Genomic DNA, 57,671 nt, shown 5'->3' with positions numbered 1-57,671 from the left:
GCCTCTGCACCGCAGATGCCCGAAGACTCCCTGGCCATGAAGGCCAACACCCACCGCATGCCCGGCATCGCCGCCTTCTCCGACGAGATGCGCGACGCCCTGCGCGGCCCCTTCAACGACAATGCTCAGGGCGCCTTCCTGGCCGGCATTCCCGGCGGGGAAGAAAGCATCAAGTTCGGCATTGCCGGTGCCGTGAAGCATCCGCAGGTGGACAACGACTCCGTGAACTACAGCAAACAGGCCTGGGCCGGACAGCCTACGCAGATGATAAGCTACGTGTCCTGCCACGACGACATGTGCCTCGTAGACCGCCTGAAAGCCAGCATACCGGGCATCAAGCCCGACGAACTGGCCCGGCTGGACAAGCTGGCGCAGACGGCCGTCTTCACCTCGCAGGGCGTGCCCTTCATCTATGCCGGCGAGGAGGTGATGCGCGACAAGAAGGGAGTTCACAACAGCTACCAGAGCCCGGACTCCGTCAACGCCATCGACTGGAAACGCAAGGCGGAGCACGCCGACGTGTTCGCCTACTATAAAGGACTGATTCAGTTGCGCAAGAACCATCCCGCCTTCCGCCTGGGCGACGCCGACCTGGTGCGCAAACATCTGGAGTTCCTGCCGGTGACGGGCAGCAACGTGGTGGCCTACCGCCTGAAGGACAATGCCGGCGGCGACGTATGGCGGGACATCATCGTGGTGCTGAACGCACGCAAGGAAGCGGCCCGGGTGAGCGTGCCCGAAGGCAAATATACGGTGGTGTGCAAGGACGGAACCATCAACGAGAAGGGGCTGGGGAATATATACGGCACGGAAATCAGCGTACCGGCACAGTCGGCCCTGATTTGTTACAATGTGGCAAGGTGACAATGTGGCAATGGGGACCCTGCGGCGGGGTACGACGGACCACAGATGACACGGATTGAGACGGATGCAAGGTGTGTCAAATAGGCACGGATTACACGGAAATTCGCGGATTGTCCTTCTTCTTTCTCCGTGTTATCCGCGTAATCCGTGCCTAAAAAGCCACAAGATGTCAGCCACTTTTGGTTTTGACACACCTTCCATCTTTGTATAGGGACACACCACGCACGCGATAAGGTGCGCACCACGCACGCGGTAAGGTGCGCACCACGCACGTGGTAAGGTGCGCACCACGCACGTGGTAAGGTGCGCGGCACGCACGCGGCAATGCGCACACCACGCGCACGGCAATGCGCACGACACGCGCACATCTATAAACCAATGGATAGCCCTCCGATGAAGGCCTGTGAGCAGAGCCGGCGTCCCCTACCGTCCTTCCTTCTTCTCTCCCAACTGCCAGATGCGGATGGAGGCGTCTCCGTCTTTCTTCAGCTGGCCGGAGGTGACGGTCACCTTCCTGGTCTCGCCGGGCAGCAGGTCGAAGAAGTTGTCGGTGTAGGCGACTCCCTGCACGGGGATTTCGATGAAGACATCGCGTGCCAGCTGCCCGGAGGAGAGGGTCAGCTCGTACTTGCCATCCATTTTCTTCACCTTGCAGCGGATGTCCGCCTCGGGCAAGTCCTGGTCCTTGGCGTGATTGAAGTAGTAGACCTCCTCGGAGAGCGGGCGGCCGGACTTGTCCTTCAGGGTCATCAGCAGGAACGTGTTCCTCGGGCTCACGGCCCAGTCGGCATAGGCCTTCCTGACGTAGAGGGCGGAGGCGTTGGCGGGGACATCGCCCTTCACGTCCTCTTTGCGCAATACCTTTCCGCCGAAGTCCATCAGGCGCAGCTGCAGGGTGGCATCCTTGTACGCCTCCAGGCAGTCGGACATGACGTACATGCAGAGGTCGTCCCCCTCACGCACCGCGTCCACCAGCACCGGGGCGAAGGCCCGCCGCGCCTGGTAGTGCAGCGCCTTCCAGTTGCCGTAGTAGTCGATGCCCGACCAGGAGACCACGGGCCAGCTGTCGTTCAGCTGCCAGTAGAGCGTGCCCATGCAGTAGGGACGGTGACGGCGATGGGCCTCGATGCCGCGACGCACGCCCATGCCCTGCAACACCAGTCCCATGTAGACCAGGCGGCCGAAGTCCTCGGGCACGTTGTAGTAGAGCGCCATGGTTTTCTTTATCAGCGCGTTGCCGATGGATGCCTTCTGGTGGGCATTCATCACGTCGGACTCCAGCGCGTAGTCCTCGGGGGCGGCAAAGGTGGCGATGGTCTTCATCTCGGGGAAGGCCTGGAAGCCGAACTCGCTCATGAAGCGGGGTATCTCCTCGTCCAGGCTCTCAAAGGGCTTCTGCCCGTACCAGATGCCCCAGTTGTGGCTGTCGGCAATCTTCCAGCTCTCGGGCCGTCCCCAGTTGGCCTCGTAGGGCGAGCCGTGCATGTAGAAGCGGCCGGCGTCCCACCGCTCCACACAGGCGGGCAGCAGCTCGCGGAACAGTTTGTCGTAGCCCCGCTTCATGGCGTCGATGACACCGTTGGCGGCATATTTCTTGCGCCAACCCCAGTAGCGGATGCCTTCGTATATCTCGTTGTTGCCGCACCACATGGCCAGGCTGGCGTGGTTGCGCAGGCGCTTGATGTTGTAGGCGGCCTCCGCCTCGACGCGCTTCAGGAACGTGGGGTCCGAAGGATAGGTGGTGCAGGCAAAGATGAAGTCCTGCCAGATGAGGATGCCGTTCTCGTCGGCCTCGCGGTAGAAGGCATCGTCCTCGTAGATGCCCCCACCCCACACGCGCAGCATGTTCATGTTGGCCCGCTTCACGTCGGCAAAGAGCCGGCGGTAGCGCTCGGGGGTGACCCTCGGGAGCAGGGCGTCGTGGGGAATGAAGTTGGCACCCTTGGCAAACAGGGGCTTGCCGTTCACCACGAAATAGAACGACTCGCCCGCCTCGTCCTTCTCCTTCACCACCTCGACGGTGCGGAAGCCGATGCGCTCCTGCCGTCCGGCCACCACCCGGCCGCCGACCTTCACCCGCACCTCGAAGTCGTAGAGGGCGGGGATGCCCCAGCCGTTGGGCATCCAGAGGTGGGGAGCCTGTACCTCCAGCGGAAGGACAACCTCATGGCTTCCGGCCGCCAGCGTTATTTCCTTATTGACCACGGCCTTCTCCTCGCCCTTGTAGCTGCACACGACCGTCACCTCGGCCTGCCGGGGAGTGCCGGCAGGGACGCCTTCCAGCTCCAGGCGGTTCTCCACCCTTGCCACCTGGGGCGACACCGCAAGCTGGCGGACGTGGAAGTCGGCGATGCGGGCGGCGTCGTAGAAGGTGAGCGTCACCGGACGCCAGATGCCGCTGGTGGCCAGACGGATGCCCCAGTCCCAGCCGTAGCTGTAAGGAGCCTTGCGGCTGAACACGCTGACGCGCGTGTCACTGTGGTCGTTGTCGGCGGGATAGACAAAGCCGTTCGTCTCCCACTGGGGCAGCGTCTGCCTGATGGGCGAATGGAACACCACCTGCAAGCGGTTCTCGCCCCGGCGCAGCACGTCCCTTACCGGCAGGGTGTAGCCCACAAACATGTTGTCCGTGCGCTCCAGCAATGCGCCGTTCAGGTAGATGTCGGCATACGTGTCCAGCCCCTCGAACGCCAGCACGGCGGCGTCGCGCGCAAGCTGCTCGTCGGTGACGTTGAAGGTGGTGCGATAGGCCCAATCCTCGTTCTCCACCCACTGCACCTTCTGCTCGTTCATCCCGTAGAACGGGTCGGGCAGTTTGCCGTGGTCCATCAGGTCCTGGTGTACGGTGCCGGGGACGGTGGCCGCCAGCCACTCTCCGCTGCCTGCCTGCGAGAATTCCCATCCCTTGTCCAGCCGCAGCGTCTCGGCATTTCTGTAATCCTTGGCCGCGAGCAGCAGGGGAAGCAGCCCCAGCAGCATCAGCCATCCTTTCCGTGTCTTCATATTTCCATATATGCTATTAAGGTTAAACATCCATACGGGTACAACGGACAAAAGTAACATTATCTGACTACTTTACCCAATTTTAAGCGGATGTTTTTGGGGGAAGGGCGACAATAAATGTCTGCACCTGTCATCCCGACAGGCGCAGACCCACTGATTATGAAATTGGAAATTTATTGTTTTTTTCAGCATAGAGATTCTATGATGAACAAAAGCAAACGTATAACGCAGCCCAGAACCGTTTGTTCACCGCTGAGACCTCCTAACAGGAAGGCTTTAGGATTTTTTCTGTTTTGGAAAAGGGAGACGGACATCCGCACCTCCCCCGTCGGCTTCCGCCGCCCCGCCCAGGAGATGCCCCGCCCGGATTGTGAATAGTCGCGAAAAGCCTTGGCGTTTGCCGGATAATTCCCTATATTTGTCCATCCAAAAAGACTGGTACGAATGAACATCTACAAACCGGAAATTGCAGAATTGCTGTTGCAAGTAGAAAAGGCATACAAGAAGCCGTTGCAGACTTCTACTGACTTTGACGAGTTTTCCTTTTACCTGAAGAGCCGTGTGCACGAGGCTGTCTCCACCTCTACCCTGAAACGCCTGTGGGGGTACGTGAACGACACCCACCAGCCGCGCATGCAGACGTTGGACGTCCTGGCCCGCTACGTGGGGCACAACAGTTTCAAGCAGTTCTGCACCTGGCTGAAGAACAGCACGGCCTACAACTCCTCCTTCTTCTCCGCCCACCAGATTCTGGCCCGCGAATTGCAGCCCGGCTCGGAACTGGAAGTAGGCTGGTCGCCCAACCGCTACCTGCGCCTGCGCTACGAAGGCAGCGGCCTGTTTGAGGTGCAGGAGTCCAAGCAATCCAAACTGCTGGCGGGCGACCGCTTCGAGGCCGTCTCTTTCCTGATGGGGCAACCGCTTTTCCTGCCATACGTCCTGCGCAACGGGGTCAGGCTCTCGCCTTTCATCGCAGGGCGCAACGGCGGATTGACTTTAGTAAACGGACTGGCAGATGGCAGACAATGACGTTTCGTCCGGCTTTATCCATGTAGACACTCAGTCCGGCGAACTGAGCTTCTCCAACCTCAGCGAGATTTATGTCTCCTTTTCCGGTTACGCGCGCCTGTTCCGATGCCAGCGGTACAACAGGCTGCACATACTGAAGGCGCTGAAGCCTTCGTACATAGGCAACCCCTTCTACGAGCAGGCGCTGCGCAAGGAGTTTGACATAGGCTACCAACTGGAACATCCCCACATCTGCCGTGCCTTGGGCTGGGAAACCCTGCCCGAGCTGGGGCATTGCATCGTGCTGGAATACATTGACGGGGCGACGTTGAGAGAACTGATGGCACAGGGGAGGCTGACGGCCGCACTGGCCCGCAAGCTGATTGCGGAACTGTGCGACGCGCTGAACTACCTGCACGGGAAACAGGTCGTGCATCGGGATTTGAAGCCGGAGAACATCCTGGTGACCCACAACGGGAGCAACATCAAGCTGATAGACTTCGGCCTGTCGGACAGCGACGACTACGAGGTGCTGAAGATGCCGGCCGGAACCCGCTATTACCTGGCCCCGGAAGCGCTGAAGCCGGGCCAACTGCCCGACTTGAGGGCCGACATCTATTCGCTGGGAATCCTGACAGGAGAAATGGCCGAGCTGTTAAAGGACAAGAAACTGGCGGCCCTCTCACGCAAGTGTACCCGCCGCAAGCCGGAGGACCGCTACCCTTCGGCCCCGGAGGTGGTGAAGGCCCTGCACCGGATGGATTCGGCCCGCCAACTTTATCAACGGATAGCGGCAGCCTGCGCCGGCCTGTTGCTCCTGACGGGAGGGTATCTTCTCTGGAAAACAGGGACGGGGCCCGATTCCGTTACGTCACTTCCGGTTTACGGCAACTATGCCCTGCCGGAACCGTGCTGGAGATACTGGGAAGAGGACACCGTGTCTGCCGGAAGACAGGAGGTGCTTGACGAAGCGTTTCCCCTCCCCGTCCAGCGGCAGTCGGCCATGTACACCCGATACAAGGACCTGACGCTGCGCCAGTGAGCACGAGCCACCGTGCAAGCTCCGTCCGCCATGCTTGTTCCGTCCGTCCACCATGCAAGCTCCGTCCGTCCACCATGCAAGCTCCGTCCGCGTACCGTGCAAGCTCCGTCCGCGCAGGATGCTTGTACGAAGTAAAGGGGGACAAAACGAAGTGACGGTATCCGGACCCGCCTTCTTCAGGAAGGAGGAGAATCTCAGATGCCTTTGTTTTGACACACCTCCCAAAGCCGAAAGCGGACGGCCTTTTGTTATTGTCTTCATTTGACACTCCTCCCCCCCTTATTCTTCCACCATGTTCTTGAACTGCCCCCAGACCTTGTGGTTGCGGTAGACGGACTTGCTGCCTGCGGGGATGTGGAGCGTACACTGCCCGAACAGGAACTCGGCACCGCCGAACGTTTCTTCCCGGCAGGACGGCGGAAAGTCCGCATTCCGGACGTACAGGTGCCGCAATGCGCCGCAACCCTCGAAGCAATACTCTGACAGATAGCCCGTTCCGGCTCCCAGCGAAATACGGTCCAGCCGGCTGCATCCCTGGAAGCATCCGTAGGGGAGGATTTCCACGTTGTCAGGAATATCCATCGACGTAATCTGTGAGCCAGCAAAAGCCTCCCGGCCGATTGCGGCGAGGGAAGCCGGCAGCACAATCTGCGCAAGGCCGGCATTGCGGAAAGCATAGTCGCCGACGCTCTCTACCGCAGAGGGCACCCGGAACTCCGTGCCATCTTTACTTTCCGGGAACCAGAGCAACGAAGTCCCTTCTTTATCGTATAGCACCCCGGCCGCACAGCTGAGGGTCAGGCTTTCTGCGGGAACGATGATGGCCGACAAGCCGGAGCATCCGGCCGAAGGGGCAAACTGCCGGATGAGCGGTGAAAGGCAGAGCGTGTCCAGTGCAGAGCAGTTCTCGAACGCATTTGCTTCGACAACGGCCGTCGTGGCAGGCAGTGTCAGGTGCCGCAGGCTCAGGCATCCCGAAAACATCCCGCGGCTCAGGATGTCGGCTTCCGTATATCGGCTCCCGTCGTAGCTTTGTCCGCCCGCCACGATGGAGGCGTCGTTCAGGTTCAAGGTGTGCAACTGTCCGGGAGTGGTTGCACCGTCAATGTCCGTTCCCATCATCTCGCGAAGGCAGCGGATGTCCGTACCGTTCAGCGGGCCTGCAATGTTGAGGGTGCTGAACCGGTATTTCTCTTCTTGCCCGATGGCCTCGCCCAGCGTACCGGCTTCGGTCAGGATGACGGCCTCGCCGGTGCGGAAGCGGTAGACTTCGCTCCGGGTCTCGCCGACGGCATTGGCGGCACAGGCCTGTATGCAGTAGTCCGTTTCCATCTCCAGCCCGCCGATACGGGCGCGGAAGCTGCCGTCTTCGCCCTTCTGGACATCTGCCGCAAGCTCTTCGGAGTGGTTCCCCTCCTTCCAATAACAGAATCCGGTGGCGGTAATCTCCTCCCCGCCGTTGTCCAGGATATGATACTCCAGGGTGATGCTGACAGGCCCCTGGTTCAACAGGCTGACCCCGCTGATGACGGGCGGTATATTGGGCCGGGTGACAAAGCTCCTTACTTCGCTGCGGACCATGTCGTATTCGTTTCCCGCCTCCAGGCAATAGTAATGGCGGACACCGGCCCGGAGTCCGGTCAGGCTGGCGGAGACCTGCCGCTCTTCCGGCGCACAGGCAACAAGCCGCTCCATCTCCTCCGTTTCGCCATAACGGAACCGGATGCGGCTGACAAGGCCCTCTCCGTTGGGCGTGACTTCTCCGTGCAGTACGGCACCGGTGCGGGTGACGTCTACGGCCTCATCCAAACGGACGGAGGGAGGCAAATTCAAGGGTTTCTCCCGCTCTTCGCAGGCGGCGGCCAACATTCCTATCAACAGCAGGCCTATCAGGTATTGATGAAAATGTTTCATGGTCAATGTCTATTAGAAATGGATGCCAAAACCGATGGAGGCTTCCCAGTACTTGCCCCGGATGGTCATCACTCCGGCCGAGAGGGCTGTGCGCGAGAAACGGTAGAGGCAGCCGGCTTCGGCGCAGAGGCCCCGTGAAGAGTAGTCCGTGTTGCGGAGCAGAGTACCGTCGTTCTGCTCCCAGGCCACGTCGTGCCTGCCGTAGCCGATGCCTTCGTACAGGCACAGCTCGCCGACCACCCGGTGGATGCCTCCGGCCATGGCCATCCAACGGCCTTCTTCCGTACGGCCCGTATAGTAGGGAGCGCCGGCAGAGCCTGCGGGGACACCGTTGCGGTCGCATTCGCCCCGGGTGTCGGGCATGGAGCGGAAGTCTTTCTGGAACAGAAGGTAAGCGCCGTGCCGCCGCATGACTCCCACACGGAGGCCGGCAGAGGGGCCGTCGGCGCTGAGACCGGCATTGAGCAGGGCCAGGCGGTGCCACCGCTCGAGCGGACGGTAAATGCGCGGCGGACGGGAGGAGGGCAGGCTTTCCGGCCGGTGGCAGGCGGTGTCGGGCAGACAGGGACGGTTCTCAAGCTCCGGCATTTCTACGGAATACTGATAGCCCAGCGGCGGGGTGAGCACCAGCTCGTAGGTCATGCGCGACTCCAGCGCCTGGGGGAAGCGATAGTCGCGCAAGACGCCCCACTGCGGATGCTTGACGGTCAGCAGGATGCTGCCTTTGGGCAGGTAAAGCCAGATTTCGCCCACATCGTTTTTGCGTTTGACGATGCCCAAGGGAGAGGAAAAGGCAAAGTCCTTGTCGCCGACGACCTTCAGCAGGGCACAGACTTCGTCGTTGAGGTCGCGGACGGGGTCTATGTAGGCGGTTATGTCGTAGGGCAGCACGCGGAATGAGCGTACGGTGAATTCCTGGGCCTTTATGTGGCAGGCAGGCCACAGGCACAGGACGACCAGCAGTAGCTTGAATGACAGGAAAGGCGTTGTCGGTTTCATTGCAGGTTGAAATTGCTGATGTTGAATATTTCGTTCTCGGGTATCGGGGTATGGTCGGGCTGCATACGGGGCTGCCAGGTGCGGACATGAATCTCGGGAGCCGTCTCATCCCGGAAGTCCCACAGCAGGAAGAGGTAGCCGTCGTCCGAATAGAGGTCGGACCGGTATTGCTGCCTGAGGCTGACCCCATAGATGCCGGGGAGTGTGGGGTGGCGCATGATGTGGAAGTTGCTGAACTCCAAATCGATGGTCCGGTTGGCTTGGAACACCTGCTTCAGCCGTTCCAGATACTGGCGCTTGCTCTTGATGTTGTAGACCACCTGTGCGGGCGGCAGGTAGCCGCTTTCTTTCTCAGGAGCGGTGTGTACGACCGTGCCTACGACAATCAGCGCGTTCTCACTGAACAGCTGCTCCAGGAAATCGATGTCCTTGGTGGTGTAGGAAGTGCGCAGGTGTTCCACATAGTTCAATATCATCTGCCGGTTGGCCGCATCTTTCTCTTCCAGCCGGCCGGAGACCACCTTGACCGCTTCCTGATAGAAAGGATGCTGTCTGCCTATCTTGCTCCAGTCTTTCCTTTCGATGCTGCGGGAAGACTTTGCCGGCACTGCTGTGGAGGGCTGATTCCTGACCGCAGCTTCTGCGGCGTCTTTGCCGGGTTCGTCTGCCGTCTGGGCTACAGCCGTGCCAACCGCCGGTCCAGCATCCTCATCCGGCCCCATCCAGAAACGCTGCGGACAGAGACGGCTGGCCGTCGGGTCTTCGGCTATGCCGGCACACCGGGAGTTCTCGAGGACATTCCCCCGGCGGTCTATCAACATGGATTCTCCCTTCCGCCGTGCCACTGCAAAGCCTCCCTGGTAGTAATGCCCGATAGAGTCAAACTGGAAACCGCAGAGCAGTGTTCCGGCAGCATCGGCTATCGCCCAAAGATTTCCCTTACTCAGCGCAACCCGTCCGGGGCCTGCCACGGACAGCTTTTCATACACCGGAGGGATTGTCATCGTTCCCTCACGGTCAATGAGTCCGTATCTGCCGGCCGTGCAAACAACGGCCAATCCCCATTGGAACCTTGAAGCCCGCTGTATATCTTCCGCCAGATAGAGGATGGGGATGCCCTGCATGTCGAGAAAACCGATGTGGCAAGAATGCAGTTTCCGGAACAGGAGCCTTTCGTCTGCCGGCCGGGTATCGAGCAAAGCGTCGGACAGCTGTATGCTTGCTCTGACTTTGCCGTCTTTGTCTATGAGCTGATAACCGGTTTCGCCCTGACTGTTGGCATTTCCGACCAGCACCCTTCCATCGTTGAAATCGTAAGCCTGGTCGTAGACGGGAGGAATGATTATTCTTCCCCGGGTATCCATGTATCCATATTTACCGTTGGCTGTTGCAAAGAGAGCCCTTCCCTCGCTGAAGTTGTGCAGCATCACAATGTTGTATTGCGGGTATTGGGCGGTCGAGGCTATTTCGTTGCCCTGTTTGTCAATAAGCTGCAAAGGAGAACCGGCAAACTCCTGAGCAGGTGCGACATCCTCGAAGAAATGTCCGATGCTTGCAAAACCGCGCTGGCAGACAGGACGCGCCGGATTCCCGATGCTGTAAAGGTACAGCCTGCCGTTCTCGTCAGCCATGCTGAACATGCCTCCCACAACGGCCGACGGACGCCGTTCCAGACATCCGGAAGGTATCAGGATGGAACCGTCGGTCGAAATCAGTCCCCATGACTGGTCCAGATTGTTGCAAAAAGGGAGTGCCTCGGTCACATCGTCGTGCGCAGAACGGCAGGCTGACAGACAAACGGCACAGAGCCCTAAAAAGAACAGCAGAATCGGCTTCATATTTCGGTTGTTTACAGTGTTGCAAAGATAACTTAAAATGAGATGCCTTCCCTCCTTTCCCTATAAAAAATAAGGAAAGCAGGAAGGCATCTGTCCCACCAGTTAATATCCCAGTTTTCAGCAATGTCTATTGACGCTCATTTGAATGTAATTGTCTGTTAGAGTACGGGTGGGTAAAGATAGCGGCTATTCATCCCAGTTTTCCAACTCGCCGCCTACCTCAATCTTAATCTGTTCGGGATTCTTGGAAACAACCAATTGGACTGAGTGCTGGATGCCTTGCTTGAATACAAACTTGCTCTCATACAGATAGGACACGCCTTTCATGATGACCTCGACCAAAGGCTGGCGGTTGTCCAGGCGTTGGGGAACAATGATGGCGCTGTAAGTGTGGTTGCCCATGCTCAGGGCGCGTATGCTCTGGCGGGTACCATACGGATTGCGTGTCACGATTCCCACACTCAGGTCTATCGTTGCCTCGGGCACCGTGTTGTGTATGTACACCTCGGCATCGGCGGGCATTTCGCCTTCAAAGTCCTCGCCTTTCACCAGACGGATGAGCATGCGGCTCATGCGGTGGGCGAACTGCAGGCTGACTGGTGCATCGCCGGCGCTTGCCCCCATTTGGCAGGCCCACAGGAAATCGCTGGCCTCGTAGCCGCCTAACCGGTCGGCGGAACCCGGGTCGTTCTGGTCGAGCGAAACGCTGAACGGCAGGTTGTCTACCGAAGATACCGAATTCATCCGGGGATAATATGCGTAGATGTCATAGCTTCCGCCGTCCCAATAGACCGGACGGTCGGGAGTCCATTCAGAGCCGTTGAAGGTCAGCGCCGCATTGTTCACATAGTTGCCGGAGACCTCGAGCGGCGCGTCCTGCCGGCTGATGAAGAGTCCCACACGGTCGCCGTTCTCAAAAGCGGTTGAGGTTACCCGGCTTGTTGCGCCGGCCGCTTCGCGGGGATGCAGTACATTGAACGTCATCAGGCCGTTGCCGCCGGCTTCGTCCAGGGGTGTGCCGTTGTCACCGCATCCGCTTCCCACTGCCAGCAGGATGGCCAGCAGTCCGGAATGTATGATATGTAGTCTTTTGTTCATAACAATTAATTTATTAAGCGTTCGTTATCTGTTGTCCAGCGGGCCGCCTTTGTGAATCTTCGGCGGAAGCTGGAAGTTGTGTACACTGCTTCCGGTGTAGCGCAGGTTGTCGAAACTGCGTGTCAGGACATCGCTGCTCACCACGTCATTGGCCTTGAAATCCTCGTAGGTGAAGGTCTCGCCTGCATATTGCTTGATGCGTTTCACGATGGCCATGCGGCTGACGGTGCTGTAATAGGGAATGTCGTTGTTCATACAGCTGTTCTGTTCCGAACGGAATACGCCGCGGCTGTGCATGTAACCGCCTTCGAAGATGTCGACAAAGTCGCTGTATTTCTCATCGAATATCAGCTGGCTCCAGGGCACTTCGTTCATCTTGCCGGTGAGCGACAGGTTCTCGTACCAGCCCAGCGATTTGGCTATGTTGAACTCATAGACATGTCCGCAGCAAGTACATGTACAGAAGTCGATGAACTCATTGTGGTAGATGTACTCGTCGCCCAGTTTGCCGAAGCCATGTCCGCCTGCCTCGTGCTGGATGACGCCGCGCGTGTCGAGCGGATAGCCATACGTGCTGAGCGGGCAGAAAGCGATGGCCGAACCGTCTTCCCACATCTGGCAGATGCCGCCGTAGTCGGTACTGTTGGGCACCATGATGATGAGCGATTCCTTCAGATTGTCTTTCGTCACAGTAGGCATATTCAGCGCATAGTCAAAGACAGCATCGTAGTCGCACCTCAACCCTACGCCGCCCGTATAGGTTGTCTCAAACTTGGCGTAGCGGATGGTGTTGATGGTGCCGATCCCCGTTTCGGGCGAGACGGCAATGGCCGTGTAGACGTTGAAGTAGTCGCGGTAGCTCTTGTACGGCTCGATGCCGAAGAAGTTCTCCACCTGGTCCTGCATGTCTTTCATGTATTTGCCTTCGGAGATGTCCTTGGCATCGTATCCGTCGCCCAGGAACACCAGGTTAATGCCTCCCCTGCTGCCTCTGCTTGCCGTTTGCAGGGTAATGATTTCGTTTTCGGCATGCGTGTAGTCGTATTGCGACACGGAACACTTGTGCACGGGGCTGCCCGATGCCATCTGATGGATGGTCAGCGTCACTTCGGTTTTCTTGCTGCCCTCGTTCTGCGAAAGCGAGCACCAGTCGGGTTTGCTTTCTACTATCCAGTCCCCTTCCGCATCGACAATCAGCGTGCGGGTACACTCGGTATTGATGGCGTTGGCTATGCTGGGCCGGCATACCAGTTCACGATGGGCGGCAATGCGCTTGAAATCGCACCACCCCGATGCTGCCTGGTATTGCTGAATGGCGCTTTCGGGCACTTCGAGGGTGAAGTTGTCTTTGACTACACCGTCGAAGGCTCCAGACTGGACATAAGGAGGTGTGGAACCTTTGCAGACAATGCTGCCAATTCCGAAACAATCCTGAAATGCACCGCTACCAACACTTTCCAAACCTACAGGGAAGTTTATGCTTTCAATACTGCGGCAACCGTAAAAAGCTTCTTGTCCTATGCTTATGACATCTTGCGGAAAATCCAGTGTACCCATCATGCGCCATGATGATCCATCAATGGCAGAACCAAAAGCGTTGTTGCCAATGGTACGTAGTTTTTCAGGTAATTTAAGTTCGCCAGAAAAATCGCATCCGGCGAAAACGTAGTTACTTAGTACAACTAAATCTTTGGGTAGATGTATCTCACCTTTGAAATGTGCTCCTCGGAAAGCGTATTCTCCTATTGTGATTATACCGTCGTGCAGGGTTAGGGTACCATCCAGACTGCCGCAATATTCAAAAGCATTGTTGGGAATAGAGGTTACACCTTGTGGAATGGTTAGACTGCCGGAAATATTGCGGCATTCTCGGAATACAAAATTTCCCATTTTTGTCAGTTTGTCAGGTAAGCGCAATTCCCCATATAGGTTTTTACATCCTTCAAATGCATTACCCAATATACATTCTACCCCTGACGGAAAGGCCAACTGACAGGTGAAACCGCAATACGCAAACGTACCACCATACCACCAAAGTTCTTCACCTCGGCCGATATATTTTAAAGTGGTTGGCAAGTTAAGGCTGCCTGTCATATTTTTACATTGGTAGAATGCACCCACTTCGATTTCGGTTACTCCTTCGGGTATGTTCAAGGTTCCAGTCAGATTCTGACAGTCGGCAAAAGCTGCAATACCTATTTTGGTCAATTTATCAGGTAATACCAAGTTCAGCAAAGAGGCCTTATACCTCATAGCCTCGTAAGGCATTTCGTAATCGTTGTGGGGATAGTTGCCTGGAATTCCTCCCGTCAAAGTTTGTTCTCCTCCACGAATGATTACTTCCTTTAAATTTAGTGACTGCAGCACATCCATCGAATCGCGCATGAAGTAGAAGTCCTGTGAGTTTATCTCGCCCGTAATCTTCAGGTTCTGCAACTTCCGGTAGTCTTTTCCTGCCGCCGTGATAGAGTCCTTCAGATGTCCGGCTGTGGAGTTGATGACGATGTATTCCTTCATGGTGGCGTCGTGCGACACGTCGTCGTTCTCCCAGGCGGTGATGGATTCGCCTGCCAGCTTGAAGGTGAATTCGCCTGTCGCCTCCTTTTTGTTCACCTGAATGGTGAAGTTGTGCATCTTGCCGCTGACGTAGGTGAAGGCCTCGTCTTTACTGAAGTTGTAGACTGTTCCGTTTACAGTGATGGTGAACAACGTTGTACCGGCCGAAACGGTCTGAGGTACTACGATGGCACGGAACACATCGTCCTTCACGTAGGGGATGATGCCTGTGGGGCTTACCTCGCCTGTGGCGCTGACACTTCCGTCGGCCAGATTGATGACAGCCTTCTGCATGGTATTCTTAACCAGCACCTGCTTTTCGAGCGACGTCCATTCTCCTTGGGCAAATCCTTCCCCCTCGGCCAGTGTCACACGGGGGCTGCTCATACGGTGGCGCATGGGCAGGCGGATGACCTTGTCGGTGGGAGCCACATCGGCCGCCTTGCCCCAGAGGAAGTCGCTGGCTTCGTAGCCGCCCATTTCGTTGACGGTAGTCGTTGTGGACTGGTCTTTCTGTACCTCGAAAGGATAGGCGTTCACGTCTTCGGGCGAACTGAAGGGATAGTAGCCATAAACGTCGATGTGAGTGTGTCCGTCTTTCCAATATACATCGTAGGCCGAGTTCCATTTATAGGCAGCCTCGTCGAAGGTGTGTTTGACATTGTTGCCACGGTTGCCGCTGTTCTGCAGAGTGCCCGGCGTAGAGCCCTGATAGTCTACAATGTAGACACCCATTACGTCGCCGTCGCAGAACCCGTTGTCGTTGACACGGGTCACGGCCACCTGTTCTATCTCGCCCGCCAGAACGATGGGGCGGGCGCTGTTTCCTTGTGCTCCGTTCGGACCGAAAGAGTCGTCGGTGCATGCCGTCACTGATGCGACCAGCATCAGCATGGCCAGACTTCTGAAGATGGGATTTTTCATATCTTGCGCTTGTTATGGATTGGTTTTATTTGACCGTTTCTACGGGTTCACTCTGCAACGCCACCGTTGTCCGTGCCGTCATCTTCCCACTGGCCGATGTCGACGTTGATGCCGCTGCCGGTCTTTCTCACGGTAATCGTGAAGATATGTCTCTTTCCGCTTACAAAAGTGAAGCCTTTCTTCAGGTTGAAATCATTTCCGTCGATGTTGACCGTAATGAAATCGGCCGCTTCGGGAAGGGTCTGCGGAACCACCAGCGCCTTGAACTCATTGTTCGTGCCACGCAGGAACGAGATGCCGCCGGCGTCACTCCCCGCCTTCACGGTTCCGTCGGCCAAGTTGATGCTTGCCTGGCAACTGGCACGGTTCAGCTTTACGCTGATGACCGACTGGGCAAGCCCTTCGTCAGTAAACCCATTGCCTGCCGCCACCTTGACGATGGCGCAGCTGAAGAGGTGGTTCAGCGTGATGCCTACGGCGCTCTCGGTGGGGGCTACGCGGGCAGCCTTTCCCCACAGGAAATCGCTGGCCTTGTAATTGGCTTCGCTGCTCTGGTCGGCCATTGTCTCAAACGGACAGGCGGCGATGTCGGCCGGAGCGTTGAGATAGGGATAGTAGCAATAGAAATCGGCGGGAGTCGTTTCGTCCTTCCAGTAAAGGGGAACGTCGGGTGTCCAGGTGCCGTCGTAGGTGAACGCCGTGTTGTCCGCATGGTTGCCTGTCGGCTGTAGCGTGCCGGCCGTCCCGTTGTCGTAGTTCACCACGTAGAGTCCGATGCGGTCGCCTTTCTCGAAACCGCTGTCAGTGGCACGTACAACGCTGTTGATGCCGCAATTGAGGGTAATAGGGATGCGTACAGGTTCGGGGTCGGGAACGTCTTCATGTCCCGACGAACAACCGAGGGCAAACAGCGCAAGCAGCACCGGGCAGATTTGTTTGTAGCAATAATTCATAGCATTATCTTTTTTTATGAATGTTTCAGACGTTTTGCATGTAAAGCATCACAAATATAGGAAGTCCTGAAATAACAAACAAGTCCATAATGGTTCACAGACCCAAGCGGCAGGCATTCCAAAGACTATCGAATGACTATTCCAAAGATTATCGAATAGGTATTCCAAAGACCATCGAATAGGTATTCCAAAGGCTATCGAATGGATATTCCAAAGGCTATCGAATGGATATTCCAAAGGCATTGGAAGAAAAAACATGACATACCTGCCATCAAAAAGCAGGAATAAAAAAGCTGACGGACAAACAAAGCAGGAAAATGGAACCGCATATCCTGAGAAAATTGTATCTTTGTCGCGTTTTAACACAGAAAATCCAAAAGACAACAACGATATGATAGCTAAAATCGAACAGCTTCTGCACGAAGTGGAAGCCATGACAGCCAGTAACGCCGATGAACTGGAGGCGTTGCGCATCAAATACCTCAGCAAGAAGGGAGCCATCAACGAACTGATGGCCGACTTCCGCAACGTGCCCGCCGAACAGAAAAAGGAAGTGGGCATGAAACTGAACGAGCTGAAGAACAAGGCTCAGGAAAAGATTGCCGCCCTGAAGGAACAGTTTGAAGGACAGGACAGCGGTTGCGACGACCTGGACCTGACACGCTCGGCCTATCCGCTGGAACTGGGCACACGCCACCCGCTCTCCATCGTAAAGAACGAAATCATCGACATCTTTGCCCGCATGGGGTTCAACATTGCCGACGGCCCCGAAGTGGAGGACGACCTGCACGTATATACCAAGCTGAACTTTGCCGCCGACCATCCGGCCCGCGACATGCAGGACACGTTCTTTGTGGACGTGAACAATGACGACGTGACCAAGAACATCATCCTGCGCTCGCACACCAGCTCCGTACAGGTGCGCACCATGGAGCACACACAGCCGCCCATCCGCATCATCTGCCCGGGCCGCGTCTACCGCAACGAAGCCATCAGCTACCGTGCCCACTGCTTCTTCCACCAGGTGGAGGCGCTGTATGTGGACAAAGGCGTATCGTTCACCGACCTGAAGCAGGTGCTGCTGCTCTTCGCCCAGGAAATGTTCGGCAGCGAGACGAAAATCCGCCTGCGCCCGTCGTACTTCCCCTTCACCGAACCCAGCGCCGAAATGGACATCAGCTGCAACATCTGCGGCGGCAAGGGATGCCCCTTCTGCAAAGGCACCGGATGGGTGGAAATCCTGGGTTGCGGCATGGTAGACCCCAACGTGCTGGACGCCTGCGGCATAGACAGCAAGGTGTACAGCGGATATGCGCTGGGCATGGGCATTGAGCGCATCACCAACCTGAAGTATCAGGTGAAGGACCTGCGCATGTTCTCCGAAAACGACACCCGCTTCCTGAAAGAGTTTGAAGCGGCGTATTGATTATTTAGCGGTAAGCGGTCAGTGGTCAGTGGTGAGTATCCGTCCGGATGGATGCTGGCTGCCAACCACTGGCCGCTTACCTTTTGGTACAACCCATCAATCTTCCGTTCAGTGAAAGACAAACTTGTCACTCCCAGCTACTGCTTCATCCTGGCGGCCAACTTCCTGCTCTACTTCGGCTTCTGGCTGATGATGCCAGTACTTCCTTTCTACCTGACCGAAGTATTCGAAGCAGACAAAATCACGATGGGCCTGGTCCTGTCGTGCTACACCATTGCCGCGCTGTGCATACGCCCCTTCTCGGGCTACCTGCTCGACACTTTTGCCCGCAAGCCCCTCTACCTGCTGGCCTACTTCATTTTTACCGCCATCTTTGGCGGCTATCTGCTGGCCGGCACACTGGCCCTGTTCATCGCCTTCCGCATCGTCCACGGCGTATCGTTCGGCATGGTGACGGTGGGCGGCAACACGGTGGTCATCGACATCATGCCTTCGTCGCGCCGTGGCGAGGGACTGGGCTACTACGGGCTGGCCAATAACATAGCCATGTCCATCGGCCCCATGGCCGGATTGTTTCTCCACGATGCAGGCATCGGCTACACGCTGATATTCTGCTGCTCGCTGGGTTCGTGTCTGGCCGGGCTCCTGTGCGCTTCGCTGGTCAAGACGCCCTACAAGCCGCCCGTAAAGCGCGACCCCATCTCGCTGGACCGCTTCATCCTGCTGAAAGGCATCCCCGCCGGAATCAGCCTGCTGCTGCTCTCCATCCCCTACGGCATGACGACCAACTACGTGGCCATGTATGCCCGCCAGATTGACATCGACGCCTCCACGGGTTTCTTCTTCACCTTCATGGCCCTGGGCATGGCGGTGTCGCGCCTGTTCTCGGGCAAGCTGGTAGACCGTGGCAAGATTACACAGGTCATCTCGGCCGGTCTGGTTCTTGTGGTGTTCAGTTTCTTCCTGCTCGCCTCGTGCGTCTACATCATCCAGTGGAACAGCCACGTCTGTACGGTGGTATTCTTCAGCATCGCCCTGCTGCTGGGCATTGGTTTCGGCACCATGTTTCCGGCCTACAACACGGTATTTGTCAATCTGGCTCCCAACAGCCAACGGGGTACCGCCACCTCCACCTACCTGACCTCGTGGGACGTGGGCATCGGCATCGGCATGCTGGCAGGAGGCTACATCGCTGAAATCAGCACCTTCGACAAGGCCTACCTCTTCGGTGCCTGCCTCACGGTAGTCTCCATGCTCTATTTCAACCTGAAAGTGGCTCCCCACTACCACAAAAACAAACTGCGATGAGAAAAAAAGAACGATACGAAAAGATTCTGGCGTGGTTCCGCGCGAACCGCCCCGTGGCCGAGACGGAACTGCACTACGGCAGCCCGTTCGAGTTGCTGATAGCCGTCATCCTCTCGGCCCAGTGCACGGACAAGCGGGTGAACCAGATTACTCCCCCACTCTTCCGAGACTTCCCCACACCCGAGGCGCTGGCTGCTACCACCCCCGAGGTTGTGTTTGAATACATCCGCAGCGTCTCCTACCCCAACAACAAGGCCAAACACCTGGTAGGCATGGCCCAGATGCTGGTCGAAAACTTCAACAGCCAGGTGCCCGATACGCTGGAAGAGCTGGTCAGACTGCCGGGCGTAGGACGCAAGACAGCCAACGTCATCCAATCCGTCGTGTTCAACAAGGCCGCCATGGCAGTCGATACCCACGTATTCCGTGTCAGCCACCGCTTGGGATTGGTTTCCGACCGCTGCACCACCCCGCTGAGTGTGGAAAAGGAACTGATGAAGAACATTCCCGAGGCCGACATACCCATTGCCCACCACTGGCTCATCCTGCACGGACGCTATGTCTGCCAGGCACGTACGCCGCAATGTGACACCTGTGGTTTGCAATTGCTGTGCAAATACTACTGCCAAACCTACAAAGTAAACCAAGAATGCAGCAAGAGCCACGAATAAAACACACTTTTCATTACAGAGAAAGAAAATAAATACTAACTTTGCAGCAAAACAGATGATACTTGTAACACTTTTAAATAATTAGAGTATTATGACAATTGATCAATTCAACTTTGCCGGCAAAAAGGCATTCGTCCGTGTAGACTTCAATGTGCCCCTGGACGAAAATTTCAACATCACAGATGACACCCGTATCCGTGCCGCTCTTCCTACTCTGAAGAAGATTCTGGCCGACGGCGGTAGTTTGATTATCGGTTCTCACCTCGGCCGTCCGAAAGGTCCGACTGACAAGTTCTCCCTGAAGCACATTCTGAAGCACGTATCCGAACTGCTCGGCGTTGAAGTACAGTTTGCCAACGACTGTATGGGTGAAGAAGCTGCCGTAAAGGCTGCTGCCCTGCAACCGGGTGAAGCTCTGTTGCTCGAAAACCTCCGCTTCTATGCAGAAGAAGAAGGAAAACCCCGCGGTCTGGCAGAAGATGCAACCGACGAAGAGAAGGCTGCTGCCAAGAAGGCCGTTAAGGAAAGCCAGAAGGAATTCACCAAGAAGCTGGCTTCTTACGCAGACTGCTACGTGAACGATGCATTCGGTACCGCTCACCGCGCACACGCTTCCACAGCATTGATCGCCAAATATTTCGACAAGGACAACAAGATGTTCGGTTACCTGATGGAAAAGGAAGTAAAGGCCGTAGACAAAGTGCTGAACGACATTCACCGTCCTTTCACTGCCATCATGGGCGGTTCCAAGGTTTCTTCCAAGATTGAAATCATCGAGAACCTGCTGAACAAGGTAGACAACCTGATTATTGCCGGTGGTATGACCTACACCTTCACCAAGGCTATGGGCGGCAAAATCGGTCTCTCTATCTGTGAAGAAGACAAGCTCGACCTGGCTCTCGACCTGATGAAGAAGGCCAAGGAAAAAGGCGTGAACCTGGTACTGGCCGTTGACGCCAAGATTGCCGACAGCTTCTCCAACGATGCCAACACCCAGTTCTGCAAGGTGAACGAAATTCCCGACGGTTGGGAAGGTCTGGACATAGGTCCTGAGACTGAAAAGATTTTCGCCGACGTTATCAAGGGTTCCAAGACCATTCTGTGGAACGGTCCTACGGGCGTATTTGAATTCGATAACTTCACACACGGTTCACGTGCAGTAGGCGAAGCCATTGTAGAAGCAACCAAGAACGGTGCCTTCTCACTGGTAGGCGGTGGTGACTCTGTAGCTTGCGTCAACAAGTTTGGTCTCGCCAGCGGCGTTTCTTATGTTTCTACCGGTGGTGGCGCTCTGCTCGAAGCCATCGAAGGAAAGATTCTGCCGGGCATCGCTGCTATCAACGAATAATAAGGTATAAGAATCTCACACAAGGCAGCTCTTTGCAAAAAGGGTTGCCTTTTTTTAATAGAATCACTACCATGAAACCCATCCTGTTTTCCTGCTTCCTGCTGTTGGGCGCGTGTGCCCTGAAAGCGCAAGAAGCCAAACCCAAAGACAAAGACATCATAAACACCCTGAAAGAACGCATTACCCTGCAGGGATATACCCAGCTGGGATATACCTACGATGACTTTGGAGGAGAGAAGACCAACACCTTCGACATCAAGAGAGTCATCTTCATGGCCCGTGGTAAGATTACCGACAAGTGGTCATGCTACTTCATGTACAGCTTTGCCAACACGGCCAAGATACTGGAAGCCTATACCGAATATAATTTTCTGCCCGGACTGACCGCTCGCGTCGGACAGTTCAAAACCCCTTATACTTTCGAGAACCCGCTCTCCCCCTGCGTCGTGGAACTCATCAACTGTTATGCACAGTCCGTCAACTATCTGGCAGGCATCGACAACAGTGACCCCCTGTACGGCGCAAACAGCGGACGCGACTTGGGCCTGATGATTTACGGCAACCTCTTCAATGACCTGCTGACCTACAACCTGGCCCTCATGAACGGACAAGGCATCAACGTCAAGGACAAAAACAACCAGAAAGACATCGTGGGAAGCCTCATGGTGCACCCGCTGGAATGGCTGTCGGTAGGAGGAACTTTCATCAAAGGAAAAGGATGTGCGGTAGCTACCTCCAGCATCAACCCGGACATTGCCGTCGGTGATAACTATACACGCAACCGCTGGTCGGCAGGCGCCGTTGTCAAAAGCAAGATTGTAGACCTGCGCACCGAATACCTGGCCGGAAAGGACGGAAAAGTGAAAAGCGAAGGCTACTACGCCACCGCGGCGCCACACATCCTGCCCCAACTGGACCTTATCCTCTCATACGATTTTTTCAACAGGAACAAGGCCTTAGCCGACAAACAGACCAACTACGTGGCCGGACTCCAATACTGGTTCTACCCGCAGTGCCGCCTGCAAGTACAGTACACCTACTGCGACCGTCACAGGGGAGAAAGCTCCAACCTGCTTCAGGCCCAGGTACAAGTACGCTTCTAAGAAACTCAAGTTTCGCAAATGCGAATTGAAAATCGGCGAAGCCAAACTCGCAGGAGTTAAAGGAGTTAAAAGGAGTTATCGCCCACCAAGGCGGGCTAAGGAGTTAAAGCCGATAGACAAGAAAATGAAGAATGAAGAATGAAGAATGAAGAATGAAGAATGAAAAATGAAGAATTTATTAACCATTTACCATTCATAAAAGGTATTGGCTTAACTCCTTAACTTCTTAACTCCTTAACTACAACCGATTAATAAACTTGCGAAACTGAAATAAAAAATACAAACGAAAGGTTTATGAACGAACAATCCATCAAAGAGCAATACCAACAGATAGTCAAGCTGTTAATACAGAAAAGGTTGAAGGAAGCCCAGGCTCAGCTGGAAGCCTTTCTGTGGGACAGCGGAGACTGGGAACAGCGCACCCGTCTGGAACAGAACCAGACAGCCTACCAGTATATGCTGCAATACATGAAGCAGGGCGTCAACGACCCGGCCCGCCAGCGGCTGTACACCCAACTGCTGTCCGAAGCCTGGGAGATAGCCGACCAGACCCGCATCAGCCTGCTGGACAAGGCTTCAAGCCGCTATTATAGCTTCCAGCGCAACAGCCGCAAAAGGAACGCTACCGCACCGTCCATGACAGAGAGCCTGAAGACGCTGGAATCTTTCCCCGACGACATGGCCATCTGCCAACTGATGCCCGACAACCAGCAAGGGCTGGAACAGACCCTGAAACGCCACGAAGACGCAGAACAGCAGCTGTTCCTTTCCACCTGGAGCAACAGCGCATGGAGCACTGCGGAAGAAAAAGAAGCACACTCCATTCTGGAGTCCGAGCTGTTGCCGCCCAATGACCTGTGCCTGTTCACCAGTGCCGTCACGCTCAGCCTGATGGAATGTTTTGATACCCGCAAGTTCACCTGGCTGCTGGATGCCTGCCGCCACACAGAAATACATACTTCGCAACGTGCACTGGTCGGAATAGCTATCGCGCTGCACTGCCATCCGAACCGCCTGTCCCTCCATCCCGACCTGACTGCCCGCCTCTCGCTGCTGGACGAAGACGGCAAGCTGGGCAAGGACCTGACACGAATCAACATCCAACTGCTGCGCAGCAAGGAAACCGAAGAAATAAACCGGAAGATGCGCGAGGAGATTATCCCCGAAATGATGAAGAACATGAACATCATGCGCAACATGAAATTCGGCTTCGAAGATCCGGCCGACGGCGAAGACCGCAATCCCGAATGGGAAAAAGCGTTCGAGCACTCCGGCCTGGAAAACAAGATACGGGAAATGAACGAGCTGCAGACCGAGGGGGCAGACGTGTACATGGCCACCTTCGCCCAACTGAAAGGTTATCCCTTCTTCAAACAGCTGCCCAATTGGTTCCTGCCCTTCGACACACAGCACTCCGCCGTCATTCGCGAATTCGGGATGAAACCGGCCGGCGGCCAATCCATGCTTTCACTGATTCTGCAAAGCGGATTCTTCTGCGACAGCGACAAATATTCGCTCTGTCTCACCATGTCGCACATCCCCCAGTCGCAAAGGGACATCATGCTGAACCAGATGACCTCGCAAGACCTGAACGCACTGATGGACGAGAGCAAGTCCGCCAGCCTGAAGCAGCAATCCCTGCGGGCCGAAGTCGTCAGCAACCTGTACATCCACGACCTCTACCGTTTCTTCAAGCTGAACCCTTACCGGAATGAGACACGAGACATCTTCAAGGAAACCATAGCCCTGCACAACATTCCTGCCCTGAAAGATATACTTGGCAAGCCCGAACTGTTGAAAGAAACGGCCGACTTCCTCTTCCGGAAAGAGCACACAGCGGATGCACTGGAAATCTACACAGAAATAACAAACACCGACCAGGCAGACGCCGAGACATTCCAAAAAACGGGCTACTGCCTGCAAAAGGAAAAACGGTATAAAGAGGCTGTGGACGCCTATCGGAAAGCAGACCTGCTGAAACCGGACCAGATATGGACCATCCGTCACCTGGCAGCCTGCTACCGACAGATGAGGGACTTTACGACCGCACTGGAATATTACAAGAAGACCGAAGCCATGCAGCCGGAGAACCACAACACGCTGTTCTTCATCGGAAGCTGCCTGGCCGAGCAGAAATGCTACGACGAAGCCTTGCAATACTTTTTCAAGCTGGACTTTGTGGAAGAGAACTGCGTAAAGGCCTGGAGAGCCATCGGGTGGTGCTCGTTTGTGAGCGGCAAATATGAACAGGCCGCCCGCTATTGCCGCAAGCTGCTCGACCAGGAACCGCTTGCCAGCGACTATCTGAACGCCGGACATGTGGCATGGAGACAAGGGAACCTGGAACAAGCGGTAGAATATTATGGAAAAGCCGTACTGACAAGCGGCAGCAGGACAAGCTTTCTGGAAATGTTCAACAAGGACCGAGAGACACTGCTGGAACAAGGCATTGCCGAAGAAGACATCCCGCTGGTGCTCGATATGGTATAGCCCCCGAACCCCAAGTGCCGGAATCGGATTTCGGCAATCTTGGACAGACCGCCTGCAAGCGGTCTTTTTTGGGGCCTGAAGGCCGGGGTTCAGACCCTGCTTGCACGGTCCGTACTCCGTGCTTGCATGGTCCGTACTCCGTGCTTGCATGGTGCGCGGACCGTGCAAGCATCCTCCGGGGACCGTGCAAGCACAAGAATGCGCCTCATGCCTGCAAGGCCGGGAGCCATCCGGATATCAGAGTTCCGGAATCTCCTTCAGTTCCTTGTACAGCCGCTGGACGGGCAGGCCCATGATGTTGAAATAGCTGCCCGAAATGTATTCCACGCCGACAAACCCAATCCACTCCTGCACCCCGTAGGCGCCCGCCTTGTCCATGGGGGCGTAATTGTCCACATAATAGCTTATCTCCTCTTCATCGAGTTGGGCAAAGCGCACTTCGGTCTGCGCCGCAAAGCTGCGCTGCCACTGCAAGGTGGTGATGCACACGCCCGTAAAGACCTCGTGCGTACGCCCGGACATGGCCCGCAGCATCCGCAAGGCATCTTCACGGCCTGCCGGTTTGCCAAGCACCTGACCGTCCAGCCAGACGATGGTGTCGGCCGTAATCATCAGCTCATCGGGTTTCATCAGAGCCCGGTAGGCATCCGCCTTCTCGCGTGCAATGTAAAGGGGGATGTCCGCACCGGACAACGTGTCGGGATAAGACTCATCCACATCGGGCAATGTACGCACTTCGTAAGAGATGCCCAATCCTGAAAGCAACTCCTTTCGGCGGGGCGAGTTGCTTGCCAATATCACTTTATAGTTTTTCAGTTTCTCAAACATATACGTCGTCTTTACAGATTCTTACCACCCGAAAGCCTTTTCGTCGGCCATCCACAGGCCGTGTACTTTCAGGAACTGTTCCACGATGTCGCGTCCGCAACCGTAACCTCCGTCGGCGTGGGAGATGTAGCGGGCCACCGCCTTCACTTCGGGCACAGCGTCTTTGGGACAGCAGGGCAGTCCGCAGGTGCGCATCACTTCCAGGTCGGGGATGTCATCGCCCACATAAAGAATCTCTTCATCCTTCAGGCCGTAACGGTCTCGGAAATCCCGGTAGTCGTGGATTTTCACCGAAGAACCCAGGTAAATATTCTCGGCAGCCAGGCCCAGCGAAAGGAAACGTTTGCGAACAGCCTCTGTCTTTCCGCCGGAGATGATTCCCAGCAACACCCCCTGCTTGGCGGCCAGATGCAGCGAATAACCGTCCTTGATATTGACGGTGCGCATCGGCTCACCCTCTACGCTCATGGGGATGACGTTAGCACTCAGCACCCCGTCTACATCGAACAGCAATGCCTTTATCTGCTTCAAGTCGTAATTAATGGTACTCACAACAATTCTATTATTTCTACGAAACAGGCACCGGAAGGGCACTCACACTCAAGGCACAATCCACGCCTGATTCCCGTTTCACATCATTCTGTCTTCGCCGCCCGGCCTTCGGCCAGGCTGTGGATGCTTTCGCTCAGTTTCCGATAAATATCACCAAGCACAGGCTCGTCGGCCAGCATCCCGAGGTGTCCGTCCATCACATTCCGGTCGTAGCGGACAGCCGGTCCGGTCTGTGCCTCCCGCGGATCCAACTGGTGCACTTTGCGTGCCGTTTCGTCTATCAGCGGCAACATGACGTCAAACGGCAACCCATACTTGTCCAGCAATTCGGCAGCCAGGGCATACATGTGATTGGAGAAATTGCAGGCAAACACGGCCGCCAGATGCAGGCTCTTGCGCTGCGTGGAGGTAGCAGAGAACACCTTGCCGGAGAGGACGGACGCAATGCCGCTCAGGAAGCGCTCCCCTTCCTCCGAACAGGCTTCAATGAAAATGGGGATGGTGGCAAAATCCACTTCCCGCCGCTTGCTGAAGGTCTGCATGGGGTAGAACACGCCATATCGCGCCACCTTTCCCTTCCATATATCCATCGGGATGCTTCCGGCCGTATGCACCCAAAAGGCGTTCTCCCTACCGGACACAATCTCGGGCAATCTGTCGGCCAGGGCCGCATCCTTCAGGGCAACAATGTAAAGAGCCGCATCCGGTACAAGGGCCGAAAGCTCATCCGTAGCACTTGCGCCAACCTTCCGAGCCAACATCCGGGCCGCCTCCAGCGTACGGCTGTAAACCTGGACAATGCGAAAGCCCTTGGCATAAAGAGCTTTCGCCAGATGGGTAGCCAGATTGCCGGCACCCACCATCACTATCGGGGTATGTTCTGTTTCCATCTCGTTCACAACAAATTCAGCGTGTAGCCAGCCAATACAATATGATTCCCACCACCAGCAGAGCCAACGGAAGGATGTAGGCGGACATGGTTCCCACAAGAGCCGTTATCAGACCGAAGTTCAAAATAAGCCACAGGGCGGCCAGAACCAGCCCCACCGACTTGTCGCGCTTGAACAAAAGAAAGACTATGGCCGTATAGAGCAGGAAATTATCCTTCCGCATCACCCACGGCAGCCCCAATGAGGAAAAATGCACCAGTTTGTCCACCAGATAAAGTACCCCGAAGAGTATCAGCGTGACAGCGGCCGCCTTATAAGTATCTCTGTTGTTATTTGCTTTTGCCGCACTCACCGTTATTTCCCTCCGTATTTGTTCAAATGGATTTTCTCCCATTGCAGATGCTCTTCGTTGAAGGGTTTCCGTTCCATTCCCTTATGCCCGATGGCAATGACACTGAGCACCTGCAGCTGCAAGGGAATGTCCAGCAAACCGTGGATGTATTCGTCCGAAGGCATCCCAGCGGCCGTATAGCGTTCGCGCACCTGTACCCAGCAACTGCCCAACCCCAAATCCTCGGCCTGCAACTGAAGATAGATGGAGGCGATGGACGCATCTTCTATCCACACATCACTGGCCAGAGGGTCGGCTGTCACCACAATGGCCAGGGCGGCATCGGCAATGAACTGCGAAGCCTGCTCCTTGCAGTGCGAGAGTCCTTTCAACGTTTCCTTATCGTCCACCACCACAAACTGCCAGGGATTGCTCCGCTTGGACGAAGGAGCCATCAGGGCCGCCTTCAACAACGCCACTACCTCGTCCTGCGTCAACTCTTCGTCCGTAAACTTCCGCATACTGCGGCGTACCTTTATCAATTCACTGAAACTTTCCATATCGTTTTCATTTGTTTTAAGTGGTGGCAAAGATAGAGATAACTAACTACTTTACCCAATTTTCACCAGACGTTTTTGCTCCGGAAAGACGAAGGACAACCGGCTTGCGTCAATTATCTTTCCCCAATTTGGCAAGTTCTTCATTTAATCTTTTATCTTTGCAGAATCGAACCAAGCATGCAAAGTTATGAAATATCCCATCGGAATACAGAGTTTCGACCGCATCATCGAAGAAGGTTATGTCTATATAGACAAGACAGATTTGGTTTATGAATTGGTACACGAAGGTAGCATTTATTTCCTCAGCCGTCCGCGCCGCTTCGGTAAGAGCCTGCTGGTGTCTACCCTGAAGAACTACTTCGAGGGACGCAAGGAGCTGTTCAAGGGACTGGCCATTGAGCGGCTGGAAACCGCGTGGGAAACGTATCCGGTGTTTCATGTGGACTTCAACGGCTCGGACTTCACGCAGGCGGGTGTCCTGGAGAAACGTCTGAACGGCTATGTGTCCGACTGGGAGAAGGCCTACGGACTTCCCTCGGAACAGGGAATGCTGGACTTGGGAGGCCGTTTCATCAAGGTGCTGCGTGCAGCCCACGAGCAGACGGGCCGCCGCGCTGTGGTGCTCATAGACGAATATGACAAGCCGATACTCGATGTGTTGGACGTTGACACAGAACTGGAAGACCGTCACCGCAATGTGCTGAAAAGCTTTTATTCCGTCTTCAAGGGAGCAGACCAGCACCTGAAATTCGTGCTGCTGACGGGCGTGACGAAATTCTCGCAGGTGAGCGTGTTCAGCGGCTTCAACCAGCCGAAGGACATCAGTATGGATGCCCGCTTCGAGACCCTATGCGGCATTACACAGGACGAAATCGAACACTATTTCCTCCAACCCATCGCCGATATGGCCGTGGACTACCGCTGCACGCCGGAAGAGATGAAACAGCGTCTGAAGGAGCACTACGACGGCTATCACTTCAGCGACCGAATGACAGACGTGTACAATCCTTTCAGCCTGCTCAATGCCCTCGACAGCCGCCGGATGTATGACTACTGGTTCCGCACGGGCACGCCGACCTACCTCATCCGCCTGCTTTCCCACTTCAACGAGAACATGAACGAACTGACGGGCAAGTACTACGCGCTGGAAGAGTTCATCGACTATAAGGCGGACGTGGAGAAACCGCTGCCCATGATTTACCAGAGCGGTTACCTCACCATCAAGGGCTATGATATGGATTTCAATACCTTCCTGCTCGACTTTCCCAACAACGAAGTAAAGAGCGGCTTCCTGACCATGCTGGCCGCTTCCTACCTGAAGCCTTCGGAGAGCACGGGAGTGTGGGTGCGCGATGCGGTCACCGCCATGCGCCGCGGCGAGGTGGAGAGAGTCCGCACACTGTTCACTTCCTTCCTGGCGAGCATCCCCTACACCATGCGGCGCAAGGAGAACGAGGCGGAACGGGAGCGTTACTTCCAATACACGTTCTATCTCATCATGCGCCTCATCAGCGTCTACACCGTCTACGTGGAGAAGGTGCAGAGCCTGGGGCGCGTGGACTGCATCGTGGAGACGCCGCAATACGTCTACCTCTTCGAGTTCAAGCTGGACGGCACGGCAGCCGAAGCCTTGCAGCAGATAGAGGCGAAAGGCTATGCCCGCGAATATGAATCCGACTCCCGCACCATCTATAAGATAGGTGCCGCCTTCTCGTCCGAAACAGGTACAATTACCGACTGGGAGTGCATGACAAACGAATAATGGTATATGAGAATATAAAATTGCAGGCTATGCCGCTGAAACTGACCACCTATTACCGCGGAAGCAAAGTGCCCGACCTGCCCGGCACCAATACCTTCCACTCCACAGAGCTTTTCCACATCTACGAAGCGACGTCGGGATATTCGCCTATCCTCATCGTGGCCTCACAGGACGGGAAGCCTGTGGCCAAGCTGCTGGCCGTTCTGCGCAAAAGCAGCCGCCTCTTTCCACCGGCCTTCATCCTCAGATGCGAAGTCTACGGCACGGGAGAATACTTCGACGAGACGTCCGACAAGGAGGCTATATTCAGCGAAATGCTACAACGGCTGACCGTCGAGGCCCTACGGAATTCGTTCCTCATCGAGTTCCGCAATCTGGAGAATGCCATGTTCGGCTACAAGTCCTTCCGTGACAACCGCTATTTTGCCGTCAACTGGCTACGCGTGCGCAACTCCCTGCACAATGCAGACCGGGTGGAAGCCCGGTTCAGCCCGTCGCGCATCCGGCAGATTAAGAAGGGATTCAAAAACGGCGCCCAAGTGAAGGAAGCACACACGCAGGAGGAAATCAGACAATTTGCCCGCATGCTGCACAAGAACTATTCGTCCAAAATACGGCGCCACTTCCCCAGTCTGAACTTCTTTCAGCAACTGGAAAAACAAATGACGGAAAGTTCCCGGAGCAAGATATTCATCGTCACATACAAGGAAAAGATTATCGGCGGCAGTGCCTGCATCTACTCCGACGACAATGCCTATCTATGGTTCTCGGGAGGAATGCGGAAAACGTATGCCCTGCAATATCCCGGCATCCTGGCCGTATGGAAAGCGCTGGACGACGCCAAGCAACGCGGTTACCGCCATCTGGAGTTCATGGACGTGGGCCTTCCCTTCCGCAAGCACGGTTACCGGGAATTTGTACTCCGCTTCGGCGGAAAACAAATCAGCACCCGGCGTTGGTTCCGCTTCCGCTGGAAGTGGCTCAACCGGGTGCTGATGTGGATTTACGAATAAGCAGGTTCTCTGCCAGACCTATTTCAAGATAAAGACTACCGAGGCATATCCACCCATCTTCAACTGCGTCTGCCCGTCGCTCTCCGTCTGTTTCACATCGCCTGAGACAGCGACCGCCTTCTCCACCTCGTCCGTCAGCGGGAATTGCAGTTCTGCACTTCCAAAGTTATGCAATACAAGCATTTTCTCACTGTCTTTCGTCATATACCAGGCTGCCAAGGCTTCATAAGTTCCGTTGGCATCGTTATATACAGGATGCCTGCTCATGGTTCCTTCGGCCAAGGCCGGATAAGTGTTACGCAACTGCGCAAAGGTGATATAAGTATGCAGCAACGAAGCCGCATCCGTCTGCTGTTCCGTCACCGGACGTACCGATGAAGCCACTCCCACATCCACCTTGTCCGTATAGGCTGTGGTCGAAGCATCTCCCCACAACATGGGACTGCGCACGTACTCGTCGCCGTTTGTCTTGGTACCATATAACCCCAGTTCCTCGCCATAATAGATGTACGGACTGCCTGCCGCCGTCAGCAGTACGGCAGCGGCCAGTTTGCACTTGGCAGCCGACTTGCCCAACTTGGAAGCCGTACGGTCCTCGTCGTGGTTGGAGAGCTTGGTCGCTTCAATATAGCCGGAGCGATAGGCGGCATACTCCTGCTGATAATCCATGATGTCCTTGGCAAAATAGCGGCCGGTACCGTTATTGATAGCCCACTCCAACCGATACCAGAAGGAGAAGTCAAACAAAGCCGGCAAACCCGCATAGTAGGGTGCCACTTCGTTGTGTTCCGAAAGCACTTCGCCCACCATGTAGAAGTCGTCCGCCTTACCGGTCTGCTTGTAGTAGGCGTTCATATCGTCGTAGAAAGTTTTCAGAAAACGCGGATTTTCATCGGACGTGGCGTTGTGGTAGATGTGCTTCACGGCATCCAGGCGCAATCCGTCCACACCTTTGTCCACCCATCCCTTGGCAGCATCTGCCATGGCCAAGTAAGTGGGATTGGTGGCAACCTCAGTTACCGGACCATAGTTCAGGTCGGCAAACCAGTCGGTATAGAAGTGGGAATGATAGTACCACAGGTTCATCGACTCAAACAGGATGTCGGCAGCCGTCTTGTTGTCCAGCGCAAACGGTTCGCCCATCTTCACCTTCGACGATTTGGACGGAGCGCCATATTTGGTTCCCCCATCCCACGTCGTGTTGCTGGTACGTATCAGGAAGCCCCAACTTGAGGCAAAGTCTACGGTCAGTTCATAGATGCCGTTGCCACGGTCATAGAACTTCTTGCAAACCTCATCGCCATAATACAAATACTTGGCGCCGGCGGTACCCGCATCGGGATTGTCCGCGTCGGGTGTTTCGGCTTCGGTCACGGTCACTGTGGGCTTCGAAGCGTCCGACCAGTCCAGCACAAACCGGTAGCATCCTTTCACCCCGGCATCGGCCGTTGTGGTGGCAAACCACTCGCCGGCATTGTATCCCGCTGCCCCTTCGGTCGCTATCATGGCTATGTTTCCGGCAGCGATGTCTGTGGCCGGATCTTGCGAAAACACATAGTAGTCGCGATATTCGCTGTCTGGCGACGCTTTGGCACTGACAAACCACGGATGGTCTTTCCCCGTGTGGTTCATCACATAGTCCAGATAGACCTTGATGTTCCGTTGATGGGCCTCGGACACCAGCCTCTCAAAATCGGCCATCGTGCCATACTGCGGATTAACCGCCGTATAGTCCGTCACGTCATATCCGTGATAGGACATGGCCGGATGAATGGGCGACAGCCAAATGGCACTCACCCCCATCTGCTGCAAATAGTCCAGTTTGGATGTAACACCATTCAAGTCTCCACAACCATCCCCGTCACTGTCTGCAAAGGAATAAACCAGCAATTGGTACGAAATATCAGCCCGCTTCCGGTTGTCCCACTCATCGGGAGTGGCGGTCAAAGTCATCCATTCTTCAGTCGGCTCCGGTTCCGGTTCAGGAGTCGGTTCCGGGATGGGGTCATTGCTGTCCGAACAGGCGTAGAAGAAGGAGAGCAACATACAAAACAAGAAAAAAGACAAAGATTTCTTCATATCATTAGATTTTAAATGTTAATTCAAAGATAAGCAAGTCTTCATTGTTTCAATAAATATGATGACAAGAAAAAGTAAGTCTTAACCTGAAAACGTTTGCATGAAATTACTGGTAACCAATATTTAGAAAGCATAGGCACCAAAAAAAGTCCTCTTTCAGACACTATTCAATGCAAGAAAGAGGACTTCTTATAATCATTCAAAAAGAATTACCTGTTGACTATTTTTCCACTTATTCTATCAACTAGCTGGTTCAATTGTACAATAGGATAAAGGTTGATCGTATACTTACCGGCTGCAACCGCAATATTTCCTCCGTTCTGGGTAGTCAGCTGTTCTGGAGTTCCTCCCCAGCTGATTGTCCAATCATCATTTGCACGGAATTTAATCTCACCATCTGTCAAATCTGTTGTAATGGTCCAACAACGATTTTCAATGCTGTAAGTCATATCCGTATCGCTGTCCCATCCGCTCGGAGTGGCACTACCAATAATACCTATTGCAATAGGAGTCAAAGTATATGTCTTCTCATTCAGGTCTACCACTACCTGATAGAAACCTTCGGGCTCAGTGATCGTGATATTGGCAGCATCAGGAGCCGTGCTGAAATCGGCTCCGTAATTCGTACCATCCCAATTCGGCTCGGAACTGAACTTAAATCCATTCTGATTGAGATACATATAACCTGTATAAATGTTGTTGAACTCCAGGCTTGCCAGCATATCGACATGGCTCCAGCCATTAACGTCGCCAGCCATATAAAGATAAGCTGTTGCCGGAGCTACCGAATAAGTATAGTTAACGACATCAAGCGTAATGATGAAATGACCAGCTCCTGCAATAGCTGGAGTTTCTACTTTATACTTATCACCTGTCCATACCACAAAGTTTTCAGTCTTTGTATCACCATTGACGCGACATCCCATTTGTACAGCATTGGCAGCATCCCAGCCACCGTTCACATCATAAGCTGCATAGAACTTGAAATAGCTGGAAGCTTCGTTGGTTGTCTCTACAGTAACCTGATATACGCCTTCTTTATTGGCAACTGGTGTCATAGCCATTGGATTAGCAGGATCCCATCCTGTAAAGTCACCCAACAAAACATAACCACCTTCACTAATAGCAGGAGTTGAAATCGGAGTCAGTTTGGCCTGAGATGTTCCGGAAACGTTGACAGCCTCACCACTCTTCAGCTTGGCAGCCACGTTCATGTTAACATCAAAAACCCGTTCCACATGAGCACGACTGAAAAACGCATCGCGTACTACAGAATCCAATTCCAGCGTATTGACTTTCACATTGCCATCCCTGACAGTAGCATTGATTGTCAGTCCATTAATATTGATGCTGTTCAATTTGATAGAAGCCACATTGGGATTTGTAGAAGACAAAGACGCGATTTCGACAGAATCCGTTGCCTGCAATTCCTCAGCTACCGTTTCATAAAACTGATCCATATCAACCGTAGCACCGGCTCCGGCCGCAAAGCTGATTTCATATTTAGCAGCCGGATCTTCGGGAGAATTGGATTGGGGGTTAGCCCAATCCGTATAATCTTCCGTACAAGCCCCTAAGGCAATTCCCATAAGGAATATACTTGTAAATATCTGATTTTTCTTCATAATGTTTATTTCCTTTAAAAATAAGATTATCATTCAGGTTACTTCACCTCACCTTTTTCTATAGCGTCCACACCCGGTGTGCCAATAGTGAGATACAGTTTCTGGCCGGCTGCCGGTTTAACACTATACTCTGTTCCCATAGTTTCTTCCCAGCTATTAGGAATATTGTCATTACGCCAGAACAACTTACCATCAAACAGAGTAAATTCAGTACGCCACCATTCAAACTCAGCAACCTTCACATAAGCTCTCATTTCACCTCCACCTATAAATTCAGGAGAAACCCAGACACCAGTATCATCAGCGGGTGCTGTGAACTTCAATGCAGGATCGGAGTCTGTCCAGGAAGAAGTAGCATTACCAATGATATAAAATGCTGTTGGATGTACATTCAGTGTATAATTGATAGACTCACCATCAATCTTTGCCTTAAAATAAAGCACATACCATCCACCATTAGCCACTTTTATATTACCGCCATTGTCAGATAATCCGGCATCAGCTACATCATTATACAGATTGATGTCAGCATAACCCAACCACTGTTCAGGATAAGTACCCCACTTAAATTCGCCACCTTCCGGGATATAAACAACAGTAAAGTAGTTACCAGGCAAACCGTACACCGGAACTAATTCTTTCCATGTACCCCACGGTGCTCCAATGCTCGAACCTGCTACGTAAAGTTTCTCGGGCAATGTGATGCTCGGAGCCTGATAAGTAGCTACAACTTGTATTTTTATGACATTGGAATAACAATGGCCCTTATCCAAACCGTTGACGTTGGCATGCAAACGCACATACAAATCTTTCACTTCACCTGAAGGATATTCTACCCCCTCATTGGCTTCCAAGAACATATTGACAACCGCATCATTCAGCCTGCTCCCCGAAATTTCAATAACAGTAGACGAAGAACTTGTCACAACCTTATAAACAGGATTTTCCCCACTAAAATCTTCAAAAGAGATCTCCAAATCATAATTCGTTGCCAAAGGTATGCCACCATAATCAGGCTGACTGGTAGTAAATGTTATTTTATCGGCAGCCAACAGGTCAAGTACATTATTGGCAGCATTTGCCGGCATATTCAGAACAAAGCCTGTGGTATTCTCTTGGAATGTCGGATTACTGTCCAAATCTTTTTCACAAGAGATGAACAATACCATACATAGAATGGAGAGCCACATTCCTGACAGTATATTTTTCATAATCATATAATGTTTTTTACTAATTCAACAAATAATATCCTTATTAATAGCCTTCATTCTGGCTCAAGTTCTCATTTCCTCTAATGTCATCAGCAGGGATAGGATAAACTTTAAAATAATCAGCTACACTTTTACCTTCGGCTACACCACCCTTAAAATCCCAAATGTACTTGTCTCCGGTGAATAATCCGAAACGGTTCAAATCACTGCGACGACGTCCTTCCATATAGAATTCACGGCACCATTCATCAATAATAAATTGTTCGGTAATAGTTGCCGGGGTAGAAGCGCCAGCACGGTTACGCAATACTTCAATGTCAGCACGTGCCTGTTGCGGATCACCAGTCAGACGATACTTGGCTTCTGCACGAGTCAGATACATTTCAGCATAACGAATCAAAGGTATATCCACATCCGGGAACTCAACATGCGAAGTAGGAGCACCATCGGTACGAATATTACTCCACTTTACGATAGAAAGACCTGAGTTGAAACCAGTAATCTGCTCAAACTCAATGCTACGAAGTCCACCGCCACAACCGGAATAAAACAATGCACGATCATCATTGGCCTTACGTTGCACATCCTTAGTGGTAGTACCGGCAGCCTCATCAAGTGCTATGATATCTGCTTCTGTAGAGTTATCCGGTGCCTTTTCTGTTGCCAACGGACAATCATCAAGATTAGAAAAGAATTTCTTAACCAAAGCTGCTCTAGCAAAGTTACAACTCCAACCGTTATTGGTTCCCATGTAAGGCATTCCGGTAATACGAGTAGAACTAACCAGATAATTGGAACCACTATAACATTTCGTTTTCACGCCATCCTGACGAATAGGCAAGATGATTTCCTTCATGGCCTGGGGATTCTCGTCATTATCCGCCATGAACACCTGTTCATAACCAGTATAACCATTCTTGTCCGCTGTTGAAAGTTCATATTTACCCTCTAACAAATTACAATAATCAATTGCCTTCTGGTAATCCTTCACTGCACCGTTAGTATAAACTTCCGAATTGAGTGCCAAACGAGCATGAAGCATATAGGCAGCACCTCTATCCGCACGACCGAAATTAGAGCTATTGTTAAACTCACCCACCTCTGCCATTTGAGGTTCTATTTCTGTAAGTTCCTGATCAATCCAGTCATAAAGTTCCTTACCAGCTTTTTCTACCGGTAACTCATAAATATCATAAGTAGTTTTGAAAGGAGCTTTTCCCCACAAATCCAAGAAATACCACAAATGAAGCGCACGAAGGAAACGTACCTCAGCACGATAAAGCTTATATTGCGGATCTTCTGCCTTTTCTTCGGTATTGGTCAGATAGAAATTACACAAGGTAACATCAAATGCCAAACGTTGAAATGCCCACTGTACACGAGGTGATGAAGAAGTCCACTCAATGTTAGTTATTTGAGGAATATCAGCATCTGTCTGCCATGCCCAAACACATTCATCGGTACACAATTCCTGCAAATTGAAAGTCGTACGATAGAAACCGCTTTCACCTTCATCACTACTAATGTCTCCATTACCTGCAGGGCCTCTTTGTCCGGTTAAGCCAAGCGTACCATATATTTTGGCCAGCAATTCCATATCGCCATAACTGGAACTGGACTGCGGGTCAATGGATGAAATATTCAAGTCGTTGATACATGATGTGGTCACTCCGCCCATCAAAAGAGCTGCAAGGACCGTCTTCATAAATATATGTTTCATATTATTTCGAATTAAAATGGATTAGAAATTAAGGCTTAGTCCCACTTGGATACTGAAAGGACGCGGATAAGGATTAGAATCGATACCGCTTGACACTTCAGGGTCAATACCTTTATATTTAGTTATGATAAACGGATTCTGTGCTGTAAGGAAAGCACGTCCCGAACATGTCTCACGCCCCGCAATTTTGAACAAAGCCGGGAAAGAGTAACCTAATGTAATATTGGAACATTTCAAGAAAGAGGCATTGCGGACGAAATAATCACTCAAATAGTTGGTATTACCTGCTCCCGTACCCGTAAATCCTAACTCTACAGCCTCAGGGGTGGTGTTATGGAGGGTACTGTTGGTGTACAAACCAGCCTGACTGACCATAGCCCGATTGGAGAGGAAGTCATAATATACATAGTTACCTATCGAAGCACGGAAAGACATGCTCAAATCCCAGTTTTTGTATAGGAATTTAGTGGTAAGACCCATAATGACATCAGCTGCAGGTTTCTTATAGAAATAGCGGTCACCGTCGTCAATGCGACCATTACCATCACGATCCACATACATTCCTTCAATAGGCTTCCCATTTTCGTCATAAACCTGTTGATAAACAAAGAAGGAATTGGTAGATTCGCCTACAGTATTCGCTTGTATCAATGTATTGTTACCACGGCTAATCTTTGTACCAGCCCAAGTATAATAACCTTCGTCACCATCAACCAAATCAGTTATCTCATTATGATTCCAAGAAATGTTGTAACTAATATCCCAAGTAAAATCCTTAGTTACGATGGGCTTTGCATTGATGCCGAATTCAACACCATAGTTCTTCAGAGAACCGATATTTTTAGTCAGCTGAGAACCGAACTGCATACCAACCGGAATCGTAATCGAGTTCAACAAATCAGTTGTTTTACGATAATAACCATCAATATTAGCCGTAATTCGATTATTCAAGAATGCTACATCAAAACCTGCATTATAGGTCGTTGTTGTTTCCCATTTCAAATCCGGATTGTAAGCAGACGGACGCATCGTATTATAATAAGTATCTCCAAAAGGATAAAGAGCGAAAGAATCACTGGTTGTATAATGGGTTACATAACCAAAATCAGAATTGATATCTTGCTGACCAGTCATACCCCAGCCCAAACGCAATTTAAACTCATTCCACCAAGTAAGATCTTTCATAAATGCCTCTTCGTTAATCTTCCATGCCAAAGCCACCGAAGGGAAATAGCCCCATCTATTATTTTCAGAGAAACGAGAAGAGCCGTCGGCACGGAACGTGGCCGTAAGCATATATCGGTCAAGTAAAGTATAATTCAGACGTCCAAAATACGAAACCAAACTATTGTGAGTGGCCCACGCCTGTTCTTCGCGTAGTTTGGCATCATGAGGTTCGCCTGTATACGGGTCAGTTCCTTGACCGTAATTGTAGCCGCTGCGATGAAAGTGACTTTCCTCACCACCCAACATGATATCAAAGTTATGGTCACCTACTTTTTTTATATATTGTGCATAGGCATTGGCAGTGATGCTATACTTATAAGTTTGAGTCACACCGTCCCAACCATAATAATTGTTTGAATAAGAATACTTAGAAATCACATCATCCTGCTTACTTTCCGTATACTGACCACCATAACTGGCATGCAATACCAAATCTTCAAAACCATGGATTTTATAGTCTACCTCGATATTGCCGGTAAAGTCATTTGCCGCAGCCTTGATGCTCTTTTGCTGCAAAAGCGCTACCGGGTTTTGCGGTGCATTAGGATTATTTGTATATTTCCATTCTGCATTAAAATCTTTAGGAGCCTGAGAATACTGATAGTAACCGTCAAAGAAAGGAGCACGCTCGTCATCTGCATCAAAATAGACCGGCAACGTGGGATCCATGGAAAGAGCAGCACCAATGGCTCCTCCGGCATCGGCATAACGGTTTTTCTCATACATATATTTGGCATTGACTTTAACATTCAGATGGTCGTCAAAGAATGAAGGAGAAAGATTCAAACCGACATTGGCACGACGCATCCATGAAGTTTCAACAATACCATCAGAAGAATTGTAGCCCAGACTTAAACGATAAGGAATGTTTTTCACACCTCCAGATATAGATACGTTATGGCTGTGAGAAATGGCTGTACGGAAAATCTCATCCTGCCAATCCGTATTGGCATTACCCATACCGACTTCACCGGCTTTGTCTCCCCAAAGCTCTCCAACAAGCCCACGAAACTCATCAGCAGTCAAAACATCGTATTTTTTCTGAATCATAGAAATCGTCATGTCACCATTGTATGATACGGAAGGCGCAGCTCCACTTTTCCCTTTTTTAGTGGTGATAATGATGACACCGTTAGATGCACGACTACCGTAAATAGCCGTAGCCGAAGCATCTTTCAATACAGTAAAACTTTCAATATCGTTGGGATTAATCATTGCCAACGGATTACTCATACCGGTAGGGGTATTGTTATCAATAGTCAAACCGTCAATAACAATCAAAGGATCATTGGAAGCGTTCAAGGAAGACCCACCACGTACACGGATTTGAGCTCCTGCACCAGGAGTACCACCTGCTGTAATCACATCTACACCCGGTACCTTTCCAACTAACATGTCTTGTGCACTGTTTGTAATACCTTTACTAAGCTCATCTGGTTTAATAGCCGTTACCGAACCTGTTAAATCATCCTTTTTCGTCCGACCATAACCTACAACTACCACCTCGCTCAGCAACTCGGAATCGTCCTGCAAAGTCACCACTACCGAAGGGGCGGCAGCCACTTCAACAGTTTTGTAACCGATAAACGAAACCACCAATGTAGCTCCTTGGGGAACGGTCAAAGTGAAATTACCGTCCAAGTCGGTAATCGTACCGTTAGAAGTATTACCTTTTTCTACAACATTTGCGCCGACGACACCGCCCAAGGCATCCTTCACATGCCCTTTCACGGTAATCGTTTGTGCATAAGCGCCTACAGACAAGAACACCCCTAAGATTAGGGTAAGAATCGTTCGATAGATTCTAAGATTAACTTGCTTCATGCATCTAAAAAATTAAAGTTAACAATAAATATTTATTTTATCGAATAGAGTTCGACGTCTCTCGCACAGGAACATTACGTACAGCCCACTGCGCAGCAAGACAAAAGTATAAGTTTATCGTTTAAGTCTGTCCGCAGAACTGTTAAAAGGCACCTATGCAACAATGCAATCGTTTGCATCAAAAGAATGCAGGAAGAGGATTATCGCAAATACCGCTGCCCCTACATCCCACGAATACATTCGAGAGGCTGTCCGAAAACCATTTGGTATGTTAAAGGTTTCACGCGCACAGTTTACACCATCCGGATAAAAAGAGGGGAGAAGTCCCTTACGCCTCTTGCCCCGATTTTGGATACCGAGCCGGGAGCAGAATGTGGAGACGACATCTATATAGTCATAAATACAGACATCACACGAAGACGAAAGCACCTGCACGACAAGATTTATCCATTTCCGGCTATCCGCCTTGCCTCCATTGGCGCCGAAGGTCGCCTACTATTAGGGCGAAGGTCGCCTACCTTCGATGCGAATGTTGCCTACTATCAATAGAAGCACCACAATCAAAAATATAAACGGCTGATTTCCAATAATTTAAAAAGATATCTCATTTTCCCTCAATTTGTAAGCTTTCCCGACTTATCCAACACACATCCGCCGATAACAATATCTGACACGCATATCGGCACGCCTATTTTTAGTAACCAGCCACGTTCCGGGTGAACTCCGTCTATTTCACCAAACATTATCCACTAGAAGAGATGCTTGTATATATAGAATAAATTTCACCTTCAGCATACACACCATCCCCCAGAAGCATCAGATACGGTTTAACAAATTCTGCTCCGTATTTGAAAGTCCCTGATTAGCGCTCCCAAGTCCATAGTCAGGCGGCTAAAGTCCATAGTTAGCACCCGGAAAGTAGATAGTAGCAAGAACGGGAGTACAGGAATGTTTCAGCAGGATATTCCCTGTTTCTTGACACATTCCCGTACTCCCGTTCCGATGCTCAGAACGCCTCTGTTTATTTACATAAAGAGTCCGTTTCTGACATGAAGAGTATTTCCTAAGAAGAGAAAGCCGTCAGCGGGCAACCTCCAACTGCAGCTTGCCCGACTTCAGTCCGCGAGCCTTGGCCTCGAACACCAGCGTTCCAGCTTCGGTCCCGCTCTGCACAATGGCCGTCAGCTGTCCGCTAAAGGCGTGCATACGGGGCAGGTGGAACAGGTCGAGGCAGGTGGCGTCGCCGTTGGCGGCTGCCCGATAAGTGCCTGCCCCCTTCACCGTGAAACTGACCAGACGACTGTCTGCGGGACACAAGTTCCCGTCCTTGTCCACCACGCGAACCGTGATGTAGGCCAAGTCTTTGCCGTCCGCAGTGAGTTTCATCCGGTCAGCCACCAGTTCCAGGTGATGGGGCTTGCCGGCCGTACGCACCACCTTTTCGTCCGCCGCCTTGCCCGTGCGGTCATAGGCCACGACTTTCAGTTCGCCCGGTTCGTAAGGCACATCTGTCCACATCAGACGGTAGCGGCGCTGCAGCCACAAAGAGTCCTTTCCCTGCAAGGCACGCGCCTCATCGGCCGTCAGTTTGCGTTGCCTGCCGTAGCTCTTTCCGTTGACAAACAGCTCGGCTTCGGGATAGTCGGTATAGACAAAGACCGGCGTGTTCTCCCCTTCCCTGCCAGGCCACGTCCAGTGGGGCAGCACGTGCAGCGTATGGGCCTGACGGTTCCAGATGCTGCGGTAGAGATAGTAGCGGTCTTTGGGCAGGCCGGCCAGGTCTATGATGCCGAACACGGAGCTGTGGCTGGGCCATGCGTCGGTGTCGTAAGGCGAAGGTTCGCCCAGATAGTCGAAACCTGTCCAGACAAACTGACCGATGGTCCAGTCGTAATCGTCGGCCAAGGCAAAATCCTCGTCGGGCACGTTGGACCACGAACAGGCTTCCAAGTCGTAGCCGGAGGACTGGTGGTCGTCGTACATGGCCTGCTTCTTCAGTTCCGCAGGAAATTTGTAAACTCCCCTCGAACTGACAGTTGAGGCTGTCTCCGACCCAAGTACAATGTTCTGCGGCAGTTTCTCATAAGTCTCCACATAACGGTGCGTCCGGTAGTTCAGGCCGGGCACGTCGAGCATGGCCGCAAAGCCGTTGGACAGCACACAGGACACCTGGTCCATACCGCAGGTGACAGGGCGCGTGGGGTCTTCACGGTGGCAGATGTCCTGCAGGAATGAAGCCACCTTGTAGCCCTCAGGACTGCACTGGGTGGGCACCTCGTTGCCGATGCTCCACATCACCACGCTGGGATGGTTGCGATACTGACGGAGCATGTTCACCATGTCGCGCTCGGCCCATTCGTTGAAGTAGCGGTGATAGCCGTTCATGCACTTGGCGATGTCCCACTCGTCAAAAGGCTCGACCATCATCATAAAGCCCATTTCGTCACACAGCTCCACCAATTCGGGCGCAGGCATGTTGTGGGAAGTGCGGATGGCGTCACAACCCATATCCTTCAGCAGCGTCAGCTGGCGGCGAAGGGCGGCACGATTCACGGCGGCTCCCAACGGGCCCAAATCGTGGTGGTTGCATACGCCCTGGAACTTGCGGTGTTTCCCGTTCAGGAAAAAGCCTTTGTCCGCCACAATCTCAATGCTGCGGATGCCGAAACGGGTAGTATATTCGTCCACCTGACGGCCATCTACATACAATTTGGAAACTGCCATATATAAATAAGGTGTCTCGGGCGACCAGAGTTGCGGTCCGTTCACCAGGAAGTTCTGCTCGAAAGGCTGCCCGTGACTGATTTTACAGGTGTTGTCCTTACTGGCCACCACTTTGCCTTCGGGCGAAAGGATGTCCGTCACCACCCGCACCGCCTTCTCGCCTGCCCCCTCCACGGTCGTCTTCAGGCAGACGGAAGCATAGTCGGCAGCCACATGGGGAGTGGTCAGCTGGGTACCCCAAACAGGCACATGCACCGGCTCCGTCACCACCACACGCACGTTGCGGTAAAGCCCGGCTCCCGGATACCAGCGTGATGATTGGGGACGGTTCTCCAGCCTTACGGCCAACAGGTTGCTCTTGCCATCCCTATTTAAATAAGGTGTAACGTCGCAGTGGAAAGAATTGTAGCCGAAAGGCCAGAAGCAGGCTTCCTGCCCGTTGACATACACGCGTGCCTCGCTCATGGCACCGTCAAAGACCAGTGTCACCGGCTGGTCGGCAGGGGCATCGAAACGGGTGCGATACCAACCCACGCCCACGTAAGGGAGTCCACCCGTACGGCCGGTTTTCACCGAGGCCTGTTGCTCGAAGTTCTGCGTCACAGCCACTTCCTGCAGGTCGTGACTGCGGTCGAAGGGACCGTAGATGGCCCAGTCGTGAGGCACCGTCACCGTCTGCCAACGGCTGTCATCATAAGTGGCCTGTACTGCCTCGGGCACATCACCTTGATGAAATCTCCAGTTCTTTTCCAACAGGGTTTCCGTCCGCTGGCCCAATGCCAGCAACGGTAAAAGGGCACAGCCCAAACACACCATCCATTTTCGTTTCATATCGCTTTCTATTCAAAAGTTTTTAAGGTTCCTGAAATCAGAATTCTGAAATTTGATTTTTAAAAGTCCAGGAAAGCATCCATTATCACCGTAGGCTTTCCGTCCTCGGTAAACGCCCCCAGTCTGTATTGGCTGGGCTTGCACTCCGGTTCCCAGTAGAACACGCCCCGACAACGGCCGTCCGTGTTATCCCGGCATTCTTTCAGGATGCGCGCCAACTGTTTGTACCCTTCCTGCAACACGGTCTCTCCGGCCAACTTTCCCTGATTGTCCGCACACTCCATGCCCGTCTCCACCAGCATCACATCGCAACCGTATCGGGCACTCACGGCCTTGATGTTGGCAATGCAGTCCGTAATGGTCTTTTCGGCCGTATATTCAGGTTTGTCCTGCATGGTCCAATAAGGATAGAGCGACATGCCTATCAAATCCCATTTGCCCCCGTTCTTCTTCAGTTCGTCGAAGAACCAGGTGTACAGTCCGTTGTCATAGCCGTTGTCCAGATGGACAATGACTTCGGCATCGGGAAAGACAGACTTCACCGCATCATAACCCGTATTGACAAAGGCAGCCAGATTGGCCCAGTTGGCAGGATATTTCACGGCCGTCGAGGTGCTGCCCGAGTCTTTCACGTCACACTCCCTCACGTCATACGAAGCCCCGCTCAACGATGCATCCTCGTCCCACAACATGCCCGGCCTGATTTCATTGCCCACCTGAACCCAGCGGGGAGTTACCCCTACGGCCTTCAAGGCATTCAGCACGTCCACGGTGTGAGCCTCAAGGGCCGCCTTCAGTTCGGCAAGCCCCAGTCCTTTCCAGGCAGCCGGCTTGTGCTGCTGGCCCGGGTCGGCCCACCAGTCGCTGTAATGGAAGTCCACCATGACGTCCATTCCCAGGTCCTTGGCACGCTTGGCCTTCACAACCAGGTCTTCCTTATTACACCAGTTGTCGTGAGCGGACGGATTGACCCATACCCGCAGACGCACCGCATTCAGTCCATATTCCTTCATCAATGCCGTGCATTCGCGTTCCTGACCGGCAGCGTTATAGAAACGATGTCCCTGCTGCTCCAACTCGGTCACCCAACTGATGTCTGCTCCCTTTACAAAACCGTCCTCCGGCTTCTGACCTTCCTTCTGTGAGTCATTGCCGCCATTACAGGCAACCGCCAAAAGGGTTGCTCCCAACAAAATAAATCTTCCGAAAAAATGTTTCATAGCATTTCTTTTTATCTGATTTGTGCAATTATATCCGCAAATATAAGGTATTTTGACAGATACTGCACCCATCACAACTCTTCTTTCCGTTTTCCATGAACATGCAATCGTTTGCACAATGTTCCAAACCAATAATTCTCAACGAATAAGGCGACTTTTTTCTGTTTCTGCTATTTTTGCAAAAAGATACTGCAAAAACACTATCTTTGGAGCCCAAACAAAATCGTACGTATGAACAAACCGCAGATTACCATCAAAGACATAGCCAGGGCACTGAACGTTTCCGTCTCCACTGTGTCGAGGGCACTTAAGAACAATCCCGACATCAGTCAGGAGACCCGCGACCTGGTACACGAATACGCCCGCGCCCACAACTATAAACCCAATGTGCTTGCCGTCAACCTCCGTGCCAGCCGCAGCAACACCATCGGCATCATCATCCCCCAGCTGGTACACCACTTCTTCTCCTGCGTACTGAGCGGTGTGGAGGAAGCGGCCTCCCAAGCCGGCTACAACATATTGGTGGCACAAAGCAACGAGTCATACGAACAGGAAGTAAAGATTGTACAGTCGTTTCTGGCTGCCCGTGTCTGCGGTGTCATCGCCTCTCTGGCCAAAGAAACGTCCCGATACGAACATTATCAGGAACTGCTCAACAACGATATACCCGTGATTTTCTACGACCGCATCTGCACCGGACTGAAAACCGACCGCGTGGTGGTGGACGACTATGCCGGCTCATTCTCTGCCGTGGAATACATGATACAGACCGGATGCAAGCGCATTTTCTTCTACGGTTCCGCCCCCCATCTGGAGATTACCAAAAACCGCCGCAACGGCTATCTGGACGCCATGAAAAAATACAAGATTCCGGTGGACGACAGTATGATGAAGCTGTGCGACACCCGCGAACGGGCCATCTCCATCACCCCCGACCTGCTGGAAAGCCCCAACCGTCCGGACGGTTTCTTCGCCATCAACGACGAAACGGCATCGGGCATCCTCTACGCCTGCAAACTGGTGGGCGCACGGGTACCGGACGAGGTCTCCATCTGCGGCTTTACGGACGGTGCCATCGCACAGAATACCGACCCCAAACTGACCACCATCGAGCAACACGGCGAGGAAGTGGGCAAAAACGCGTTCAGCATTCTGATAGACAAGCTGGAAGGGAACGATAAGAGCGGCAACAAGATTGTACGCACCAACCTGGTTATCCGAGGAACGACCAAATAGCCGCCCGACGGACCGACAACCAATCAAGAGAACAAATTCAAAAAGACAATTATACCATGAAAGTTAAACCCGATTTAAGTTTTTGGAAGCTGTGGAACATCAGCTTCGGTTTCTTCGGCGTACAGATTGCCTACGCCCTGCAAAGTGCCAACATCAGCCGTATCTTCTCCACCCTGGGAGCCGACCCTCACAGTCTGAGCTATTTCTGGATATTGCCTCCCTTGGCGGGCATCATCGTGCAGCCCATTGTGGGGGCCGCCAGCGACAAGACCTGGACCCGTTTCGGACGGCGCATCCCCTACCTGTTCATCGGTTCGCTCATTGCCGTGCTCGTCATGTGCCTGCTGCCCAATGCCGGCAGCTTCGGAATGCAGGTCAGCACGGCCATGATTTTCGGGCTGGTTTCGCTCATGTTCCTCGACACCTCCATCAACATGGCCATGCAGCCGTTCAAGATGATGGTGGGAGACATGGTCAATGAAAAGCAGAAAGGCCTGGCCTACTCCATCCAAAGTTTCCTTTGCAACGCCGGCAGCCTGGTAGGCTATCTTTTTCCCTTCTTCTTCGCCTGGGCGGGCATCAGCAACACGGCGCCGCAGGGTGTCATTCCCGACTCCGTGATTTATTCCTTCTACATCGGCGCCGCCATCCTCATCCTGTGTGTCATCTACACCTCCGCCAAGGTCAAGGAGATGCCGCCTGCCGAGTATGCCGAATACCACGGCATCACCGAGGAGCAGGAAAAAGAGAAAACCAACATGCTGAAGCTGCTCGTCAAAGCCCCCAAAGCCTTCTGGACCGTAGGCCTGGTGCAGTTCTTCTGTTGGTTTGCCTTCATGTTCATGTGGACCTACACCAACGGCAGCATTGCCGCCAACGTATTCGGCGCCCCCACCACCCAGCACGTGGTGAACGGAGTGAGCAAAGTGGTGCTGGACACCACCAGCCTGCAATACCAGGAAGCCGCCAACTGGGTGGGTGTACTCTTTGCCGTACAGGCCATAGGCTCCGTCCTGTGGGCCATCTGCATTCCCCTGTTCAAGGACCGCCGTCTGGTCTACTCGCTGAGTCTGGTATTGGGAGGCATCGGTTTCATCTCCACCTTCTTCATCCACAGCCAGTACATGCTGTTCGTCTCCTTCCTGCTCATCGGATGCGCCTGGGCCGCCATGCTGGCCCTGCCGTTCACCATCCTGACCAACGCGCTGAGCGGCGGACACATGGGCACCTACCTGGGCTTGTTCAACGGCACCATCTGCATCCCGCAGATTGTGGCCGCAGCCCTGGGAGGCACCATCCTCGGCCTGTTCACCCCCGAAGGCTCGCTGGCGCCCGAAATCAACATGCTGGTCATGGCCGGCGTGATGCTCATCATCGGAGCCGCCTGCGTATATCTGATTAAGGAAAGCAAAGGAGAAACCGAATAAAGAAGAAGCAAACTACCTATGGCCGATTGCCCGGTTACTTATAAGTAAATGCATAACTACCTATAAGTAACCGGGCAATCGGCTATAAGAAGTCGGGCAACCCGCTCCCGGAACGGGAATTGCCCAACGGAACACTCTTTCTATCTCACTACAACGCCTCCACTTCCCGCAACCAGGAGTCTGACGAAGCGTCGCTCGGCATTCTCCAGTCGCCTCGCGGACTGATGGAGATGCTGCCCACCTTGGGGCCGTCCGGCAGACAGGAACGCTTGAACTGCTGGTTGAAGAAACGGCGGAAGAAGGTGGACAGCCACTTCTTGATGGTTTCCTCGTCGTAGACGTTCTTGAAGGTCTGCGCCGCCAGGAAGAATATTTTGGAAGGACGGAAACCGCAGCGCAGGAAATAATAGAGGAAGAAGTCGTGCAGTTCGTAGGGTCCTACCAGGTCTTCGGTAATCTGCCTGATGTTGCCGTTTTCGTCGGCAGGTATCAGTTCGGGGCTGATGGGCGTGTCCACAATGTCGAGCAACGTGGCACGCGAAGCCTCGTCCATACCGTGCCCGGCCACCCACTTCACCAGATGCTTCACCAGCGTCTTGGGCACACTGCCGTTGACGCCGTACATGGACATGTGGTCGCCGTTGTAAGTAGCCCAACCCAGAGCCAGCTCCGAAAGGTCGCCCGTGCCGATGACCATGCCCCACGTCTGGTTGGCTATGTCCATCAGTATCTGCGTGCGCTCGCGCGCCTGCGAGTTCTCATATACGACATCGTGTACTTCCGCATCGTGGCCGATATCCTTGAAATGGCACAGGCAGGCTTCCTTGATGCTCACCTCGCGCACCGTCACTCCCAGCGAGTTCATCAGGTCGACGGCGTTGGTATGGGTGCGGTCGGTTGTTCCGAATCCGGGCATGGTGACGCCGATGATTCCCTTGCGCGGCCATCCCAACTTATCAAACGTCCGTACGCAGACCAGCAAGGCCAGCGTAGAATCCAAACCGCCCGAGATGCCTACCACCGCACTTTTGGCATGCGTATGCACCAGTCTTTGCGCCAGCCCGGAAGTCTGGATGGAGAAAATCTCCTCGCAACGTTCATCCAGCGTCGGTCCCTGCGGCACAAACGGATGGGGAGCAAAGGTACGGGTCAACTTCAGCTCCTTGGGTGTGACATATTCTGCCGAGATGCGCACAGGAACTTCCGATGCCGTAAACGAACGGCAGGAACCAAAGGTTGTGTTCACCCTGCGCTCCGTACGGAGAAATTCCACGTCTATCTCACTCACCACGACCTGCTCGTCGAAAGAAAAACGCTCACCCGAAGCCAGCAGCTTTCCGTTTTCGTAAATCAGGCCGTTGCCGGCGAACACGACATCGGTCGTAGACTCGCCGAACCCGCAGGAGCTGAACACATAGCCCGCAATGCAGCGGGCCGACTGCTGGCCGATGAGGGAACGGAGATAAGCATGCTTCCCGATGGCCTCATCGTCGGCAGACAGATTGAAGATTATCTCAGCCCCCTGAAGCGCCAAGGCGGAACTGGGAGGAACGGGTGCCCACAGGTCTTCACAGATTTCAATGCCGAAGGTCGTGTCGGAAGTCTCAAACAGCAGGTTGCGCCCCATAGGTACCACCTGCCCGCACAGACGCACACTCGTCTCTGTAATTTCGCAAGCCGAGGTGAACCAACGCTTCTCGTAAAACTCCTTGTAGTTGGGAAGATATGTTTTGGGAACCACGCCCAGCACCCTTCCCTTCTGTATGACGACAGCCGCATTCAGCAACGCTCCGTTCAGAGGAACAGGCATGCCCAATATAGATATTATGTCCAGCTGACGGGTATTGTTCAACACCTGTATCAGTCCCATCTCGGCCTCTTCCAGCAACAGTTGCTGCGCAAAAAGGTCACCACACGTATAGCCCGTAATGGACAGTTCGGGGAAAACAATAATCTGAACTCCCTTCCCGTCGGCAATGATAATCTCTTTTTCTATCTGTCCGGCATTGAAGTTACAATCCGCCACCTTGACGCGGGGCACAGCCGCCGCCACTTTCACATATCCGTAATTCATTTCTATCCAAATTAGAAGATTACATTTAACACGCAAGCACCGGCAGCCTGACGGCCTGCCTGCGTATAGAGTGCAAAAATACACAATTGTTTTTGAATAACGCCCTTTAACCGCATGTTTTGAGCAGATTAGCCCGTCCACCAATGCCCATCGACAACCTTCTCCGTCCGGCCACTGACAAAAAACGCAGGTTTATTCATGTTTTTTAAAGAAAAATCTTTTGCATATTCACTGAATTCCATTTATCTTTGCATCAAAATTAAAAATGTAACGATTACAAGTTCGTAAAGAGAAGCAAAGATGGATGTAGTAACAAGATTGCAATTGCACAACATAAAGCCTTCGGTACAGCGCATAGCCATTATGCAGTACCTGATGGACCACCATACTCATCCTACTGCCGACGAGATTTACACAGCCCTGTCGCCGTCCATACCGACTCTGTCGAAAACGACGGTCTACAACACATTGAAACTGCTGAGCGAGCATGGTGCAGCGCAGACCCTGACAATTGACGAGCGCAATACCTGCTACGATGCGAACACCGCAGCCCACGGCCATTTCCTGTGCAAACGATGTGGGAAAATATACGACCTGAGCACCGCGGAAGCCCCCGTTCAGTCGCAATTCATGGAAGGGCACAATGTGCACGAAATACACTATTATTACAAGGGTATTTGTAAACATTGTCTTGAAGAAGAACGTTTATATATAACAAAGAATAACTAACTAATTTCAACTAATTTAAAATCTGAAAGAAAAATGAAAAAGTTTAGATGTACAGTTTGCGGTTACATTCACGAAGGTGATGCCGCTCCCGAGAAGTGTCCGTTGTGCAAGGCTCCCGCCAGCAAGTTCGTAGAAGTAGAAGAAACAGTAGCCGGCGGTCCGCTGGTATTCGTTGACGAACACGTAATCGGCGTAGCCAAAGGTTGCGACGACGAAATGATCAAAGACCTGAACAACCACTTCATGGGCGAATGTACTGAGGTAGGTATGTACCTGGCCATGAGCCGTCAGGCCGACCGCGAAGGCTATCCTGAAATTGCAGAAGCCTTCAAGCGCTATGCTTGGGAAGAGGCTGAGCACGCTTCCAAGTTTGCCGAACTGCTGGGCGACTGCGTATGGGACACCAAGACCAACCTGGAGAAGCGCATGAACGCCGAAGCCGGCGCTTGCGAAGACAAGAAGCGCATCGCTACTCGCGCAAAAGCCCTGAACCTGGACGCCATCCATGACACAGTTCACGAAATGTGCAAGGACGAAGCCCGTCACGGTAAAGGTTTTGAGGGTCTGTACAACCGCTACTTCAAGAAATAATCCTACCTATCCGTAGGACACCCAAAGAGACTGTCGCAAGCCAAGCTTGAGGCAGTCTCTTCTTTTTTCAGGACGTACATCCCGTTCGTGGCTTTCTCCTGCAACGGCTCTTCAGACCGGCCACGATGACTTCGGGATATGAAAATGTACGCACACGCCCGGTCAGGCATTTGCACAGGACGCAGACCATACCCGCACGGAGCTCAGACGATGCAAGCACGGTACACAGACGATGCAAGCACGCTCCGCAGACCATGCAAGCATGGCCCGCAGACAATGCAAGCATGGTCTGAGCACTGATTATCAGGCGAATTTACATACGGTCTACCCTCCCCCTCACATTTTCCCCAACAGGCCGCCGACGCGTCTCTGCAAAAAGCAGAAAGACATGAGTCCGCCTGCCCGCTCCCTTCCAATAGTCGGTTTTATCCTTCCAATCACCTAATAAAACTAAAAACAGCCTACTATTTGTTGCCAAACTTGCCAACACTCCCCGATAATGCCTATCTTCAGCGCGAAAATCATCGTAAACCTACAATAACCATGAAAAAAACAGCTATCCTTTTCACAGCTTTGGCCGGCCTTTGCATGGCCGCCTGCCACTCCGCTTCACGCAAGGCGGAGGCTACCGTTCAAGAAACGGCTACCGTTCAAGATTCTGTCAAGACCTGCAAGGGCCTTCTGGTCATGGGACACGAAGCCTGCTCGTTCACGCCCGACGGCGATACCGTGTCCTACTGGGTGGCTGACCGCTCGGGCGAACTACAGAAACGCTACGAAGCCGCCCTGCCCGAAGGTGCCGAACCCTACTCGCCCGTCACCGCCGAACTGAAAGTGAAGATGCTGGGTCCTTCGGCCGAAGGCTTTGCCGCCGACTACGACGGCGTGGTGGAAGTGCTGGAGATTATTCGTGTGGGCAAGTAGATTCTTTTTCCCTTCCCCTGCAATAAATGGTCAGCACGAAGAGCAGTGTCAGTGTCTCGGCGGCAGGCACGGCCAGCCAGATGCCGGGCACACCCATCACTACGGGCATCAGCCAGAAGCACAGCAACACCAGGATGAAGCCGCGCAGCAGGGTGACGGCCATGGCGGGACGGTCGCGCTCCACACTCTGGAAATAACCGATGGACACGATGTTCACCCCGAAGCATACAAAGCCGGCGGCAAAGAGCGGAAGCCCCTCCACGGCGATGCGGTAGGCCGGACAATGGGTATCGACAAACATGCCCACAATCGCCTCGGTGAAGAACTCTGTGACGAGGAATGCCACCACACCACACACTACCGCCGTCCACAGGGCCAGGCGGAAGGCCGAGCGCACACGTGCCGGCTGCGAAGCTCCGTAATTGTAGCTCAGAATGGGCTGTGCCGACTGCGCGATGGCGTTGTACACCATGAAGATGATGGGAAAGAAGTAGCAGGCAATGCTGAAGGCCGCCACACCGTCCTCGCCCAGGTAGCGGATGAAGACGCTGTTGCCCACGAACATCATGGTGGCAATGGCTGCCTCGCACAGGAAGGTGGACAGGCCCAGCCGTACCATGTAGCCCACATTGCGCGCCGTCAGCCGCAGGCTCTTCAGGCTCAGCTTGATGCGCTCCAGGCGGATGACGTGGCGGCGTTGCATCAGGTAGGCAAGAATCATCAGCGCTCCCACAATGTAGCCCAGGCTGGTAGCCAGCGCCGCGCCGAACATGCCCCAGCGGAGGACATAGATGAACAGCCAGTCGAGGAAGATGTTGATAAGCGCGGGAATGATGTTGCACACCATGGCATAGTTGGGCGAGCCGTCGAGACGCACGAAGAACATGCCCGAACTGAGCAGCGCGCTGAACACCAGAAAAGGCACAAACCAGCACATATACTCCACAGCCAGCGGCAACAGACGCTCACTGCTGCCCAGCAGGCGGGCCACCCACTCCACGTCGCACAGGATGGCCACGGCATAGGCGACAAGCAGCACGGATGAGACGATGATGGCCTGCGTCACGTTGATGCGGGCCACCTTCGGCTTGCCGTGGGACAGGTGGATGGACGCCACAACCGACGCCCCGATGCCGAACATCAGTGCCACACCCGTATTAATAAGGAAGAGCGGAGCGGTGATATTGACCGCCGCCAAGGCATCGCTGCCAATGCCCTTGCCCACAAAGATGCCGTCCGTAATGATGAATACGGCCGAGAACACCATGCCCAGCACGGTAGGTATCAGCAGCTTCCTGAACAGGGTTGGAATGTGCATGCTGCCGAAGTCGATGCTGTCCTTCAGCGGAGTCCGATTGTCGTTTTTCGTTGTCATCGCTCTTTTCGTTTTTTGCGGATGCAAAGGTAAGCTATTGTTCGGACCGGGAGATGAACAAATGATAATTTATGCAAGAACGATTGATGAGAAACGCAACGTTTCAGAATGTATTCTCCTCCAATTTGCGTATCGGACGGCAAGGATTGCCCACAGCCAGCGTATGGGCAGGAATGTCGCGTGTCACCACACTGCCTGCCCCGATGACAGCACCGTCGCCAATAGTCACACCCGGAAGGATGACTACATTTCCGCCTATCCACACATTGTTACCAATGCGGATGGGGTAGGCATACTCCAGGCCTGCGTTACGCTGAGGAATGTCCAGCGGATGACCGGCAGTATAGATGCCTACATTGGGAGCGATGAACACATTGTCGCCGATGCAGACATCGGCTCCGTCAAGGATGACAAGGTTGGTATTGCCGAAGAAATTACGCCCGATACGGATGTGATAGCCGTAATCGCAATAGAAAGGTGAGATAATGCAACCGCCTTCACCTATATGGAGGATGCGGCGTATCAGGTTGTCGCGCTCATCCGTTCGATCGGGCGGCAAGAGATTGTATTCATACAACAGACAACGTGTCTGCAACATTTCCCGTTGCAGTTCAGGGTCGTTGTTAGCATCGTAGAGCAAGCCTTCGGCCGCTTTCTGTTTTTCAGTCTTCATCAGGACAAGGAATGTATTAACAATTATTGTCAGCAAAGATAGCATTTCTATAAATAATAGGCTTACTTTTGTCTGTGATAATACATTAACCCAAACATTTAATCAGGAAAAACAACCATGAAAAAATCAATGACACTGGTCGTAGCTGCTTGCATCCTGGCTTCGTGCCATACGGCTACCCAACGAACGGAAAAAGATTTCGCAGGAAACTGGATTGAAGTAATGCCTGCCAATCCTCAGATAATACAGGGTGTAACCTTGAACACCGACGGCACCGCTTCCTCCATCGGTATGGCCACCCTGAAGTATGAATCGTGGAGCCTGAACGGGAACAAGCTGGTGCTCAACGGGAAAAGCATAGGCAACGGACAAACCATTGACTTCTCGGACACACTGGATGTAGTGAGATTGACTCCAGACTCATTGACACTGGAAAGGTTCGGCACCTATCGTATCGACTATTACCGGACAACGGAGATTCCTGTCATCGTAAAAGACAAGGCCCTGCTCGACTCGCTGAAGAAAACGGAAGGCACGGGCGAGCTGATGAAACGGGTCTACCGGGGAACATTGCCCGCTGCCTCGTGTCCGGGCATCGTCTACGACATCACCCTCTACAACTACCAGCATAGTGGAGACGGCGTGTTCAAAACACGCCTGACCTATCTGGAGGCTGAGAACGGGCAAGACCGGACATTTGAATGCTGCGGACGACAATATACCCTGCGCGGCAGTGCAACGGACAAGGATGCCACTGTCCTCCAATTTGTCCCCTTTGACAGAGATGAAGACACCATGAGCTTCCTCCTTGAAGACGACAAACTGACCCTGCTCGACCGTGAGCTGAAACCGATAGATTCGGAACTGAATTATACGCTGCAACTGCAACCCGATTGACAGATTCGGCAGGGAATATGCGGATGTTCCGCGACGGACAAGCCCTTTTTCTCCTTGTCTACAACAGATGGTTTTCTGCGAAATACTTCCAAAGAGGAGCGGCCATCAATGCCTGCCGTATCTCGTTACCGACAAGGAGGGCACGCACCTCGTCTGTTGTCAGCAGATGGATGCTGATGTCCTCCGTCTCTTCCAGATGCTGTTCCGAGAGGCGCTCCACTCCGGTAGCCACGAAACAATGACACAAGTTGGTCATGGTACTGGTGTTGGCAGACAAGGTAAGGTGGGGTGTCCATACTCCGCCTCCATAGCCTGTTTCCTCATAAAGCTCGCGCCTGGCCGATTCCAGCGGTGTCTCGCCCGCTTCGCATACTCCCGCACAGATTTCATAACCCGTCCATTGCAACCCGTGGCGGTATTGGCGTTCCATCAGGAACTTGCCGTCACGGGTAATGGCTATGACGTTGACCCAATCGGGATACTCCAGCACATAGTACTCCTTGTTCTCCACACCGTTGGGCATGCGGATGTGGTCGCGTCGTGCCGTCAGCCAGGGGCGGCGAATCAGGTATTCCGTGTGGAGTATCTCCCACTTTCTGTCATCACTGTTCATCATCTTATCAGATTAGTTATTTCTTACGTGCGGCAATTGCCAGAATGACGCCCAGAACCACGCCCAGCAGAGCAGCAAAAAGCACACGCAACTCGCCCGGCAGCAGGAAGGTGATGGTATGTGCCGGATACCAGAAGAAGGGAATAGTCTTCTTGAACACAAAGTTCCATTGCACGTGCCAGTTCATGTTCTGCATGATGTCGCCCATCGGGATGGGAGTAAACAGACCGCGCAAGGTCCCGCCTGTAGCCAGGATGTGGGTGTCGGTGATTTTATGAAGGGTCATGAATACTGGAGCAAAAATACTGTTCAGGCAGACTGAAATGGCAAATGCCAACAACACCTTGTCCGGTCCGATGGGACCTGCCATGATGTCGGCCGGATTCTGTACCCCCAGATAACCGGCAACGGCGGGTACTCCGGTGGAAAAGATGATGAACGCCATGTTGATGCCCATGCCGAAAATACCCCATACCACAGCACGGGGAAGCACGCCGAACTTAGGACGGTAATAACTGCCCGTGCTGATGCGCAGTCCCAACAGCTCGCCCAAAGTGGAAAGAATGGCGAACTTAAAGAAACTCATCACCATGCCATGCTCGGCATTGAACGACTGATACCAGGCATATAGGCTCTCGGAAAGGAAGAATGGCGCAAATAGGGCCACAACTACCAGAATGAAATAAAAATCGGTGCGTTTCATTGTATTAAAATAAGTGGTTTGTAAAATAATTGCATAAAGATGACAAGGCTGTTCTACAAAGGAATCAGAATGTCACTCATTTACTCCTAATAGCGGCCGAATGTAGTTATTTTTATTCTAACAGCAAATCTTTTGCCTTATTTTTTGGACAACAAACTTCATTATAGTCAGTAGGACACATTGCTAAAAAAGAGGCTGTCTCAAATAAACTTTGAGATGGCCTTTTTTGTGTTTGCAAAAAAATCGGGCAAGTCCTAACTTCGCTCAGTCAGAACTTGCCCGTCTCCCTAATTTTTTGTATCTTAGGGAATCCCGTCTCCCTAATTTTTTGTATCTTAGGGAATCAAGTCAATATATCTCAAAGATAATGTTTAAAAATTATACATCCAACGATAATCTGCTTTTACCTCCATGTTTAGGCGATTTTATTCCTCAGAACGATCCGGTCCGGGTTGTTCACCGTATCATTGAACAGATAAACCTTGAAGAACTTTACCTTAAGTATTCCTCTAAAGGTTGTTCTGCGTACCATCCACGCATGATGCTTCAGATTCTTGTCTATGCTTATTTGCGTAACATCTATTCCAGCCGTCGCATCGAAGAATTCTGTCGTAATGATATCCGCTTCATGTGGCTCACCGGCAATGTGGCTCCTGACCATAATACCATCAACCGTTTTCGCAGCAATCGTCTGAAGAATGTACTGAAGACAGTTTTCGCTACTATTGTAAAGTTCCTCGTGGCAGAAGGTTTTGTAAGTCTTGATGTAGCCTGTACCGACGGGACGAAGATGGAGGCTAACGCCAACCGTTATACATTTGTCTGGGGCAAGTCCATACATACCCGCATATCCAGAATAGCTGAACAGCTTGAGGAGATATGGCAATATGCCGAATCCGTCACCAAGCAGGAACTGCGTGATTCAGCTCCGGTTACATATCAGGATATCACTCCGGAGAAAGTGGAAAAGGCACTCGGGCAGATAGATGATGCCCTGAATGGAGTGGATACGGACAGGAAAATGAAAGCCAAGATAAGACGTGTAAGGAAGTCATGGCCTGAACAGCTCAGGAAATATGAATCACAGGGAAAGATACTTGACGGACGCAACAGCTACTCAAAGACAGACAATGATGCCACTTTCATGCGCATGAAGGAAGACCATATGAGGAATGGGCAGCTCAAACCAGGATATAATACCCAGATCAGTACCAACAGGCAGTTCATCCTGAACTATACCATCCATCAGTGTGCAGGCGATACCTCCACCTATCCTCTGCATATGGATGATTTCCAATCACTTTACGGCAGATACCCTTACGTGTCTGTCTGTGATGCCGGATACGGAAGTGAAGAGAACTATCTGTATGCTTTCAGACATGGCATTGAAACCTTCATAAAGTACAATTATTTTCATCAGGAACAGAAAAGGAACTTCAGAAACGACCCGTTTCTCTCTGCCAACTTTTATTATAATGAAGAAACCG

Annotated in this window: 42 protein-coding genes (1 of these 42 running past the window's edge); 18 read left to right on the top strand and 24 right to left on the bottom strand. The window is 52.9% G+C overall.

Features of this window, described 5'->3' with window-relative positions:
• A protein-coding gene (gene pulA, locus Q1Y74_RS06775; protein ID WP_300813185.1) for a type I pullulanase crosses the window boundary here: on the top strand, positions 1 to 864 show its 3' end. 1,143 nt of this gene lie to the left of the window's left edge; the window shows 864 of its 2,007 coding nt (coding positions 1,144–2,007); the start codon falls outside the window, past its left edge; it ends in the stop codon at positions 862 to 864.
• A gap of 423 nt (positions 865 to 1,287) precedes the next feature.
• Here the strand turns inward: pulA and Q1Y74_RS06770 are convergent, their stop codons facing one another.
• Positions 1,288 to 3,843 carry a glycoside hydrolase family 2 protein gene (locus Q1Y74_RS06770; protein WP_300813197.1) on the bottom strand — a complete coding sequence of 852 codons (2,556 nt, stop codon included), beginning with the start codon at positions 3,841 to 3,843 and terminating at the stop codon, positions 1,288 to 1,290.
• Between the two features lie 468 nt (positions 3,844 to 4,311).
• On the opposite strand from Q1Y74_RS06770, the gene Q1Y74_RS06765 reads away from it, so the two are divergent.
• Both Q1Y74_RS06765 and Q1Y74_RS06760 read left to right on the top strand, forming a co-directional pair.
• Positions 4,312 to 4,896, top strand: a complete 585-nt coding sequence (locus Q1Y74_RS06765) for a hypothetical protein (protein WP_300813183.1) — start codon at positions 4,312 to 4,314, stop codon at positions 4,894 to 4,896.
• Complete coding sequence (locus Q1Y74_RS06760) at positions 4,883 to 5,917, top strand: serine/threonine-protein kinase (RefSeq protein WP_300813181.1); 1,035 nt, start codon at positions 4,883 to 4,885, stop codon at positions 5,915 to 5,917. Before Q1Y74_RS06765 ends, Q1Y74_RS06760 begins: the two co-directional genes overlap by 14 nt.
• A gap of 279 nt (positions 5,918 to 6,196) precedes the next feature.
• On the opposite strand, the gene Q1Y74_RS06755 is transcribed toward Q1Y74_RS06760, so the two are convergent.
• From Q1Y74_RS06755 to Q1Y74_RS06730, 6 genes are all read right to left on the bottom strand, one after another.
• Positions 6,197 to 7,831 (bottom strand): leucine-rich repeat domain-containing protein, encoded by a 1,635-nt coding sequence (locus Q1Y74_RS06755; RefSeq protein WP_300813179.1) that lies wholly within the window; start codon positions 7,829 to 7,831, stop codon positions 6,197 to 6,199.
• A 12-nt stretch (positions 7,832 to 7,843) separates the two neighbouring features.
• Positions 7,844 to 8,830, bottom strand: coding sequence for a hypothetical protein (locus tag Q1Y74_RS06750; protein WP_300813177.1), 987 nt, complete (start codon positions 8,828 to 8,830; stop codon positions 7,844 to 7,846).
• A complete protein-coding gene (locus Q1Y74_RS06745) occupies positions 8,827 to 10,668 on the bottom strand; it encodes a WG repeat-containing protein (protein ID WP_300813175.1) in 1,842 nt (613 codons plus the stop codon). Before Q1Y74_RS06745 ends, Q1Y74_RS06750 begins: the two co-directional genes overlap by 4 nt.
• A gap of 186 nt (positions 10,669 to 10,854) precedes the next feature.
• Positions 10,855 to 11,766 (bottom strand): fimbrillin family protein, encoded by a 912-nt coding sequence (locus Q1Y74_RS06740; RefSeq protein ID WP_300813173.1) that lies wholly within the window; start codon positions 11,764 to 11,766, stop codon positions 10,855 to 10,857.
• Positions 11,767 to 11,790: 24 nt separating this feature from the next.
• Positions 11,791 to 15,246 (bottom strand): leucine-rich repeat protein, encoded by a 3,456-nt coding sequence (locus Q1Y74_RS06735; protein ID WP_300813171.1) that lies wholly within the window; start codon positions 15,244 to 15,246, stop codon positions 11,791 to 11,793.
• Between the two features lie 47 nt (positions 15,247 to 15,293).
• A complete protein-coding gene (locus Q1Y74_RS06730) occupies positions 15,294 to 16,199 on the bottom strand; it encodes a fimbrillin family protein (RefSeq protein ID WP_300813170.1) in 906 nt (301 codons plus the stop codon).
• A 391-nt stretch (positions 16,200 to 16,590) separates the two neighbouring features.
• On the opposite strand from Q1Y74_RS06730, the gene pheS reads away from it, so the two are divergent.
• From pheS to Q1Y74_RS06700, 6 genes are all read left to right on the top strand, one after another.
• Positions 16,591 to 17,625, top strand: coding sequence for a phenylalanine--tRNA ligase subunit alpha (gene pheS / locus Q1Y74_RS06725; RefSeq protein ID WP_300813168.1), 1,035 nt, complete (start codon positions 16,591 to 16,593; stop codon positions 17,623 to 17,625).
• A 111-nt stretch (positions 17,626 to 17,736) separates the two neighbouring features.
• On the top strand, positions 17,737 to 18,933 hold the full coding sequence (locus Q1Y74_RS06720; protein WP_300813166.1) for an MFS transporter: 1,197 nt from the start codon (positions 17,737 to 17,739) through the stop codon (positions 18,931 to 18,933).
• Positions 18,930 to 19,604, top strand: a complete 675-nt coding sequence (gene nth / locus Q1Y74_RS06715) for an endonuclease III (RefSeq protein ID WP_300813164.1) — start codon at positions 18,930 to 18,932, stop codon at positions 19,602 to 19,604. Before Q1Y74_RS06720 ends, nth begins: the two co-directional genes overlap by 4 nt.
• 88 nt (positions 19,605 to 19,692) lie before the next feature.
• Entirely contained in the window at positions 19,693 to 20,952 is a 1,260-nt protein-coding gene (locus Q1Y74_RS06710; protein ID WP_300813195.1) for a phosphoglycerate kinase, read from the top strand.
• 71 nt (positions 20,953 to 21,023) lie between these two features.
• The gene (locus tag Q1Y74_RS06705) at positions 21,024 to 22,055 is read left to right on the top strand and encodes a porin (protein ID WP_300813162.1); all 1,032 of its coding nucleotides are present in this window, start codon (positions 21,024 to 21,026) and stop codon (positions 22,053 to 22,055) included.
• A gap of 294 nt (positions 22,056 to 22,349) precedes the next feature.
• Positions 22,350 to 24,545: a tetratricopeptide repeat protein gene (locus Q1Y74_RS06700; RefSeq protein WP_300813160.1), complete on the top strand. Its 2,196-nt coding sequence runs from the start codon at positions 22,350 to 22,352 to the stop codon at positions 24,543 to 24,545.
• Between the two features lie 237 nt (positions 24,546 to 24,782).
• On the opposite strand, the gene Q1Y74_RS06695 is transcribed toward Q1Y74_RS06700, so the two are convergent.
• The 5 genes from Q1Y74_RS06695 to Q1Y74_RS06675 all read right to left on the bottom strand — a co-directional run bounded on the left by Q1Y74_RS06695 (position 24,783) and on the right by Q1Y74_RS06675 (position 27,706).
• Positions 24,783 to 25,373, bottom strand: a complete 591-nt coding sequence (locus Q1Y74_RS06695) for a Maf-like protein (protein WP_300813159.1) — start codon at positions 25,371 to 25,373, stop codon at positions 24,783 to 24,785.
• Positions 25,374 to 25,394: 21 nt separating this feature from the next.
• Positions 25,395 to 25,925: an HAD family hydrolase gene (locus Q1Y74_RS06690; protein ID WP_300813157.1), complete on the bottom strand. Its 531-nt coding sequence runs from the start codon at positions 25,923 to 25,925 to the stop codon at positions 25,395 to 25,397.
• Positions 25,926 to 26,008: 83 nt separating this feature from the next.
• Positions 26,009 to 26,815, bottom strand: a complete 807-nt coding sequence (locus Q1Y74_RS06685; protein ID WP_300813155.1) for a Rossmann-like and DUF2520 domain-containing protein — start codon at positions 26,813 to 26,815, stop codon at positions 26,009 to 26,011.
• A 16-nt stretch (positions 26,816 to 26,831) separates the two neighbouring features.
• A complete protein-coding gene (locus Q1Y74_RS06680) occupies positions 26,832 to 27,167 on the bottom strand; it encodes a hypothetical protein (RefSeq protein WP_300813153.1) in 336 nt (111 codons plus the stop codon).
• A gap of 2 nt (positions 27,168 to 27,169) precedes the next feature.
• Positions 27,170 to 27,706 carry a nitroreductase family protein gene (locus tag Q1Y74_RS06675; protein WP_300813152.1) on the bottom strand — a complete coding sequence of 179 codons (537 nt, stop codon included), beginning with the start codon at positions 27,704 to 27,706 and terminating at the stop codon, positions 27,170 to 27,172.
• Between the two features lie 187 nt (positions 27,707 to 27,893).
• Here Q1Y74_RS06675 and Q1Y74_RS06670 point away from each other — a divergent pair, with 187 nt between their 5' ends.
• Together Q1Y74_RS06670 and Q1Y74_RS06665 are read left to right on the top strand one after the other, a co-directional pair.
• Positions 27,894 to 29,468, top strand: a complete 1,575-nt coding sequence (locus Q1Y74_RS06670) for an ATP-binding protein (protein WP_300813150.1) — start codon at positions 27,894 to 27,896, stop codon at positions 29,466 to 29,468.
• A 29-nt stretch (positions 29,469 to 29,497) separates the two neighbouring features.
• Positions 29,498 to 30,481, top strand: a complete 984-nt coding sequence (locus Q1Y74_RS06665) for a GNAT family N-acetyltransferase (RefSeq protein ID WP_300813148.1) — start codon at positions 29,498 to 29,500, stop codon at positions 30,479 to 30,481.
• Between the two features lie 18 nt (positions 30,482 to 30,499).
• Here the strand turns inward: Q1Y74_RS06665 and Q1Y74_RS06660 are convergent, their stop codons facing one another.
• The 7 genes from Q1Y74_RS06660 to Q1Y74_RS06630 form a co-directional block, all read right to left on the bottom strand.
• The gene (locus Q1Y74_RS06660) at positions 30,500 to 32,560 is read right to left on the bottom strand and encodes an alpha-amylase family glycosyl hydrolase (protein WP_300813147.1); all 2,061 of its coding nucleotides are present in this window, start codon (positions 32,558 to 32,560) and stop codon (positions 30,500 to 30,502) included.
• Between the two features lie 209 nt (positions 32,561 to 32,769).
• Positions 32,770 to 34,185, bottom strand: coding sequence for a DUF5115 domain-containing protein (locus Q1Y74_RS06655; RefSeq protein ID WP_300813145.1), 1,416 nt, complete (start codon positions 34,183 to 34,185; stop codon positions 32,770 to 32,772).
• 38 nt (positions 34,186 to 34,223) lie between these two features.
• Entirely contained in the window at positions 34,224 to 35,396 is a 1,173-nt protein-coding gene (locus Q1Y74_RS06650) for a SusF/SusE family outer membrane protein (protein ID WP_300813142.1), read from the bottom strand.
• A gap of 43 nt (positions 35,397 to 35,439) precedes the next feature.
• Entirely contained in the window at positions 35,440 to 37,116 is a 1,677-nt protein-coding gene (gene susD / locus Q1Y74_RS06645) for a starch-binding outer membrane lipoprotein SusD (protein WP_300813141.1), read from the bottom strand.
• 21 nt (positions 37,117 to 37,137) lie between these two features.
• Positions 37,138 to 40,167 carry a TonB-dependent receptor gene (locus Q1Y74_RS06640; RefSeq protein ID WP_300813139.1) on the bottom strand — a complete coding sequence of 1,010 codons (3,030 nt, stop codon included), beginning with the start codon at positions 40,165 to 40,167 and terminating at the stop codon, positions 37,138 to 37,140.
• Between the two features lie 1,080 nt (positions 40,168 to 41,247).
• Entirely contained in the window at positions 41,248 to 43,722 is a 2,475-nt protein-coding gene (galB, locus tag Q1Y74_RS06635; RefSeq protein WP_300813137.1) for a beta-galactosidase GalB, read from the bottom strand.
• A 59-nt stretch (positions 43,723 to 43,781) separates the two neighbouring features.
• A complete protein-coding gene (locus tag Q1Y74_RS06630) occupies positions 43,782 to 44,942 on the bottom strand; it encodes a glycosyl hydrolase 53 family protein (protein WP_300813135.1) in 1,161 nt (386 codons plus the stop codon).
• Between the two features lie 231 nt (positions 44,943 to 45,173).
• Here Q1Y74_RS06630 and Q1Y74_RS06625 point away from each other — a divergent pair, with 231 nt between their 5' ends.
• Both Q1Y74_RS06625 and Q1Y74_RS06620 read left to right on the top strand, forming a co-directional pair.
• On the top strand, positions 45,174 to 46,178 hold the full coding sequence (locus Q1Y74_RS06625; protein WP_300813133.1) for a LacI family DNA-binding transcriptional regulator: 1,005 nt from the start codon (positions 45,174 to 45,176) through the stop codon (positions 46,176 to 46,178).
• Positions 46,179 to 46,234: 56 nt separating this feature from the next.
• Positions 46,235 to 47,605 (top strand): SLC45 family MFS transporter, encoded by a 1,371-nt coding sequence (locus Q1Y74_RS06620; RefSeq protein ID WP_300813131.1) that lies wholly within the window; start codon positions 46,235 to 46,237, stop codon positions 47,603 to 47,605.
• A gap of 148 nt (positions 47,606 to 47,753) precedes the next feature.
• Here Q1Y74_RS06620 and Q1Y74_RS06615 read toward each other — a convergent pair whose 3' ends face one another.
• Positions 47,754 to 49,679, bottom strand: a complete 1,926-nt coding sequence (locus tag Q1Y74_RS06615; protein ID WP_300813129.1) for an NAD(+) synthase — start codon at positions 49,677 to 49,679, stop codon at positions 47,754 to 47,756.
• Between the two features lie 300 nt (positions 49,680 to 49,979).
• Between Q1Y74_RS06615 and Q1Y74_RS06610 the strand changes: the two genes are divergently transcribed.
• From Q1Y74_RS06610 to Q1Y74_RS06600, 3 genes are all read left to right on the top strand, one after another.
• Positions 49,980 to 50,408, top strand: coding sequence for a transcriptional repressor (locus Q1Y74_RS06610; RefSeq protein ID WP_300813128.1), 429 nt, complete (start codon positions 49,980 to 49,982; stop codon positions 50,406 to 50,408).
• Between the two features lie 33 nt (positions 50,409 to 50,441).
• Positions 50,442 to 50,999 carry an NADH peroxidase gene (locus tag Q1Y74_RS06605; RefSeq protein WP_300813126.1) on the top strand — a complete coding sequence of 186 codons (558 nt, stop codon included), beginning with the start codon at positions 50,442 to 50,444 and terminating at the stop codon, positions 50,997 to 50,999.
• A 543-nt stretch (positions 51,000 to 51,542) separates the two neighbouring features.
• Positions 51,543 to 51,923, top strand: coding sequence for a hypothetical protein (locus Q1Y74_RS06600; RefSeq protein ID WP_300813124.1), 381 nt, complete (start codon positions 51,543 to 51,545; stop codon positions 51,921 to 51,923).
• Here the strand turns inward: Q1Y74_RS06600 and Q1Y74_RS06595 are convergent.
• Together Q1Y74_RS06595 and Q1Y74_RS06590 are read right to left on the bottom strand one after the other, a co-directional pair.
• Positions 51,904 to 53,268, bottom strand: a complete 1,365-nt coding sequence (locus tag Q1Y74_RS06595; RefSeq protein WP_300813193.1) for an MATE family efflux transporter — start codon at positions 53,266 to 53,268, stop codon at positions 51,904 to 51,906. The genes Q1Y74_RS06600 and Q1Y74_RS06595 overlap by 20 nt on opposite strands.
• 133 nt (positions 53,269 to 53,401) lie before the next feature.
• Entirely contained in the window at positions 53,402 to 53,971 is a 570-nt protein-coding gene (locus Q1Y74_RS06590; RefSeq protein WP_300813123.1) for a sugar O-acetyltransferase, read from the bottom strand.
• A gap of 117 nt (positions 53,972 to 54,088) precedes the next feature.
• On the opposite strand from Q1Y74_RS06590, the gene Q1Y74_RS06585 reads away from it, so the two are divergent.
• On the top strand, positions 54,089 to 54,868 hold the full coding sequence (locus Q1Y74_RS06585; protein ID WP_300813121.1) for a lipocalin family protein: 780 nt from the start codon (positions 54,089 to 54,091) through the stop codon (positions 54,866 to 54,868).
• 58 nt (positions 54,869 to 54,926) lie between these two features.
• On the opposite strand, the gene Q1Y74_RS06580 is transcribed toward Q1Y74_RS06585, so the two are convergent.
• Complete coding sequence (locus Q1Y74_RS06580; RefSeq protein WP_300813191.1) at positions 54,927 to 55,481, bottom strand: NUDIX hydrolase; 555 nt, start codon at positions 55,479 to 55,481, stop codon at positions 54,927 to 54,929.
• Positions 55,482 to 55,497: 16 nt separating this feature from the next.
• Complete coding sequence (locus Q1Y74_RS06575; RefSeq protein WP_300813119.1) at positions 55,498 to 56,184, bottom strand: hypothetical protein; 687 nt, start codon at positions 56,182 to 56,184, stop codon at positions 55,498 to 55,500.
• Positions 56,185 to 56,551: 367 nt separating this feature from the next.
• Here Q1Y74_RS06575 and Q1Y74_RS06570 point away from each other — a divergent pair.
• Positions 56,552 to 57,671: IS1182 family transposase (locus Q1Y74_RS06570; RefSeq protein WP_300813116.1), on the top strand; the 1,120-nt coding region annotated here is incomplete at its 3' end.

It is taken from the genome of uncultured Bacteroides sp., assembly GCF_949298305.1.
Taxonomy (GTDB): domain Bacteria; phylum Bacteroidota; class Bacteroidia; order Bacteroidales; family Bacteroidaceae; genus Bacteroides.
Note: the sequence above shows the minus strand (reverse complement) of the source record. Positions and strands in the feature narration are given on the sequence as shown.

Excerpts from the sequence above, each read along its gene's own strand:
- Q1Y74_RS06745 (WP_300813175.1), bottom strand. The coding sequence starts at position 10,668 with ATGAAGCCGATTCTGCTGTTCTTTTTAGGGCTCTGTGCCGTTTGTCTG.
- nth (WP_300813164.1), top strand. The coding sequence starts at position 18,930 with ATGAGAAAAAAAGAACGATACGAAAAGATTCTGGCGTGGTTCCGCGCG.
- Q1Y74_RS06665 (WP_300813148.1), top strand. The coding sequence starts at position 29,498 with ATGCCGCTGAAACTGACCACCTATTACCGCGGAAGCAAAGTGCCCGAC.
- Q1Y74_RS06670 (WP_300813150.1), top strand. The coding sequence starts at position 27,894 with ATGAAATATCCCATCGGAATACAGAGTTTCGACCGCATCATCGAAGAA.
- susD (WP_300813141.1), bottom strand. The coding sequence starts at position 37,116 with ATGAAACATATATTTATGAAGACGGTCCTTGCAGCTCTTTTGATGGGC.
- Q1Y74_RS06575 (WP_300813119.1), bottom strand. The coding sequence starts at position 56,184 with ATGAAACGCACCGATTTTTATTTCATTCTGGTAGTTGTGGCCCTATTT.
- Q1Y74_RS06730 (WP_300813170.1), bottom strand. The coding sequence starts at position 16,199 with ATGAATTATTGCTACAAACAAATCTGCCCGGTGCTGCTTGCGCTGTTT.
- Q1Y74_RS06600 (WP_300813124.1), top strand. The coding sequence starts at position 51,543 with ATGAAAAAAACAGCTATCCTTTTCACAGCTTTGGCCGGCCTTTGCATG.
- Q1Y74_RS06585 (WP_300813121.1), top strand. The coding sequence starts at position 54,089 with ATGAAAAAATCAATGACACTGGTCGTAGCTGCTTGCATCCTGGCTTCG.
- Q1Y74_RS06735 (WP_300813171.1), bottom strand. The coding sequence starts at position 15,246 with ATGAAAAATCCCATCTTCAGAAGTCTGGCCATGCTGATGCTGGTCGCA.
- Q1Y74_RS06695 (WP_300813159.1), bottom strand. The coding sequence starts at position 25,373 with ATGTTTGAGAAACTGAAAAACTATAAAGTGATATTGGCAAGCAACTCG.
- Q1Y74_RS06630 (WP_300813135.1), bottom strand. The coding sequence starts at position 44,942 with ATGAAACATTTTTTCGGAAGATTTATTTTGTTGGGAGCAACCCTTTTG.
- Q1Y74_RS06705 (WP_300813162.1), top strand. The coding sequence starts at position 21,024 with ATGAAACCCATCCTGTTTTCCTGCTTCCTGCTGTTGGGCGCGTGTGCC.
- galB (WP_300813137.1), bottom strand. The coding sequence starts at position 43,722 with ATGAAACGAAAATGGATGGTGTGTTTGGGCTGTGCCCTTTTACCGTTG.
- Q1Y74_RS06740 (WP_300813173.1), bottom strand. The coding sequence starts at position 11,766 with ATGAACAAAAGACTACATATCATACATTCCGGACTGCTGGCCATCCTG.
- Q1Y74_RS06700 (WP_300813160.1), top strand. The coding sequence starts at position 22,350 with ATGAACGAACAATCCATCAAAGAGCAATACCAACAGATAGTCAAGCTG.
- Q1Y74_RS06625 (WP_300813133.1), top strand. The coding sequence starts at position 45,174 with ATGAACAAACCGCAGATTACCATCAAAGACATAGCCAGGGCACTGAAC.
- Q1Y74_RS06685 (WP_300813155.1), bottom strand. The coding sequence starts at position 26,815 with ATGGAAACAGAACATACCCCGATAGTGATGGTGGGTGCCGGCAATCTG.
- Q1Y74_RS06650 (WP_300813142.1), bottom strand. The coding sequence starts at position 35,396 with ATGAAAAATATACTGTCAGGAATGTGGCTCTCCATTCTATGTATGGTA.
- Q1Y74_RS06655 (WP_300813145.1), bottom strand. The coding sequence starts at position 34,185 with ATGAAGAAAAATCAGATATTTACAAGTATATTCCTTATGGGAATTGCC.
- Q1Y74_RS06590 (WP_300813123.1), bottom strand. The coding sequence starts at position 53,971 with ATGAAGACTGAAAAACAGAAAGCGGCCGAAGGCTTGCTCTACGATGCT.
- Q1Y74_RS06580 (WP_300813191.1), bottom strand. The coding sequence starts at position 55,481 with ATGAACAGTGATGACAGAAAGTGGGAGATACTCCACACGGAATACCTG.
- Q1Y74_RS06640 (WP_300813139.1), bottom strand. The coding sequence starts at position 40,167 with ATGAAGCAAGTTAATCTTAGAATCTATCGAACGATTCTTACCCTAATC.
- Q1Y74_RS06610 (WP_300813128.1), top strand. The coding sequence starts at position 49,980 with ATGGATGTAGTAACAAGATTGCAATTGCACAACATAAAGCCTTCGGTA.
- Q1Y74_RS06675 (WP_300813152.1), bottom strand. The coding sequence starts at position 27,706 with ATGGAAAGTTTCAGTGAATTGATAAAGGTACGCCGCAGTATGCGGAAG.
- Q1Y74_RS06605 (WP_300813126.1), top strand. The coding sequence starts at position 50,442 with ATGAAAAAGTTTAGATGTACAGTTTGCGGTTACATTCACGAAGGTGAT.
- Q1Y74_RS06660 (WP_300813147.1), bottom strand. The coding sequence starts at position 32,560 with ATGAAGAAATCTTTGTCTTTTTTCTTGTTTTGTATGTTGCTCTCCTTC.
- Q1Y74_RS06770 (WP_300813197.1), bottom strand. The coding sequence starts at position 3,843 with ATGCTGCTGGGGCTGCTTCCCCTGCTGCTCGCGGCCAAGGATTACAGA.
- Q1Y74_RS06760 (WP_300813181.1), top strand. The coding sequence starts at position 4,883 with ATGGCAGACAATGACGTTTCGTCCGGCTTTATCCATGTAGACACTCAG.
- pheS (WP_300813168.1), top strand. The coding sequence starts at position 16,591 with ATGATAGCTAAAATCGAACAGCTTCTGCACGAAGTGGAAGCCATGACA.
- Q1Y74_RS06755 (WP_300813179.1), bottom strand. The coding sequence starts at position 7,831 with ATGAAACATTTTCATCAATACCTGATAGGCCTGCTGTTGATAGGAATG.
- Q1Y74_RS06615 (WP_300813129.1), bottom strand. The coding sequence starts at position 49,679 with ATGAATTACGGATATGTGAAAGTGGCGGCGGCTGTGCCCCGCGTCAAG.
- Q1Y74_RS06620 (WP_300813131.1), top strand. The coding sequence starts at position 46,235 with ATGAAAGTTAAACCCGATTTAAGTTTTTGGAAGCTGTGGAACATCAGC.
- Q1Y74_RS06765 (WP_300813183.1), top strand. The coding sequence starts at position 4,312 with ATGAACATCTACAAACCGGAAATTGCAGAATTGCTGTTGCAAGTAGAA.
- Q1Y74_RS06750 (WP_300813177.1), bottom strand. The coding sequence starts at position 8,830 with ATGAAACCGACAACGCCTTTCCTGTCATTCAAGCTACTGCTGGTCGTC.